At 68.6% G+C, this 57671-nt stretch carries 39 protein-coding genes (1 of these 39 running past the window's edge); 5 read left to right on the top strand and 34 right to left on the bottom strand.

Annotated elements, in window-relative coordinates; all coding sequences use genetic code 11:
* Both AC07PZ_RS29440 and AC07PZ_RS29435 read right to left on the bottom strand, forming a co-directional pair.
* Positions 1-17020 carry the 5' portion of a DUF4347 domain-containing protein gene (locus tag AC07PZ_RS29440; RefSeq protein WP_495298727.1) on the bottom strand. Its footprint begins 12707 nt before the window's first position, so only the first 17020 of its 29727 coding nucleotides appear in the window; its start codon is at positions 17018-17020; the stop codon falls past the left edge of the window.
* A gap of 61 nt (positions 17021-17081) precedes the next feature.
* Positions 17082-18416 carry a TolC family outer membrane protein gene (locus AC07PZ_RS29435; RefSeq protein WP_495298726.1) on the bottom strand — a complete coding sequence of 445 codons (1335 nt, stop codon included), beginning with the start codon at positions 18414-18416 and terminating at the stop codon, positions 17082-17084.
* Between the two features lie 249 nt (positions 18417-18665).
* Here AC07PZ_RS29435 and AC07PZ_RS29430 point away from each other — a divergent pair, with 249 nt between their 5' ends.
* Positions 18666-19718: a hypothetical protein gene (locus AC07PZ_RS29430; protein ID WP_495298725.1), complete on the top strand. Its 1053-nt coding sequence runs from the start codon at positions 18666-18668 to the stop codon at positions 19716-19718.
* 42 nt (positions 19719-19760) lie between these two features.
* On the opposite strand, the gene AC07PZ_RS29425 is transcribed toward AC07PZ_RS29430, so the two are convergent.
* Together AC07PZ_RS29425 and AC07PZ_RS29420 are read right to left on the bottom strand one after the other, a co-directional pair.
* The gene (locus AC07PZ_RS29425) at positions 19761-20540 is read right to left on the bottom strand and encodes a SapC family protein (RefSeq protein WP_495298724.1); all 780 of its coding nucleotides are present in this window, start codon (positions 20538-20540) and stop codon (positions 19761-19763) included.
* A 185-nt stretch (positions 20541-20725) separates the two neighbouring features.
* On the bottom strand, positions 20726-21718 hold the full coding sequence (locus AC07PZ_RS29420; protein WP_495298723.1) for a DNA-binding protein: 993 nt from the start codon (positions 21716-21718) through the stop codon (positions 20726-20728).
* Between the two features lie 110 nt (positions 21719-21828).
* Between AC07PZ_RS29420 and AC07PZ_RS29415 the strand changes: the two genes are divergently transcribed.
* Positions 21829-22965, top strand: coding sequence for a site-specific integrase (locus AC07PZ_RS29415; RefSeq protein WP_495298722.1), 1137 nt, complete (start codon positions 21829-21831; stop codon positions 22963-22965).
* Here the strand turns inward: AC07PZ_RS29415 and AC07PZ_RS29410 are convergent.
* From AC07PZ_RS29410 to AC07PZ_RS29390, 5 genes are read right to left on the bottom strand one after another with little or no spacing between them, the layout of a single operon-like run.
* Positions 22955-23203, bottom strand: coding sequence for a DUF6285 domain-containing protein (locus AC07PZ_RS29410; protein ID WP_495298721.1), 249 nt, complete (start codon positions 23201-23203; stop codon positions 22955-22957). The two genes, AC07PZ_RS29415 and AC07PZ_RS29410, sit on opposite strands and share 11 nt — an antisense overlap.
* A 58-nt stretch (positions 23204-23261) precedes the next feature.
* A complete protein-coding gene (locus AC07PZ_RS29405; protein ID WP_495298720.1) occupies positions 23262-23861 on the bottom strand; it encodes a DUF2889 domain-containing protein in 600 nt (199 codons plus the stop codon).
* Positions 23862-23868: 7 nt separating this feature from the next.
* Entirely contained in the window at positions 23869-25062 is a 1194-nt protein-coding gene (locus tag AC07PZ_RS29400) for a CaiB/BaiF CoA transferase family protein (protein ID WP_495298719.1), read from the bottom strand.
* A 1-nt stretch (position 25063) separates the two neighbouring features.
* Positions 25064-25894, bottom strand: a complete 831-nt coding sequence (locus tag AC07PZ_RS29395; protein WP_495298718.1) for an enoyl-CoA hydratase-related protein — start codon at positions 25892-25894, stop codon at positions 25064-25066.
* Positions 25895-25910: 16 nt separating this feature from the next.
* Positions 25911-27071 (bottom strand): acyl-CoA dehydrogenase family protein, encoded by a 1161-nt coding sequence (locus AC07PZ_RS29390; protein ID WP_495298717.1) that lies wholly within the window; start codon positions 27069-27071, stop codon positions 25911-25913.
* Positions 27072-27269: 198 nt separating this feature from the next.
* On the opposite strand from AC07PZ_RS29390, the gene AC07PZ_RS29385 reads away from it, so the two are divergent.
* Positions 27270-27866: a TetR/AcrR family transcriptional regulator gene (locus AC07PZ_RS29385; RefSeq protein WP_495298716.1), complete on the top strand. Its 597-nt coding sequence runs from the start codon at positions 27270-27272 to the stop codon at positions 27864-27866.
* An 85-nt stretch (positions 27867-27951) separates the two neighbouring features.
* On the opposite strand, the gene AC07PZ_RS29380 is transcribed toward AC07PZ_RS29385, so the two are convergent.
* The 7 genes from AC07PZ_RS29380 to AC07PZ_RS29350 form a co-directional block, all read right to left on the bottom strand.
* Positions 27952-29112: an ABC transporter substrate-binding protein gene (locus AC07PZ_RS29380; RefSeq protein WP_495298715.1), complete on the bottom strand. Its 1161-nt coding sequence runs from the start codon at positions 29110-29112 to the stop codon at positions 27952-27954.
* 60 nt (positions 29113-29172) lie between these two features.
* The gene (locus AC07PZ_RS29375) at positions 29173-30219 is read right to left on the bottom strand and encodes a branched-chain amino acid ABC transporter permease (RefSeq protein ID WP_495298714.1); all 1047 of its coding nucleotides are present in this window, start codon (positions 30217-30219) and stop codon (positions 29173-29175) included.
* 1 nt (position 30220) lies between these two features.
* Positions 30221-31093 carry a branched-chain amino acid ABC transporter permease gene (locus AC07PZ_RS29370; RefSeq protein ID WP_495298713.1) on the bottom strand — a complete coding sequence of 291 codons (873 nt, stop codon included), beginning with the start codon at positions 31091-31093 and terminating at the stop codon, positions 30221-30223.
* Positions 31090-32961, bottom strand: a complete 1872-nt coding sequence (locus tag AC07PZ_RS29365) for an AMP-dependent synthetase/ligase (RefSeq protein ID WP_495298712.1) — start codon at positions 32959-32961, stop codon at positions 31090-31092. Before AC07PZ_RS29365 ends, AC07PZ_RS29370 begins: the two co-directional genes overlap by 4 nt.
* Positions 32954-33778: an ABC transporter ATP-binding protein gene (locus tag AC07PZ_RS29360; RefSeq protein ID WP_495298711.1), complete on the bottom strand. Its 825-nt coding sequence runs from the start codon at positions 33776-33778 to the stop codon at positions 32954-32956. Before AC07PZ_RS29360 ends, AC07PZ_RS29365 begins: the two co-directional genes overlap by 8 nt.
* On the bottom strand, positions 33775-34569 hold the full coding sequence (locus AC07PZ_RS29355) for an ABC transporter ATP-binding protein (protein ID WP_495298710.1): 795 nt from the start codon (positions 34567-34569) through the stop codon (positions 33775-33777). Before AC07PZ_RS29355 ends, AC07PZ_RS29360 begins: the two co-directional genes overlap by 4 nt.
* A 195-nt stretch (positions 34570-34764) precedes the next feature.
* Positions 34765-36048, bottom strand: coding sequence for an NAD(P)/FAD-dependent oxidoreductase (locus tag AC07PZ_RS29350; protein ID WP_495298709.1), 1284 nt, complete (start codon positions 36046-36048; stop codon positions 34765-34767).
* 176 nt (positions 36049-36224) lie between these two features.
* On the opposite strand from AC07PZ_RS29350, the gene AC07PZ_RS29345 reads away from it, so the two are divergent.
* A complete protein-coding gene (locus AC07PZ_RS29345) occupies positions 36225-36845 on the top strand; it encodes a TetR/AcrR family transcriptional regulator (protein WP_495298708.1) in 621 nt (206 codons plus the stop codon).
* Positions 36846-36867: 22 nt separating this feature from the next.
* Here the strand turns inward: AC07PZ_RS29345 and AC07PZ_RS29340 are convergent, their stop codons facing one another.
* The 17 genes from AC07PZ_RS29340 to AC07PZ_RS29260 form a co-directional block, all read right to left on the bottom strand.
* A complete protein-coding gene (locus AC07PZ_RS29340) occupies positions 36868-37896 on the bottom strand; it encodes a hypothetical protein (protein WP_495298707.1) in 1029 nt (342 codons plus the stop codon).
* Between the two features lie 28 nt (positions 37897-37924).
* Positions 37925-39478, bottom strand: coding sequence for an acyl-CoA synthetase (locus AC07PZ_RS29335; RefSeq protein ID WP_495298706.1), 1554 nt, complete (start codon positions 39476-39478; stop codon positions 37925-37927).
* Between the two features lie 61 nt (positions 39479-39539).
* Positions 39540-40754, bottom strand: coding sequence for a CoA transferase (locus tag AC07PZ_RS29330; RefSeq protein ID WP_495298705.1), 1215 nt, complete (start codon positions 40752-40754; stop codon positions 39540-39542).
* An 11-nt stretch (positions 40755-40765) separates the two neighbouring features.
* On the bottom strand, positions 40766-42520 hold the full coding sequence (locus tag AC07PZ_RS29325) for an acyl-CoA dehydrogenase family protein (protein ID WP_495298704.1): 1755 nt from the start codon (positions 42518-42520) through the stop codon (positions 40766-40768).
* 10 nt (positions 42521-42530) lie between these two features.
* Positions 42531-43844: a phytoene desaturase family protein gene (locus AC07PZ_RS29320; protein ID WP_495298703.1), complete on the bottom strand. Its 1314-nt coding sequence runs from the start codon at positions 43842-43844 to the stop codon at positions 42531-42533.
* Positions 43841-44758 carry an HpcH/HpaI aldolase/citrate lyase family protein gene (locus tag AC07PZ_RS29315; RefSeq protein ID WP_495298702.1) on the bottom strand — a complete coding sequence of 306 codons (918 nt, stop codon included), beginning with the start codon at positions 44756-44758 and terminating at the stop codon, positions 43841-43843. The genes AC07PZ_RS29320 and AC07PZ_RS29315 overlap by 4 nt, the downstream gene beginning before the upstream one ends.
* Positions 44755-45606, bottom strand: a complete 852-nt coding sequence (locus AC07PZ_RS29310; RefSeq protein ID WP_495298701.1) for an HTD2 family dehydratase — start codon at positions 45604-45606, stop codon at positions 44755-44757. The genes AC07PZ_RS29315 and AC07PZ_RS29310 overlap by 4 nt, the downstream gene beginning before the upstream one ends.
* On the bottom strand, positions 45603-47135 hold the full coding sequence (locus AC07PZ_RS29305; RefSeq protein ID WP_495298700.1) for a 3-hydroxyacyl-CoA dehydrogenase: 1533 nt from the start codon (positions 47133-47135) through the stop codon (positions 45603-45605). The genes AC07PZ_RS29310 and AC07PZ_RS29305 overlap by 4 nt, the downstream gene beginning before the upstream one ends.
* Before the next feature lies 1 nt (position 47136).
* Positions 47137-47952, bottom strand: a complete 816-nt coding sequence (locus AC07PZ_RS29300; RefSeq protein WP_495298699.1) for an enoyl-CoA hydratase-related protein — start codon at positions 47950-47952, stop codon at positions 47137-47139.
* The gene (locus AC07PZ_RS29295) at positions 47949-48743 is read right to left on the bottom strand and encodes an enoyl-CoA hydratase/isomerase family protein (protein ID WP_495298698.1); all 795 of its coding nucleotides are present in this window, start codon (positions 48741-48743) and stop codon (positions 47949-47951) included. The genes AC07PZ_RS29300 and AC07PZ_RS29295 overlap by 4 nt, the downstream gene beginning before the upstream one ends.
* Positions 48740-49942, bottom strand: coding sequence for an acetyl-CoA acetyltransferase (locus AC07PZ_RS29290; protein WP_495298697.1), 1203 nt, complete (start codon positions 49940-49942; stop codon positions 48740-48742). Before AC07PZ_RS29290 ends, AC07PZ_RS29295 begins: the two co-directional genes overlap by 4 nt.
* A 3-nt stretch (positions 49943-49945) precedes the next feature.
* Positions 49946-51445, bottom strand: coding sequence for a hydroxymethylglutaryl-CoA synthase family protein (locus tag AC07PZ_RS29285; RefSeq protein ID WP_495298696.1), 1500 nt, complete (start codon positions 51443-51445; stop codon positions 49946-49948).
* Positions 51446-51447: 2 nt separating this feature from the next.
* A complete protein-coding gene (locus AC07PZ_RS29280; RefSeq protein ID WP_495298695.1) occupies positions 51448-52386 on the bottom strand; it encodes an alpha/beta hydrolase in 939 nt (312 codons plus the stop codon).
* Positions 52383-53132, bottom strand: a complete 750-nt coding sequence (locus AC07PZ_RS29275) for an SDR family NAD(P)-dependent oxidoreductase (RefSeq protein ID WP_495298694.1) — start codon at positions 53130-53132, stop codon at positions 52383-52385. Before AC07PZ_RS29275 ends, AC07PZ_RS29280 begins: the two co-directional genes overlap by 4 nt.
* Positions 53129-53968: an enoyl-CoA hydratase/isomerase family protein gene (locus AC07PZ_RS29270; protein WP_495298693.1), complete on the bottom strand. Its 840-nt coding sequence runs from the start codon at positions 53966-53968 to the stop codon at positions 53129-53131. Before AC07PZ_RS29270 ends, AC07PZ_RS29275 begins: the two co-directional genes overlap by 4 nt.
* A 96-nt stretch (positions 53969-54064) precedes the next feature.
* Entirely contained in the window at positions 54065-54583 is a 519-nt protein-coding gene (locus AC07PZ_RS29265; protein ID WP_495298692.1) for an aromatic-ring-hydroxylating dioxygenase subunit beta, read from the bottom strand.
* Positions 54580-55869 (bottom strand): aromatic ring-hydroxylating oxygenase subunit alpha, encoded by a 1290-nt coding sequence (locus tag AC07PZ_RS29260; RefSeq protein WP_495298691.1) that lies wholly within the window; start codon positions 55867-55869, stop codon positions 54580-54582. Before AC07PZ_RS29260 ends, AC07PZ_RS29265 begins: the two co-directional genes overlap by 4 nt.
* 179 nt (positions 55870-56048) lie before the next feature.
* Between AC07PZ_RS29260 and AC07PZ_RS29255 the strand changes: the two genes are divergently transcribed.
* Positions 56049-56369, top strand: coding sequence for a 2Fe-2S iron-sulfur cluster-binding protein (locus AC07PZ_RS29255; protein ID WP_495298690.1), 321 nt, complete (start codon positions 56049-56051; stop codon positions 56367-56369).
* Positions 56370-56433: 64 nt separating this feature from the next.
* On the opposite strand, the gene AC07PZ_RS29250 is transcribed toward AC07PZ_RS29255, so the two are convergent.
* Positions 56434-57222: an NAD(P)H-dependent oxidoreductase gene (locus AC07PZ_RS29250; protein WP_495298689.1), complete on the bottom strand. Its 789-nt coding sequence runs from the start codon at positions 57220-57222 to the stop codon at positions 56434-56436.
* Positions 57223-57671 lie beyond the last annotated feature (449 nt).

Genomic DNA, 57671 nt, shown 5'->3' with positions numbered 1-57671 from the left:
CGAAGGTGTTGATCACCGTGATCGTCGGCGCCTTGCCGGTGGAGACCTGGGTGATCTCCGAGAAGCCGACCGACGTCGAGGCGGCGCCGCCCACGAGCAGGTTCTGCAGCGCGATCTCGGCGTTGGTCGTGACCTCCACGCCGTTCAGGTACAGCCCGCCGTTGCTCTCGGGGATCGTGATGCCCATCAGCTTGAGATAGGCCGGCGTGTTGTTGATGATGGTGACCGAGACGTCGCCCGGCGTGTCGAGCTTGCCGGTGCCCGCGAGCACGTCCGCGCGGATGTCGATCACGCCGGCCTCGGCCCAGATCGGGTCGACGTAGATCGTCGGCACGTACTTCTGCGTGGCGAAGGTCTGGGTCTGGCCCAGATAGTCGACGCGCGTGCCGAGCAGTCCTTCCGCCTTGAGAGCTTCCTTCAGCCGGGCGACCTCGGCCGTGTAGTAGTCGATCAGCGTCTGGTTGCCCGAGCCGCCGTAAGCCAGCAACTGGGTCTGCGCGTTGCTCAGTTCCTTGTCGAGCTCGGTCGACAACTGCTCGTTCGCGAGGCGCCAGGTGATCACGGTCGCGTCGGTCGCGACGGGCGCGGCGCTGAACACGCCCGCACTGTCGGCCAGGCCGTCGCCATCCGTGTCGCCTGCCGTCCAGTCGAGCGTCAGGGTCTGTTGCCGGGCGATGCCGGTCGTGATCGTGCCGTCGATCGTGACGATGCCGTCCGCACTGCTGTGCAGCGATCCGCCGAAGGACTCCGTGCCGTTGATCGCATCGGCGATCGCCGACGCCCAGTTCACCGCCTTGGCGCGGCTGGTCATGTCGGCATAGCCGAGGTTCTCGGCATGCAGGTTGACGTCGCGCGCGGTGCGCAGTTGCGCGCCCGCCGCCACGTCGATCGTGTTGTGCTGGTACAGGGTCGCGGTCGAGTCGACGAAGTCGAGCGGAATCGCGCTGCCGGCAAAGGTGTCGGTGCGTGCGCTGAGCGTGTAGGCATCGCGGTCGAAGGTGATGCTGGTGCCCGACGAGATGTTCAGGTTCGCATCCGCCTGCAGCAGCGCGTTGGCGCCGATATCGACCGCGTTGTCGACGGAGATGTCGACCACCGATTTCGCCACCGCGACCGTCGCGGCGCCGTAGGTTTCGGCATCGACGGCGGCCGAGACATTGCCCATGCCACGCGCCGTGATGTCGATGGCGCCGACGGTCTTCAGCGTGGCGCCGCTGCCGATGTCCACGTGCGCGGACACGCCGTCGGTGCGGATGGTCGACAAGGCCCCCGCGCCCGCCAGCGCACCGCCGGTGGCCAGCGTGACCTTGTCGTAGGCCGTGATGTCATTGAGTGCGGCCAGGTGCAGGTCGCCCGCCGTCACGGCATAGCCGAGCACCTGCAGCAATGCGCCGGCACCGATGTCGACCGCGGTGTCGAGCTTGATCGTCACCGTGCTGACGGCACCGGCCGCCGAGACCAGGCCTCCGGTCACGCCACGGATGTTGGCGGCGGACTGCTCGGCCTTCAGCACGTGGCTGGTGGCCAGGATGGACACGTCCTTCGCGTAGACCTGGGCGTTGGCGCCCAGGCCCGCCGTGACCTTGGCATCCACGTCGTGATCGATGGTCGCGCCGGCACCCGCCAGCGCACCGCCGGTGACGGTGGTTTCCGTCGCGTTGAACTCGGCAACGTGGTCGGCGGTGATGCTGAGCTTGCCGGTGCCGTCGACGATGCCGATCGCGGTCCATCGGGTCGCGTCGGTGAAGTTGGCGGTCGCCAGGTCGATGCTGCCGCTCGCACCGATGTAGGTGTAGCGCGTTCCCACGTCGCCGTTGCCGATGTGGCCCGACAGGACGTCGACCGTCTGGCCATTGGTCACGTTCACCGAGCCCTGGTCGGTGTCGTGGTCGGCCTTGGCGCTGGCCAGCAGGATCGGCAGCACGTTGTTAGTGCCCAGCACGATGTCGCGGCCGACGACGCCGGTGCCGATGGTGGCGCGGGTTTCGCTGAGGTTGGTGGTGTCCGCCGAGGCGGCGACGCCCGACACCAGCGTGCTGACACCACCGGCCAGGGTCTTCGCGTTGTTGTTGTCGTGGCCGAGCGCCGTGATCGTCAGGCTTGCGCCGGTGAGCTTCACGCCGTCGCCCAGATAGGCCGACGTCACGGTATCGGACTGCGCCTTCGACGCCGCGATGCCCACCGACAACAGGTTCCCGGCGGAAATGCTGCCGGCTTCGGCCGACTGCCACGAGTTCGCGACCGCGACGACCGTGGTGGCCCCGCGAATCGCCAGCGTGGCGTCTTTCGCGATGAAGGCGGTCACGCTCGCCTGCGACTGCGGGTTCGAACCGGGAAGGCCGTTGCTGGCCGTCGCCGAGGTCGACGCCACGCCGATCAGCGCGCCGGCCGAGCCGATGGCGCTGGCATGGGCCGAGGTGGTGGCCTCGTTGGACCCGTTGACCACCACCGTCGGCACGACCTGCTCGGCCATGACGGACAACGCGCCGGTCTTGATGGTGCCGCCCACATGGGCGTCGACCTTCGGTATCGTGGTGGCGACGGCGTTCGACACGCCGACCGCCAGGGCACCGGCGGCCACGCCGATGGCGAAGGCTTCCGCGCGCGGCGCCGCGGTGGCCGACACGGTGACGCTGTTCTGTGTCGTGATCGCCTTGCCGCCCGTGTAGGCCGAAACGGTGGGCGACACGGACACGGTCGCGACCGCCCCGCTGCCTGCGAGGATGCCGCCCGCCGCAGCCGCGCTCGTTGCCGTGGAACGGTCGCTCGCGTTGGCCAGGATCAGCAGGTTCGTCGCGCCGGTGACCGTGCCGTCGACATAGGCGCTGACCGTGCTGTCGATGTCCGCCGTCGCGGTGCTGGTGCCGATGGCCGCGCTGCCGATGCCGGCGGCCAGGCTGGTGGCGACGACCTCGGCGGTCACGGCCGCGTCTTCGGTCGCGCTCAATTGCATGTCGCCGACCGCGCTGGCGCTGCTCTGGCTGTCGATGAAAGCCGCAACCGTGTTGCCGATGGCGTCGGACGAGGTGGCGCCCGCGCCCGCGAGGCTCACGCCGATGCCCGTGGCGATCGACGCCGATGCGGCGACCGACAGGGCCTGGATGGTCGGCGTGGCGTGCGCCGTCAACGTCAGCGCACCTGCCGACGTGACGCTCGCGTTCTCGACGTAGGCCCGTACCGTGTCGGCGATATGGTTGTCCGCGAGCGCCACGCCGATGGTGACCGCGTCCGAATAGCCGCCGCCCGCGAACGCCAGCGCCGCGGCGATGGTGTCGGCATGGATCGTGGCCGTGTCCGTCGCCGTCAGCAGGATGCCACCGCTGGTTGCCGTGCTCACGTTCGCGTTCTGGCTGATGAACGCCTCGACCGTGTTGTGGATGGTGCTCGACGCCGTGCCACCGGCGCCTGCGGCCGCAGCCGCTGCCGCGCCGCCGCCGATCGCGATGGCGCCACCGACCGAGATGGCGTCGATCGACGAGGTTTCGGCCGCGCTCAGCGACACGTCGCCGCCGGTCGCCTTGACGGTCGATGCCTGGACATAGGCCTGCACGGTGTTGGTGATGGTGTTGGTCGCCACCGCTGCGCCCACTGCGCCGGCCACGCCGACCGCGCCCGCGCCGACCGCAGCCGCAATGCCGCCGGCGTTGGCGATCACGGTGGCGATGTCGGTCGCCGACAGCGTGATGGCGCCGCTGGCCGTCACGCCCTTCGTGTCGGCCGCCGCGCTGGCATTGACGTAGGCCTTGACCGTGTTGGCGATCGTGTTCTTCGATTCGGCACCCGCGCCCGCGGCGCCCACCCCGACGGCCCCCCCACCCACCGCGACGGCACCGCCCACGCTGAAGGACTTGATGGACGCACTCTCGTTCGCACTCAGGCTCACGCTGCCCGCCGACACCACGTTCGACGCATCGACGAAGGCCGTGACGGTGTTGGCGATCGTGTTCCTCGCCACAGCCACGCCCACCGCCACGCCGACGCCGGTCGTGCCCAGGCCGACCGCCAGGCTGCTGCCGCCGCCGTCCGCCGTGATGCTGGAGGCATCGCTGGCCGACAACGACACGCTGCCGCTGGTCAGCGTCTTGACGGTGCTGCCGTTGCGGATCGCGGCCGTGACCGTGTTGCCGATCGTGTTGCCCGAGCCCGCACCCGCTCCGGCGATGGCGGCGCCCGTGATGCCGCCGCCCGCGACCGCCGCCGCGCCACCGATCGACAGGGCCTTGACGGTTGCGCTGGACGTCGCGCCGAGGCCGATGTCGCCGGCCGTCGCGTTGACGACCGACTTGTCGACATAGGCCTGGACCGTGTTGTGGATGTCGTTGGTCGCAGCCGAGATGCCGAGCGTCACGGCTGTGCCGGTCAACCCGCCGAGCCCGACCGCCACGCCCACGCCGCCGCCGTTGGCGGTGATGGCCGAACTGTCGCTGGCGTGGAGGCTCATCGCGCCGACCGAAGTCACCGCGTTGGCGCCGTTGCTGTTGCTGATGAACGCCGACACCGTGTCGTCGATGTCGTTGTCGGAGCCCGCGCCCGCCCCGGCGACCGCGACGCCCGACGTGGCGCCGGCACCCACCGCGACGGCGCCGCCGATCGATAGTGCCTGGATCACCGAGCTCTCCGTCGCCGACAACGACACCGTACCGGCGGCCTTGGCCGTCGAACTGTCGATGCTCGCCTCGACGAGGTTGCCGATCTTGTTCTTCGCCACGGCCACGCCCAGCGAAACGCCCACGCCGCCCGCACCGGCGACCGCCACCGCAACCCCGACGCCACCGCCGTTGGCCGTCACCGTGGATGCGTCGCTGGCCGTCAGGTTGATCGCGCCGCCGAGAGCGGTCTCGACCGACGCGCCGTTCAGGATGCGCGCGCGTGCCTTGTTCGTGATGATGTTGCGCGAGTCGGCACCGGCCAGTGCGCCGCCCAACCCGCCGCTGCCGCCGCCAGCGGCCGAGATGGCACCGCCGATCGCGAGCGCCGTGATGCTGGCCGTCTCGGCTGCCGTCAGCGCGATGTTCCCGTTGGTCGCCTTGACCGTCGACTTGTCGACATAGGCATCGACCGTGGAGGCGATGGTGTTGTTCGATGCGGAAACGCCCGCCGACACGGCAACGGCGCCGCCGCTTCCAAGCCCGAGCGCAGCGCCCACGCCGCCTGCATTGGCGACGATCGATGCCTCGTCCCTGGCCTCCAGCGTGATGTCGCCGGCGGCACGCAGCCCCTTGTTCGTACCCAGGCTGTTGTTGACGTACGCCGCCACCGTCGTCTTGATGGCATTGCCCGAACCCGCGCCGGCGATCGCACCGGCCACGGCGCCCGCGCCGCCCGCCGATCCTGAAACCGCACCGCCCACGCTGAGCGCATCGATCTCCGAAGTCTGCGTCGCGGACAACAGGATCTTGCCGGCCGCCGAGACGAACGAGTCGTCGACGTAGGCCTGGACGTTGTTCTCGATGTTGTTGTCGGCCGCGGCCACACCCAGCGACGCGCTTGAACCGCCACCGGCACCGAAGGAAATGCCGATGCCCACGCCACCCGCATTGGCCGTGATGTGGGAACTGTCCGAAGCCAGCAGGCGCACCGCGCCGCTGGCGCTGGTGGTGACGCTGCTGCCGTTGCGCACGGACGCCAGCGCGTTGTTCTTGACCGTGTTGAACGACAAGGCGCCGGCCAGGCCGACACCCAGGCCGGCACCGCCGCCGCCGGACACGCCGACCGCGCCGCCGATCGTCAGCGCATCGATGGTCGACGACTCGGTCGCGGTCAGCACGACGTCGCCCGCTGCGCCGACAGTCGCGCTGTCGACATAGGCTTGCGCCGTGTCACGGATGTCGTTGAACGCCATCGAGATGCCGACGGAGGCCCCGGTGCCGCCGCCGCCGACCGAGACCGCCAGCGCCGCTGCGCCGGCGCCCGCGCGGATGGCCGCATGGTCGGTTGCCGTGATGGTCAGCGCGCCGCCATTGGCGAACACGCCCTTGCCGTTGGCCGAGAGGCTGCCGCTGATGTAGCTGGAGATGGTGTTCTTGACCGTGTTGCCCGAACCCGCGCCCGCACCCGAACCGGCCAGGCCACCGCCCGTGCTGGCGCCGACCGCCACGCCGATCGTCAATGCATCGATGGCGGCCTGCTCCGTTGCGCTCAGCCGGATGCCGCCCGCGGACGTCAGCTTGCTGTTGTCGAGGTACGCCGTCACGTTGTTCTCGATCACGTTGGAGGCAGCCGACACACCCGCGGCCACGCCCATGCCGCTGCCCTTGGCAATGGCCACGCCGATACCGCCGGCCAGCACGCTGATCTTCGATGCGTCGGCGGCGTGGATGGACACGTTGTCGGCTGCCGTGCCGCGCGTCGTCAGCGCGCTCACGCCGGAGACGAAGGCTTCGCTCGTATTGCGGATGCGGTTGACCGACACCGCACCGCCCAGGGCGAAGGTTCCAGCCGCTGCGCCGGCGACCGTGATGTTGCCGATCTCGCCCGCGTAGGTCGCGCCGACTTCGAGCGAACCCGTGCTGATCTGGCCGGTCACCTTCTCGATCGACGCGCGCACCAGGTTGTTCCGGGTGCTGGTCGGGTCGTTGGGTTCGCCGCCCAGGTAGTTGTAGGCGACCGATGCGCCGATGGCGCCGGACGAGCCGGCGGCGCCGATGCCCGCGATGGCGACCGCGCCCGCCAGCGCGTCGATGCTGGAACTGTCGGACGCCAGCACGCGCAGGCGGCCGCCGGCCGAGATCTCGTCGGCCGCATTGGCGCCGCTGAGCAGGTCGCCGATGTTGGCGATCCGCGCGGTCACGCTGTTGCGCACCCAGTTCAGCGCCACGGAGCCCGCACCGGCTCCCGTGGCGGCACCGCTGCCGCTGACGGCCATGGCGGCGATCTGCACGTCCAGCCCGGTCGGCAGCGACGTGGGCTCGGCGAAGCTCGCCTCGACCCGGATGTCGCCACCGGCCTTGACCGTGGCGTTGTCGATCAACGCACCGACCGTGTCCTGCACGTTGTTGACGGCAAAGGCGAAGCCCGCGGCGTACTTGCCGCCGAACGATGCGCCGACATTGCCCGCGAGCGTCGCGATGGAGGCCGTGTCCTTCGCGGTCACCGAGACGTCTTCCTGCGCGTAGACATGCGCGGCAGAAGTCACGCCGCCAACCGCCGCGGACTGGATGACGGCGGCGACGTTGTTCGACACCAGGTTGACCGCGATCGAACCGCCGAGGGTGTTGCCGCCGGAGGCCGAGCCGCCGATCACCGCATTGATGATGCGTGCGGACTCCTCCGCGCTGACGACCACTTCGCCGAGCGAGGCACTGACCTTGGCGCCGGCGATCTGGGCTGTCACGTTGTTGCGGATGTCGTTGACGCCCACCGAGGCATTGACCGCATTCGAATTGCTCTTCGACAGCGCGAGCGCACCGGTGCCCGAGTTGATCTGCGACACGTCGTGCGCCATGACCTTCACGTCGCCCGCATGCGCGATCACTTCGCCCGTGCCGGTGTTGGAGATCGCCGCGCTGACGTTCATGCGCACGAAATTCAGCGTGATCGCGCCGGCGCCCGCGGCCTTCTGGGCGCTGGTGCCCACTGCGGTGACAGCCGTGATCTGCGCGCCTGCCGACGAGGCCAGCGGCACCACGGTACCCAGCACGTTGATGCTGCTGTTCTTCACGACCAGCGTCTGCGTGCCGCTGCCCGCCGAGGTGAGGAAGATTTCCGTCGGTTCGGCGGCGACTGCCGCGGCATACGACGCGGCGAGCCGGATGTGCGTCGCGTCGACCTTGATCACGTAGTAGGTCTCGCCGTCGACCAGGCCACCGATGGCCTGGTTGGTGGCGGCGCCCTTGCGGTAGACGAAGACCTCGCCCGTATCGAGTCCGTGCGCGGACGCGAAGGCGATCGTGTTGGCCAATGGGGCGGCGAGCGTCACGCCGCTCGCCGCATTGAAGCTGCGCGACACGGTGGTGCGCGTGATCGTGCCCGTGCCGGCGCCGACCGCCGTCAGGGCGATGGCGGTACCGGCCTTGGCGTTGGCCAGGCTCGACGCCAGCTTGATGCTGTTCGCGTCGACCGCGATGACGTAGTACCTGACGGTGCCGTCGCCCGTGAGCCCTGCGATCGCCGTGCCGGTGACCTTGTCGTAGACGACCTCATCGCCGGTGGCGAAGCCATGCGCCACGCCGAAGGTGATCGTGCCGGCGGAAGCGCCACCGACGCTCACGCCGACCGCCGCATCGAAAGTGCGCGGGACGACCGCGGGCGTGATTCGGCCGGTACCCGTACCGGCCGCCGTCAGCGCGATGGCCTGTCCGGCCATCGCGTTCTCGAAACTCGACGCCAGCCGGAGGGTGTCGGCGTCGACCTTGATGACGTAGTAGCGGGTCGCGTTGTCGCCCGTGAGCCCGCCGATCGCCGTGCCGGTGCCCTGGTCGTAGACGACCTCGTCGCCGGTTGAAAAGCCGTGCGCCGCGCCGAAGGTGATGGCGCCGTCGGTGCCATCGGTGTTGACGACGACCGCCGACGCATCGATGGTCTTGACGCTGGACAGCGCCGGGTTCGATTCGAGCGACGCATTCGGGTCGTCGAAGCCCGCGAGCACCAGCACGCTGCCGCCGGCATCGACCCGGGAGCCGTCGATGTACGCCTTGACGCTGGCCGGCGCGGCCGTGTCGGCGCCGGCAATGGACACGCTCTGCGCACCGGCGCCATCGGCGGCCGACGGGGCATCGCGCACCGTCACCAGGTTGGGGTCGGACATGTCGTCGACCGCGCCGACGTAGTTGTACGAGAACAATCCGCCGAAGCCACTGCCGCTGGCGGACTGGACCGCCACCAGCGACGCCGCATAGAGTGCCGCCGCTTCGCTCGCCGTGACCGACACGTCACCCGCCGCGGTGATGACGGAACCGCCACTGATGTGCGTATCGATCGTGTTGGCGATCGAGTTGATCGACAGCGTGACCGCAATGACGCCGGTCGAGGTGCCGCCGCCGGCGCCGCCCATGCCGACGAGCATCGAGTCGGACACGGCCAGCATGCTGAGAGCGCCTGCGCTGCTGGTGACGGTGGAATGGTCGATGTACGCCGTCACGCCGTCGCTCACGCGGTTCCAGCCGATCGAAGCGCCGAAGCCGGCGCCGCCGGACGACCCGAAGAGCGCACCCGCCAGCGAGACGATGGTGGCCTTGTCCTGTGCGATCAGGCCGACGGCGGCATGGGTGACGACGGTCGAGTCGACGATGTGCGCGTCGATGCCGTTGGTGATCGCATTGATGCCGATCGATCCGGTACCGACCGTGTCGTCGGACAGCGCACCGCCGACGGCGAAGGACATGATGGTCGCTTCTTCGCGCGCGCTGACGTTGGCTGCACCCGATGCATACAGCGTGGAGCCATCGATCGCGGCAACGGTGCTGTTGCTGACGGTGTTGATGCCGGCAGCGACGCCGAAGGCGCCGGTGTGGCCCTTCGCGAAGGCACCCGAAAGTGCATAGATGCCGGAGTCGTCGGACGCCGACACCGTCAGCGGGCCGGTCGATCCCGATGCGGACGTGCTGCCCAGGATCCGGGCCGACACGGTGTTGTCGATCATGTTGACCGACACGGTGCCGCTCGCGCCGGTTTCGCCCACGCCGCTGCCGGCGACCACGCCCGCCGATGCCGAGACCGTGATGATCTGCGCGTCGGTGCGCGCGGTGACGGCGTAGCCGCCGCTCTTCGTGAGGTTGGCGCCGTCGACCAGCGCGGAGATGCCGCTGTCGATCAGGTTGACCGAGAGCGCGACGCCGTAGCCGCTTTTGCCGCCGTACGCCGCCGCGCCGGCCACGCTGATGATGTGGTTGTCGTCGTGCGCATCGACCGATGCCAGGCCGGCGACCGCGCCGGTCGTGACGTGGCCGAAGCGGGCGCTGGTCGCGTAGGCCGTGCGGTTGACCGCCACCGAGCCGGCGATGGCCGTGCCCCTGCTGCCGGTCGCGCCGCCGACCCCTGCGGCCAGCACGACCAGCCAGCCGGTACGCGCTGCCTCGATGGCGACGCTGTCCGCGGTCAGCGCGCCGATGGCGTCGATGAGGGCGTCGGTGTGCCCACCGAGGAAGTTGAAGCCGAACGCGCCGGCGATGCCGTCGTCGTCCTTGCCCGCGGTGGAGGGCTTGGTGTAGGCCACCGCGCCGGCGAGCGACACGACGGCTGAGTCGTCGGCAGCATGGACCTGGATGTCACCGGCGCTCAAGACGCCGATGCGGAGGATGGAGGCACGCGTGTTGTCGACCACCGCGTTGATGGTGACGGCGCCCGAGACGGACGTGCCGCCGGTGGCCGCGGCGGGCGCCTTGGTCGCCTGGGTGGTCTCGGCATTGACTTTGGTGCTGTCCTCGAGCACTTCTGCAAGCTCTGCCGGCAACCCCGTCGGCTCGGCCTGGCTGTCGGCCGTGCTGTCGGCGGTCGGCGCCGTCGCAGGCGGCGGGGCCGCGGGCGGGTCGGCCGCCGGGTTGCTGGAGGCCTTGGCACCGGACACGGCGAGCGCCGCCACCCAGCCACTGTTGCGGGCGTCGATCACCACGTCGCCGTTGGCCGTGAAGGAGCCGAGCACGGCGCTGTCGGCGTCGCCCGGCAGGTCGCCCAGAATGGCCTGCGTATCGCGCTGAATGACGTTGGTGGCACTCGACAGCCCCACGCCGCTGTTGTCGGCCAGGGCCACCGCACCGGCCACCGCGAACACGTACGACCGGTCGGTGGCGGCGATGTAGGCGACCGCCCCCGGCGCCTCCGGCATGCCCAACGGCAAGCTGCCCAGCGTGACGACCGCCTGGTTGCCGACCTGTGCCAGCGTGTCGTTGTCGACGAGGTTCATCACCAGGGCGCCGTTCTTCGCACTGGCGCCACCCGAGCTGCCCGATGCGCCCAGCACCACGACCACCATGTCGTTGCCCGCGGTCACCGAGAGGTTGTCGCCATAGAGGCGCACACCGTCTTCGATGACGGCGTTCACGTTGTTGTCGAAGAGGTAAACGCCCGCACTGGCGCCCGCCCCCTTGCCACCGGCTTCCGGCGACACACCGCCGCCTGGCGCGGTGAAGCTCTGCGTGACCGCCCATCCCTTGGCAGCCAGGCCGATGCCGGGAACCTGCAGATTCCCGACCAGGCTGATCATCTGCGCCACGCTGCTCGCATCGACCACCACGCGCTGTTCTCCGCTGCGGAAGGTGTCCGTGCCACTGACGCCGCGGGTGTCCTGGTTGATCTGCGCACCGCTCTTGATGGTGGCCGAGGCGTTGTGGTTCAGCATCATGACGCTGATGGAACCGGCATCGGAATCCGTCTGCCCATCGGCGGTGGAATTGGCCCAGGAGTCGACCAGGTTGTCGTCCAGGCCCAGGTTGTCGTTCAGGTACCCGGTGATGTTGGCCACGAAGGCGTTGCCGACGCTGGTGGAAGGCCAGCCCATGTCTTCCCAGTCCGTCGCATTGCTGTAGTCGACCGTGCCCAGGTCGAGCTCCAGGGTCGGCACGCTGCCGATGTACCGGTACCAGCTGCCGACGTCACCGCCGGCGGTGTGGCCACTGGCGACATCCACGGTGTCGCCGTTGGTCACCTGCGTCTTGCCGTCGGTGCTCTCGTGGGTCGCGTGCGTGTTGCTGTCCAGGAAGGGTGTGACGAGGTTCACGCCGAAGGCGGACGCCGGATCGATCTGGTTGAGCGTATCGGCCTTGACGGTCAGCGTGCCCATCGCGTCGACGGACGCATCGCCGTTGATGGTGGCGTTGGCGGTGTCGTTGTAGATGCCCACTGCAATGGCGATGGATGTGCCCGAGCTGATGCTGCTTCGGGCCGACGCCGGCTTGCTCGTTTCGTTCTTGGCCGCGGTACTGGCCGAGATGTCGGGCCGGCTGTCGACGAGCGCGGTCACCGAGAGGTTGCCATCGGCTTCGACATCGGCAAATGCGGCCGTCAGGCTGCCATCACCGATGCGCGCGTCGACATCATTGGTGTCGAGCGCGAAGGAGATGGCACCTGCGGTGTCTTTATCGACCGTGGGGACATCTTCAAGAAATTTCTTGATGGCGTCGTTCTTCTTGACCCAGTCGATGAATTTCGCCTTGAGCTCGGCCCTTTTCTCGACCGCCACCTGGCCGATCGTGTTGTCCTTGACGATCTTCTCCGCGTCGCGGAGCACGCTGCCGGTCGTCTTGACGCCGATGCCGGCACCAGCCTTGACCCCGCCCACGACGCTCGGGACCAGCGTGAAGAACGCGCCTGCGCGGATGTCTTCCTTGCGGGAACTCGCGGCCACGCTGAGGTCGCCGCCGGCATCGGCAGCGCCATCGAGCCAGGCGTTGGTGGTGCCGTTCTCCACGCTGACGGTGAAGGCCGCCGCACGCTTGCCGTCGGTCGGCGCGCTCGACTCGGCGAGGGTGCGGTTGCTGTCGATCGTCTCCGCAATCAGGAACAGGTTGGCGCCGCTGGTCAGCTTGGCCGTGCCCTGGACATGGGCAGTGGATTCCGACTTCAGCACGCTCACGGCGACCGCGACGGCGTTGCCGGCGATGTCGTCGGTCCTGGCCACCACGTTGACCGTGCTGTCGGCCGTCGAACGGATGGTGATCGAGCCGGTCGCGTTGATCGTGCCGGCCACATTGACGATGGCGGTCGTATCGACCAGGCCGACGGCGACACCCAGGCCGAAGCCGAACGGACTGGTCGTGGCCACGGTCGTGGCGCTGGCATGCGCGATGAACTCGGCCGCATTGATCACGCTTCGGCTGTCGATATCGATCGTGGCGATGGACGTGGCCTTGCTGACGCCCGCAAAGAACGCGAGGCTGCTGTCGAGCGCACCCATCGCGCTGCGCAGCGCGTCATCGAACTCGTTGGCGAACCAGGAGTCGCCCACGTCGACCTCGAAACGCTGTGCGGCGGCGGTCGCCCTGATCGTGACGTCACCGCCGCTGATCCGCGTGTTGCTGATCGAGATGGTCGCTTCGTTGAAGTCGAGGTTGTAGAAGCCTTGGCCGGCGAAGTCGGTGAAGACATCCTGCGCGAGCAAGGTGATGGCGCCATCGGCGCCCGGGCCCGCGCTCACCGCCAGCAGCGAGCCGTCGGTGAGGTTGATGTACCTGGCCGTGATGGTGATGCTGCCGGCTTTCGCCGCGCTGGTGTCGATGGTCTTGCCGTTGAGGTTGAAGGCTTCGTATTCGAAGCTCAGGTCGAGGCCGCCCGAAACGAGATCGCCCTCCAGCGTCTTCGTCTCGCCCTTGACACCCTGGAAGACGAACTTGGCCGTGTTCGCGCCATCGAACTGCACCCAGGACAGGTCGTCCTGGTTCAACGCGCCGGCGCCGAGCAGGTAGATCGTGTCGCCGGTGCTGCTGCCGACGTTGATCGCGACCTTGTCGCCGGCCGCCAGGTTGGACACGTCGACGTAGAACTTGTCGTCGCCGCTGCCGCCCTTCAGCGTGTCCTTGCCGCCACCGCTGTGGAAGGTCACCGCGCCGGCCGTGAAGGCCGAGGCATTCAGCTTGTTGTTGCCGACGCCGCCGGTGAGGACAGCGTATTCGATGCCGCTCAGCGTGTCGGTGCCTTCGCTGCCGACGACCAGCGACGTGTCGGTCAGCGTCATGTCGCTGTCGCGCGTCTCGATCAGCGTGTCGACACCGGCGCCGCCGTGGACGATGTCGGCGCCCGTACCGCCGGTCAGGAAGTCGTTGCCCGAAGTGCCGGTCAGCACATCGTTGCCGGCACCGCCGTCGAGCGTGACGGAGCCTGCGACGAGGGAGTTCCCCGTGAACCGGGTGCTCGTCCGGGCGACGCCGGTGCCGACCAGTCCCAGGTCGCTGGCCACGGTCGACGAACCCAGCGCAGTGACGTCCACGATGTCGGTCCCGCCGGCCGTGTCGGTGATGACGATGCCGTTGCCCGCGGCGTTCAGCGCAGCCGTCAGGCTGGCACTCGCGGCATGGATCGCGTCGAAGATGTCCTGCAGAGTAGCTGCGGACTCGAATCGCACGGTGATCAGGTCGCCACCGGTGGACAGGCGGATCTGCAGTCCGGGCGCGCTGTCGCCGACGCCGACGCCCGCGCCGTTGTTCAGGAAGTACAGCGGCGTGTCGAGCGAGATGCCGGTGAAGGCCGACGCGTCGATCGTGTTGGCCCCCGCACCGCCCGTGAGCACTGCACGCTCGAATCCCGAGATGTCTTCCGTCTGCCCGTCGACCACCAGACTGGTGTTGGTCAGCGTCATGTCGGCATCGTGCATTTCGACGAGCGTGTCGATTCCGCCTCCGCCGATCAGGATGTCCTGGCCGGCATTGCCGGTCAGCGTGTCGTCTCCTTCGCCGCCGTAGAGCAGGTCGTCGCCCGCGCCGCCGATGAGCACGTCGTTGCCGAGGTCGCCGTACAGCTCGACACGGCCGGTGAATGCGGATGCGTCCATCCGGTTGTCGTTGACGCCGCCGGTCAGCCTGGCCAGGCCGATGCCCGACAGCGTCGACAACCGCGATACGCCGAGAGTCGACTGCGCAACGCTCAGGCTGCCGCCGCCGGCCAGCAGTGGCGACTGCACGGTCAACGCGCCCACGGGCATTCCCCCGAGATTGCCGCGGAAAGTGACGGCCCAACCGCTGGCCGTCGCGACCACGGTCACATCGGTGTCGCCGATGCCGGCCAGGCCGATCAACGCGGTGCGGACTTCCGTGTCCGAGGCGTCGAAGTTGATGATGCCGGTGCTTTCGCCGTTGAAGGCGAGCGTGAAGGTGCCCGAGGTGATGTTGCCGCTGCGGGTGATGGTCTGGACCGCGTTGGTGCCCTGGCCCATGTCCAGTGTGGTGTCGGTCAGCACGAAACGTTCGTCGGCTGTTTCAATCAACGTGTTGAAGCCGGCACCGCCCGCGATGCGGTCCACGCCGCCGCCGCCGGTCAGGGTGTCGTCGCCGCCACCGCCGCTGAGGTCGTCGTTGCCCAGCCCGCCGATCAGCCGATCGTTCAGGGCGCCACCCAGCAGGGTGTCGTCGCCCTCACCGCCGTCGAGCGTCACGCTGATGGCCGTGACGGTCGATGCATCGATCTTGTTGTTGCCTTCGCCACCCGTCAGACGGGCCTTCGTGATGCCCGTCAACTGGTCGACTTCGGCCGGGCGCGTGCCGACGACGGTACGCAGTTCGACGTCGGTCAACGTGAAGTCCGCATCGCGCGATTCGACCAGCGTGTCGACGCCACCACCACCGGTGATGACGTCGTTGCCGGCGCCTCCCGTCAGCAGGTTCGCCAGGCTGTCGCCGGTCAGGGTGTCGGCAAAGGCCGAGCCGACGATGTTGTTGAAGCCGCTGATGCGGGTGAAGCCGGTCGCGGTCCCCACCGCAAGATCGACATCGACCCTTGTCGCATAGAAGGCGTAGTCGATGGTGTCGTCCAGCGAACCGCCGGTCAGGACATCGAAATTTTCGAAAGCGAGTTCGTTGAGCGAGCCCTTGCCGGCGCCGGTGACGGACCAGGTATTGGCGATGTCGGCACCGACGATCGTGTTAGTGCCCAGCGTGCCACCGATAATCTTGTCGACATAGGCATAGCCGGTGACACCGTTGATCTTCTGCGTGCCGGCGTCGACGGTCACGTTGCCGGCCGTCGCGTTGCCGCCCGGGTACAAGGTGTAGTCGAGCACCGTGATACCGCCGACGGTGCCGGTGACGTTCCCGTTCAGATCGCCCTCGAACAGGAAGGTGTTCTTGCCGGTCCCGCCGATGAGGTTCTCGATCCCGGTGGCACTGACCTTGTTGATCAGCGGGAGGAAGCTGTCGACGACGTCGATGCTGCCGTTTGCATGGACCGTGAACGTGAGGTCGCGCGTCACCAGAGAGAAGTCGAGTGTGTCGCTGCCGAGAATCGAGCCGCTGTCGGCGACGCTGTCGTTGCCCCAGAAGTCCGAGAACTTGTAGGTGTCGTCGCCTGTCTTGCCGTCCATCACGTCGCCGTTCGACGTGCTGACCAGCGTGTCGTTGGTCAGGTCCTGGCCGTTGATCAGGTCGAGCGTGTCGGCATAGACGTCGAGCTTGTAGGTCGTCGCCTCGATCTGCCCGGTTGCATATTCCAGCGTCCAGTTGCCGCCGAGCGCGGCACTGCCCGTGGTGTCGGTCGATGCCGCCACGTCCGCGCCCGTGAGGCGCGCAAGGCTCTGCACGAAGTTCACGCCGTAGCTGCCGGCCGCCACGTCGCAGCCGTAGAGAACGATGTCGCCGCCCGGACGCAGCGCATCGCCCCACGCGCCGATGCTGGCCTGGTACTGGTCTAGGTCGTCGCCGTCGAGTTCGGTGCTGCCGATGCTCAGCGTGCCGCTCTTGCCGTGCGACAGGATCTGCACCGCGTCGAGTTCGTCGTAGGACTTGAGGATGTTGCCGATCTGGTCGACGCCGTCGAAATGCGCGTCGAGCACGATGACGTCGATGTCGCCGCGATGGATCACCTGCAGCTGGGCGCCGAGCGATGGCGCTTGCGCCGACGTGCCATCTGCGGCCTGTGTGCCGGCTTCGGTGCCGGTCTGCGGCTCGTTCGCCTTTCCTTCTGGCATCGCGGCCAGCAGGCCGTCGAGCAGCGTGCCGACATGCGGGATCGACGGGTCGACGATGACCAGTTGCGTGGCCGCAGGACGCGTCTGCATGTACGCCGCGAAGTCCGCGAGCGCCACGGAAGTGCCGGGCAAAGGCGCAGCCGCGACGAGTTCTGTCAGCGCTGCGGAGGTGCCCGCGGCGGGCACTGCCTGGCTGCCCGCGTCGAGCACCGGATTCGGCACGGACGCATCGGCCGGCGGTGTCTGCGCCGCCAGCGTGAGCTGGATCTGGCCCGGCACGTTGACCGCCACGGGCGCTTCGAGCACGGCCTGCTGAACCGGCGGCGGCGGAATCACGAGTTCGGCCGAAAGCAAAAAACGCTGTTCGAGCGTTTCGAACAGCGTTTTGCGACGTTCACCTGCCCTGCCGGCCCCAGGTCGCTGGAATGATCCGGCCAGGCGATTGCGCAGGGATGTCAATTTTTTCGAGGCCATACGGTTCCAGTGATTCTTTGCGTTCTGCGTGCAGGGGCCAGGGCCGAAGCGGGACCGGAACCTAGGGCGTCGGTCGGCCGACAGCGATCAGATCGTCTTCGCTCAAGGTGCCGGCAGCCTGCTTCAGGCGCAGCATGTTGAGCTGGTAGTCGTAGCGCGACTGGGCTGCGTCGCGGCGCACGGCATAGAGGTCGCGCTCGGCGTCCAGCACGCCCAGCATCGTGGAGATGCCGGCCTTGTAGCCTTCTTCCTTCAGGTTGCGGGCGCTGTCGAGCGCCTGCACGGACTGCTCGAGTGCGGCGGCCCGGCTGATGCCGCTGACCACGCCGGCATAGGCCGCGCGCGCCTGTCGCTCCACCTGGCGACGGTCGCGCTCGAGGTCCTGCAGCGCGCCCTGGTGGCGAGCGCCGGCCTTGTCGATTCCCGCGTCGGTGGCACCGCCGTCGTACAGCGGAATGTTCGCCCGGAACATCACGTCGTTCGTGTTCACGCTGCTGCCGCCGCCGAAGAGGCTCCCGCCCGTTTCGCGCTGGTTGCGCGAGATCACGAGATCGAGGGTCGGGTAGTACGCCGCGCGGCTCTTGTCGATTTCCTGCCGCGCCACCTCCACGGCCTGCAGGCGCGCCTCGAGCAGCAGGTTCTTGTCGAGCGACGACTGCACCCACTGCTCGGCGTCCAGCGGTTGCGGGAAGATCAGCGGCGCCTTGGCGGCAATCGGCACCAGCGAATTCACCGGCGTGCCGATGACTTCACGCAGTGCCTGCTTCTTGTCGGCCAGGTCGTTCTCGGCAGCGATCACGTCGGACTGCTTGAGGGCGTTGCGCGCCACCGCGTCGTACAGGTTGACCCGGACCGCCTGTCCGCTCTTGAACTTGGCTTCGGCCAGTTCGAGCTGTCGCTTGATCGATTCGCCCTCGCCGCGCGCCAGGTTGAGCGCGTCCTCCGCCGCAAGCACGGCCATGTAGGCCGTGGCGGTCCTGACGATCAAGTCCTGCTCGGCGGCGGCGTAAGCGGCGGCAGCCTGCTTCTCGGAAGCCTGCGACTGCTGCCAGTTGCGCCACGACGACAGCCGGAAGATCGGCTGGGAGATCGACAGCGTTCGGTCGTTGGTCGGGTATGAACTCGTGCCCGCGGCGAACACCTGGTTCTCGCTGCGCACGATGTTCTGGTCGGTCTTGGTACGGTTGTAGTTGAACGCCACCTGCGGCAGCAGCGCCGCGCGCGCCTCCTTGACTGCAAAGCCGGACGCCTCGTACTCCGAGCGCATGGCAAGGTAGCGCGGGTCGCGCTGCTTGGCCAGGCTGTAGATGTCGGCCAGCGTTTCGGCGGACGCCGGCATGCTGGCCGCAAGGATCGAGCACAGCAGCGCTGCCGCAACAAGGGAAGGTGATTGCACTCTGTATTCCTTCATGAAGACACGTGCCTCCGAGCCCTGCCTGGGTCGGCATCGTTCTAAAAACCGGAGAAGATGTCCGACATCGGACACCTCTGAATACTTACAATTTTTTATGAAATCCCCGGGTTGAGAATTATTTATTTACAGATGTAAATATCCCATTTCCAGGGGATTGACAAAATCCGGCGCGCCACGCGGAAATTCAATCGGCCATGCGTGGTCAATCTTTTTTTGCCGTCAGGAGCATGTTTGCAACTCCCTCCCCTGTTTCATCCCGACCGCTGGGGCGCCCAACTGTCCGAGCGGGGGGCGTCGCTGCATTTCGGCGACGGGGTGCGCGGCACGTCGATCGCGCTCGATCCGCAGGCACTGCGCGCCACGGCCCGGCAGCTGGCCGAGATCGTGGCTGCGCACGAGACCCGCTTTGGCACGCTCTGGTGCGAGGGCGGCGAGCGCTTCGGCGCCATCAACGACGCCCGCCTGCAGTGGCATGAGCGCCCCTTCACTTCCGCGTTGGCGCATCGCCTCTACGGATGGATCAGAAACCTGCCGCTCGACGGCGTCGAGCGTTCGTTCAAGCTGCTCGCGGGCCAGTTGTGGCAAGACAGGTTCCTGGTGGGCCTGAGGACGTCCGGTCTCGCGGCCGAGGATGCCGACTTCCTCGCCGCGCGCATGGACGCGCCGCCGGAATTCCGGGCCGCCCTGCGCACGCACCTGCCACGCGCCAGCTTCGTTCACGTCGGGTTCGAGGGTGCCGCCGACAGGAGCACCTACAAGCTCTACCTGGAGTTCGCGCCGCCCGGGCCGGGCCGACCGCGGGAGCAGGAGAACGCGATGCCGCTGTACCTGGGCTACAAATGGGACCCGTTGGACAACAGCCGGCGAGCCGTGTCCACCTATCGGCAGCCGTCGTCGCTGTCGCTGGCGGACGTGCGCGGCAAGATGGCGGCGGCTTACGGCGACGCGCGGCCCGCACTCCTCGCGATGGCCCAGACGCTGGTCACGGAGGCAGCACGACGCACGTCCGCCGAAAGCCTTCGCTTCGTCGACGTGACCGACGGCGACGCACAGCGCCTGTCATTCGACGTGAATCTGTACGAGAGCGGACTCACGCTGCGCGACATCGCTCCGCAGCTGCGGGCTTTCGCCACGCATCTCGATATCCCATCGAGCGAACTGGAGGCGCTGATGGACAAGGCGAGCCATGACATCGCCGGCCATGTTTCGGGCGGCACCGACCGCCACGGCCGCGCCTTCCTGACCATCTACCACGCGTGTGCCGCCGGCGCGTCGGCGCCCTGAGCCCACGGATCGAAAACCGGCTCGGCTGGAACCGGTGGCGACTCAGTGGATGGCGCCGGTGGCGACTTCGGCGATCGCCTCGGCGGGCAGCGCGGGTGGCTGTCGACGGGCATCGAGACGTCGGGCCAGGCGCTTCAGGTTGTTCAGCGACATGAGGTGGGCATAGATCCAGCCCAGGTAGCCGGTCTTGACCAGCTCCAGCAGCTTGTCGTCGCTCAGCGCGTTCAGCTTGGCCTCGTCGACCACCCAGGCGCCTTCCAGCGACTTCTTGATGCCTTCGCGCTCGAAGGTGACGACCTTGGAAGTGAGCAGGCCCATCTCGAAGACCTTGGTGGCGAAGGCGCTGGTGCGCTTCATTTCGCCGTGGAACAGCACGAGGAATTCGATGACGCTCTTCAGGTAGGCCGTCTCGGTGCCATCGGCATGGAAGAGCGCCTCGCCCCGCTCGTTGCCCAATCCGTCATAGGCCTCGTCGACGCAGACCGTCAGCGTCTCGGCCCCATCGGCGCCGGCCAGCACGAAGGGGTAGCGGCGGATGAAAGCCGGAATGTAGGCATTGGGCTCCCAGCGTCCGTCCGCGCCGACCAGCACGTTTTCCTTGTCGTTCAGGCCGACCAGTGCCGCCAGCGTGAACGGGCCGTTTTCTCCACCCACGAAAACGATGGGGTAGTCGCGCGCCGCTCCCGCGAACTCGCTGCCGGCGATGAGCACGGAATTGGTTTTTCTCGCGAAGGAGAAATGGTTTGCCTTCAATTGAATCTTCAGCGCCTGATGCCGCTCGCGATTCAGCGCGATCGCGCGCTCATAAAAAATCATGGACATAGCAGAGGTTCCGGTGAAAAACGAGTCATGGGAACGCAGACGCAATCGGCCATCCGCGAAGAAGGGACGAAAGATTATGGAGTCAGGTCTTCTTCCGGGCGCCGGAATTGAAGCGTCGGGGCAATACGAAAATATTCAGAATCACTTCGCGTCGACTCCATCGGCATGACCCGCGGCACGGGGGATCAGCGCCGCCGGGAGTTCACTCGTCGGACTGCCACCGATCCCGCGACGGCGTTGCGCACGCCCTTCGTTCGTGACGTCTCCTGCACCAGGAGCTCTTCGGCGAGACGCCGCTCGAGCTCGGTGATGCGGTCTTTTCGGAGCCCGAGTTCGGCGTCCGCGCCGGCCGCAGCCGCTTCGAGTTCGATCAGCCGGCGCGCCTGGACGAGCACCTCCTGCTCCGCCGCCCGCAAGGCTGCGACTGCTTCATCCCTGCTCTCAGCCAGCTTGCGTTGGCTCTCGGCCGCTTGAGCGGCTTCCTTGGCGCTGGCAGCCGTCGCCTTCCTCGCTTCTTCGCGCGCCCGATCGACTTCGAGCAGCGAGCGCTTCTGCTGGGCGTCGTGACGCTCCTCGCGCTGCCTGTCGGCCTGGTCGCGCGCAGCCATCCCGACCGCGTGGTCGTCGCGCAGCCGTTGCTGGTCTGCCTGCGCTGCAGCCAAGGCGGATCTGGCCTGATCGACCTGGCTTTCCAGCGCTGCCTGCCGCTGACGCGCCCCTTCGAGCTGCCGTTCCAGCCCGCCGATGGTTTCGTTGGCCTTCGAGAGCGCGGCTTCGAGCGACGCCTGCAGGTCCGCGAAAGCCGCTTGCTTCTTCCGGTGTTCGTCCTCCGCAACGGTCAATGCATCACTGCGCTCGTCGAGCTGCCGCCGCTGCGCCGCGACCGCCTCCCTGGCCAGTTCGGAGGCTTCCTTCCGCGCCGTGTCCCAGAGCGCCTTCGCACTGGCCACGACATCGGCCGGCATGCGGTAGCCCGCCTCCTCGTCCGTCGGCGGCGTCACGCCGAGCCGACCCGGCAGCGTTTTGAACCAGGAATCCAGCATCGGACTGACCGTGTTCGGCGACCCGCTGCCCAGTTTTTGCCGCACCCGCTCGATCGTCGGGCGCTCACCCGCAGCGATCAACGCATCGGCCGCGGCCCAGACCTGGTGCTCCTGAATGCCTCGCGAACTTTTCATGGGAGATGTCCTTGTTTCGTCCGATATTTGGTCCCGATAATGGAAGATTATCGAACGCAAAATAATAATTGCATTCGACATCATACATTTCACATGTATAAATTATGAATATGCAGCTGCCCGCCCTCGCCCGCCCCGTTTCGCGTCCGCCGCAGCCCCTGCTCGATCCGCAAAAGCTCTCGAGCGTCGCCGAGGATGCCGTGCGCGCCCTGCTGCACGAGGGCGATTCAGAAAACACGCTGATGTCGTACCGTTCGGCGTTGAAGTACTGGGCCGGCTGGTTCTTCATCCGCTACGGGCAGGCGCTGGCGCTGCCGGTCGCGGTGCCGGTGGTCATGCAGTTCATCGTCGATCACGCCGCACGGACCACCAAGGACGGGCTCGTGTCGGAACTGCCACCCGAACTCGACCAGGCGCTCGTCGATCACGGATTCAAGACCCGGCTCGGGCCGCCAGCCCTGAACACCCTGTCCCACCGGCTTTCGGTGCTGTCGAAGACCCACCAGCTCGCCGGCCAGCCCAACCCCTGCGCCGAGGCGGTCGTGCGGGAGCTGCTGGCCAAGACGCGTCGCGCCTATGCCAAGCGCGGCGCCGGGCCGCGCAAGCAGGACGCGCTCACGCGTTCACCGCTGGAGGCGATCCTCGCGACCTGCGACGACTCGCTCAAGGGAAAGCGCGATCGCGCGCTGTTGCTGTTCGCCTGGGCCACGGGCGGGCGCAGGCGTTCCGAGGTGACATCGGCGACCTGGGAGAACCTGCGCAAGGTGGAGGCCGGCGCGTACCTTTATCGGCTGGCGTTCTCGAAGACGAACCAGGCCGGCGTGCAGCGCGCCGAAGACATGAAGCCATTGGTCGGTGCCGCGGCGATCGCCATGGAGTCCTGGCTCGCGGCAAGCCACATTGCCTCGGGCGCACTTTTTCGCCGCATCCGCAAGGGTGGGCATCTGGGTGAAGCGCTCAGTCCGGCCGCGGTGCGCGACATCGTGCAGGCGCGCTGCGCGCTCGCCGGCATCGAGGGGTCGTTTGCCGCGCATTCGCTGCGCTCGGGCTTCGTGACCGAAGCCGGACGCCAGAACGTGCCGCTCGCCGAAACGATGGCCATGACGGGGCATCGCAGCGTGGCGACGGTCGTGGGGTATTTCAGGAGCGAAGCCGGGTTGTCGAGTCGCGCTGCGCAGTTGCTGGATCAACCGGCGGAGAACAACGGGAACGCAGCTTCCCGAGTAGATGCCAAGGCTACGCAGTGACCTCGGGCGCCCACGCGTAGCCCGGCTGCTCGATGGCTAGCCGATCGAGCGCCGTCCGCTGCAGATGCGTCAGCAACCCGGGCGCGCCCAACGCGATGGATGCGTCGCCGATGCGACGGCACAGCTCGGCTCTCAGCGCGTCGAGCCGGGGTTCCGGCGAGTCGAGCCATTGCTGGAGCCGATGCCGTTCGGTGTCCGAGGCTGCGGCCGGCACGGATGCCCTCGAACACGTCGCCATCGGCCGGATCCTGGCGGTTCAGGTATTCCGCCATGCCGAAACCGGTGCGCGCACCCACCTAGTTCTTGTCTGGGGTCGTAGGCGGCGGCGATGGCGGCACCGGCGCCAGCATGTGCTTGAAGTGCCGCATCACGACCTCGCCGTCGAGCCGCAGGGCATGGCAGCCGCCCAGCGGAGAGCTGCGGGTCCGGCCGCTGCCGACCTCGGCCGTGTCGAAACTGTCCTGGTCGGACCAGACGATCTGGAAGGCGGTCGTCGCCATCACCGGCAGCAGCTCCGTCAGGTGCGTGCAGCCCTCGATGCCGCGGAACATGCGCTTGACGCGCTGCGTGAAGCCGGCCTCGATGCGCAGGCCGGCCAGCTGGGCATAGGCCGGTGCGATGCGCCCGCACACGTCGTACGGCGTCTCGAGCGACTGCGCGACCGCCTCGCGGATCACGAAGTCGCGACCGACCGTGAGGCGCAAGCGCATGTGGTGGATCGGCGCGTTCGGCTGCACGTGCCGCTCGGGCAACTCCAGCGCGGTGGGCTTGGTGTCGACCAGCGTGCCTTCGATGTCGAACAGGCCGTCGTCGCGCGCGAAACCTTCGCATTCGATGCGGCGCAGGTGGACGCGGTGGCGGGCGACGGACGGCGGGTTCAACAGGGCTTCGGTCATCGCCTGATCATGGCGCAACGCGTGCCGTGTCGTCGTCGATGGGGGATTGGTGCACCACGCCCGCAGCGACCAGCTCGGCGATCTGCGCCGGGCTGCGGCCGAGTTCGGCCAGCATCGCCGCCGTGTCGCGGCCGATCCGCGGTGCCGCGGCAGGCAGTTCGCTCGGCGTGCGGTGGAAGCGCGGCGCCGGCGCGGGCTGCAGCACGCCGTCGCTTTCGAGGAAGGTGCCACGCGCGCGGTTGTGCGGATGTCGCGGCGCCTCGCGCATCGACAGCACCGGCGCGAAGCAGGCGTCGCTGCCTTCGAGCAGCCGACACCAGTCGTCGCGATCGCGCGTGCGGATCAGCGCGGCCAGCCGGTTCTTGAGTTCAGGCCAGTCGTCGCGCTCCCATTGGCGGGCGAACAGCGGATCGTCGATGCCGCACTTCTGCAGCAGCTCGCGGTAGAACTGCGGCTCGATCGGGCCGAGCGCGATATAGCGCCCATCGGCGCATTCGTAAGTGCCATAGAACGGCGCCGCACCATCGAGGAAGTTGCTCTCGCGCTCGTCGCGCCAGAAGCCCTTGGCCATCAGGCCGTACTGCGCCGACATCAGCAGCGCGGCGCCGTCGCTCATGGCCGCATCGACCACCTGGCCCTGGCCCGATCGGCGCGCCTCGAACAAGGCGGACACCACGCCCAGCGCCAGCAGCATGCCGCCACCACCGTAGTCGCCGATCAGGTTGAGCGGCACGGCCGGTGGCCGGTCCTTCGGCCCCATGGCATGCAGGGCACCGGAGATGGCGATGTAGTTGATGTCGTGGCCGGCCGCCTGCGACAGCGGGCCGTCCTGGCCCCAGCCGGTCATGCGGCCATAGACCAGCCGCGGGTTGCGCGTCAGGCACGGCTCGGGGCCGAGCCCGAGTTTCTCCGTCACGCCCGGCCGGAAGCCTTCGATCAGGACATCGGCCTGCGCGACCAGGTCGAGCACCGTCGCCACGCCGCGCGGGTCCTTGGTGTTGATGGCGATCGACGTGCGCCCGCGGTCGACGATCCCGTCGTTCTGCATCAGCGCCGCCATCCCCTCGGGCCGGCCGGGCGGCGGTATGCGGTCGATGCGCAGCACGCGCGCGCCCATGTCGGCCAGCAGCATGCCGGCAAAGGGGCCAGGGCCGATCCCGGCCAGTTCGATGACGGTGACGCCTTGCAGTGGTCCGGCCAATTCAGTCCTTCAGGTAGCGGCCGGCGAAGGCCGGCCGGCGGCGTTCCAGGAAGGCCCGCACGCCTTCGGCGAACTCGGGCCGGTCGATCAGTTCGCGCTGACGTTCGCGCTCATGGTCGAGCTGCGCGGGCAGCGTGGCCGTCTCCGCGTGGTCATGCAGCGCACGCGCTTCCGCCACCGCATGCGCTGGCAGCGCAGCCAGGCGCGCCGCGATGCGGCCGACTTCGGCGGCCAGCGCGTCGTCGTCGACGCAGGTCCAGATCAGGCCCCAATGCTCGGCCTCTTCGGCGCTCAGCTTGTCGCCCAGCAGCGTGAGTCCGAGCGAGCGCGTGCGGCCCACCGCGCGCTGCATGAACCAGGTGCAGCCCATGTCGGGCACCAGGCCGAGCGCCGGCGCGAAGGGCAGGTAGAAATAGGCGGAACGCGCCGCCACCACGATGTCGGCCGCGAGCACCACGCCGACGCCGCCGCCGGCCACCGCGCCGTGCATCGCGCAGACCACCGGCACGGGCAGCGTGCGCAGCGCCTGCACGAACACGTTGCCGCCGTCCGCCATCAACTGTGCGGTCTGCTCGCCCAGGCTCGGTGCGCCGGGCTCCGGCGGCTGCGACAGCGTGCGGCCCATGGCACCCAGGTCGGCACCGGAACAGAAACCCCGGCCGTTGGCGGCCAGCACCAGCGCGCGCACGCCGCGGTCGTCCCGCACCTGCCGGAGCGCGGCCAACGCGTCCAGCAGCAACGCGGGCGACAGCGGGTTCATGCGCTCGGGGTCGTCGAAGGTCAGCGTGGCGATGCCTGCGTCGACGCGGTAGTTCACCAGGGGTCGGCCCATCGGATGCGACCGCCGATCACATGCGCTTGGCGACTTCTTCGAGCATCACCTCGGTCGCGCCGCCGCCAATGGTGAGGATGCGCGCGTCGCGCACCATGCGCTCGATCGGCGTGCCGGTGATGTAGCCGATGCCGCCGTGCAGCTGCAGGCAGCCGTGCAGCACCTCCTGCAGCGCCTCGCAGACGAAGGCCTTGACCATCGAGACCTCGCGCACCACGTCCTTGCCCTCGTCGATCATCTGCGCGCAGCTGTAGACCATGGTGCGGCAGGCGAAGGTCTTGGCGGCCATCGCGGCCAGCTTGTTGCGCACCACCGGCTGTTCCCACAGCGTCTTGCCGAACGCCTTGCGCTGCTTCATGTAGTCGAGCGTCATCTCGATGCCCTTGGCCATCTGGCCCACGCTCATCGCGCCGGCCACCAGCCGCTCGTTCTGGAAGGTGCTCATGATGTAGTAGAAGCCCTTGCCCTCCTCGCCCAGCAGCGCGTCCTCCGGCAGGCGCAGATCGTCGAGAAAGAGCTCGGCGGTGTCGGACGCGCGCCAGCCGTGCTTGTCGAACTGGCGTGCCACCTTCAGCCCCGGGTTGCCCTTCTCGACGATGAACAGCGAGATGCCACGGCTGCCCTTGGCTTCGGGGTCGGTCCGCGCGGCCACGATGTAGATGTCGCCGTGCACGCCGTTCGTGATGAAGGTCTTCGAGCCGTTGAGCAACCAGCCGTCGGGCGTGCGCACGGCGCGGGTCTTCAGGCCCGCCACGTCGGAGCCCGCATGGGCTTCGGTCACGCAGACCGCGCCGATCTTCTCGCCGGCGCAGGCGGCCGGCAGGTAGCGCTGCTTCTGCGCATGCGTGCCGCGGTGCGCGATGTGGCCGATCGACATGTCGCTGTGCACCGTGAAGGCGCTGGCCACGCCGCCGAAGGTGCTGCGCGAGATCTCCTCGCCCAGCACGACCGACGCCATGGCGCCCATGCCGCCGCCGCCGTACTCGACCGGATGGCGCATGCCCAGAAAGCCCAGCGCGCCGAAGTCGCGGAACGCCTGTCGCGGGATCTCGCCGGCCAGCTCCCAGGCATCGGCCTGCGGCACGATGACCTCGTCGACATAGCGACGGATCTGCGTGCGGACCATGCGCAGGTCTTCGTCGAGCAGATCGGGTTCCTGGAATTCGAATTCGTTCATCGGCAGCTTTCGCGGAATGAGGAGAAGGCACCGGCAGTGCCGGCATTGGTTCTATTATAGACCGACGTGTCGGCTTATAAAAAGAGCCTGGCTTGCGCCAGATCAAGAGCGCCGGGGGCGCTGGCTGTAACATTCCGGCCCTTGCGAGTGCCGGCCGACCGGGCCCGGCACCGCACCCCAGTTCAAGAGAGAAACGACATGCCACGCGTACGCGCCGACGACTACGATGCCAAGACGCAGACGATCCTGGACAGTGCCGCATCGCTGTTTGCCAAAGTCGGCTACCCCAACGCCAAGATGCAGGACATCGCCAAGGCCTGCGGTGCATCGAAGTCGATGCTCTATCACTACTTCCCGACCAAGGACGACCTGCTCTTCGCCATGCTGGAAGAGCATCTGCAGAAGGTGATCAGCGGGCTCGAGGAAGTCGCTGCGCAGGCCGGCCCGGTGCAGGCGCGCTTCGCGGCCTTCGTGCAGGTGTATGCGCAGAAATCCACGCAGTCGCGCCGCCGCCACGTGACCGCCATGAACGACGTGAAGTTCCTGCCGAAGAACCTGCAGACGCCGCTGCTGCAGCTGGAAGCACGGGTCACCGACCTGACGGCGGAGATGCTCGAACAGCTGAATCCGGGCCTGACCGACTCGGTCTACAAGCCCTACGCGATGCTGCTGCTGGGCATGCTCAACTGGACCGACTACTGGTACAAGCCGACCGGACCGATGAAGCCGCAGGAACTGTGCGAGCGCATCTCGCGGCTCTACCTGCAGGGCTTTCTCGACGAGAAGGCGGGCTGATCGCCCTCTTCAGCACTGGCGCGAGACATCGCCTCCGTTGGCAGGCCGGTCCGCGTCATCCGACCCGGCGATGCGCGCCGCCGGCTCACTCGACCGCGTTGTAGTTCGCGCTGGCCGGGTCGGCCTTGAACAGCGAGAGCCTGGGCGCGGCCAGGTGGTTGGTGGCACTGAAGCTGATGGGCGTCATCACGCCGGTCTCGAGATTGCTGACCTTGGCCAGTTCGGCGTTGGTGCAGTCCCACGTGAGGGCCTTGCCGCAGCGGCCCATGGCGTCGAGCAGCGCACGCGTCGACGCATAGCCGGTGAAGGTGTAGCGGTTCACGCGGCCCAGTTCCTCGGGCGAGAGGTGCTTGGCCAGCTTGTCCATGAAGGGCTTGGCCTGCGGCGAGTTCTCCAGGTACACGTAGTCGACCGTGTAGACGTTGGCGCCCGCCGAGCCCATCATCTTGGCGCTGGCGGGCACGCGCGACACGTAGGTCACGCCCACCGGGATGTTGGCGCCGATGCGCTCGAGCTCCTTGGCCATGGTGATGTTCTCGCCCAGCACGCCGCCGGCCATCAGCGCTTCGGCACCGGCCTGCTTGATCTTGAGGATCTCGGACGAGAAGTCCGACTGGCCCTTCTTGAAGATCTGGGTCGACACCACCTGCAGCTTCTTGGCCTTGGCCGCGCGTTCGAAGCCCTGGCGCACGTTCTCGCCGTAGTCGTCGTCCTGCGAGATCAGCGCCCACTTCTTGCCGGGGAAGCGGTCGGCCATGCGCGACACCAGTTCGTCCACCGCGTCGGCCATGTCGTAGCCCACTGCGAACACGTTCGCGATGGTCGGCTTGTACAGGCCTTCATAGGTGGTGATCGGTGCCATCGCGGGCACGCCCGACTGCTTGAGGATCGGCATGGCCGCCTGTGCCTGCGCCGTGCCCGAGATCGATGTGAAGGCGAACACCTTGTCGTTGTTGATCAACTTGCGCACACCCTGGATGGTGCGCGAGGGCACGTAGCCGTCGTCCTCGGACACCAGGCGCAGCTTGCGGCCGTTGATGCCGCCGGCGGCGTTGGCCTCGGCCAGCGCCACCTTGACGCCGAGGTTGTGCGCCACGCCCAGCAGGGCCGGCGGGCCGGTCAGCGGCAGGATGTCGCCGATCACGATTTCCGTGTCGGTGACGCCCTGCTGCTGCGCAGCCGCGGGGCCGAAGGCGCCCGCGGCCAGCAGTGCGGCAGCGGCGAGTGTGGTGAGTCTCCTGTTCATGCAAGCTCCTTTTGTATGTGGCCTGGGGCCATCGTTAGGTCGGACGTCGGAAAGATCAGTTCAGTAGCGCAGCGGCCAGTGCACCCAGGTGTGGCGCAGGTCGTGCCACATGCCGCGCAGGCCGCGCGGGTCGAAGCGCAGGAAGCCGATCACGGCCAGGCCGTACAGGATGGTCTTCACCTCGTGCGCACGGGTGGCCATGCTGTCGGCCAGCTGGCCGCCGATGGCGGCCATCAGCCAGCCGAACACCTCGGGCATCGTCAGGATGAAGACGGTGCCCAGCACCGCTCCCAGCACCGAGCCGATGCCGCCCACGACGATGATCGCCAGCGCCTCGATGCTCAGCAGGAAGGGGTAGCCCTCGACCGAGACGATGTTCATGTACATGCCCATCAGTGCACCGGCCACGCCCGTCAGCGCCGCGCTGATCAGGAAGGCCAGCAGCTTGTAGCGCACGAGGCTCACGCCCATGGTGCGTGCGGCGATGTCGTTGTCGCGGATGGCGACCAGCGCGCGGCCGACGTACGAGCGGCGCAGGTTGAGCACCAGCAGCACGGCCAGCACCGCCATGGCCAGGCAGAACCAGTAGAAGGCGCGGTCGCTCGACAGGTTCATGCCCAGCATCACCGGGCGCTCGATCATGATGCCGCTGCCCGCGCCGGTGAATTTGCCGCCGGCCAGGATCGCGGCGCTGACGATGTAGCTGAATGCCAGCGTGGTGATCGCCAGGTACAGCCCGTGCAGGCGCAGCGAGGGCAGCCCCACGATCAGGCCGAATACCGCCGGTGCCACCGCCGACAGCACCAGCGCCAGCTCGGGTGGCAGCCCGAGCCGCGTGACGCCGATGGCGTAGGCGTAGCCGCCCAGCATCAGGAACCCCACATGGCCCAGCGAGATCAGGCCGGTGAAGCCGGTGAGCACCATGAGCCCGAGCGCGCCCACGATCGTGAACAGGATCGTCGTCAGGTGCGACAGCATGAAGTTGCCGACCACGGCGGGTGCCGCCACCAGCAGCACCAGCAGCAGTGCCGTCCAGCCCTTGACCGCCGGGGAGTCGGTGAGGACGACGAAGTCCCGGTACCGTTGCTTGAAGAAACCGCTTCGCATCTCAGACCCTCTCGATCCGTTTTTCACCGAACAGCCCGAAGGGCCGCACCATCAACACCACCAGGATCAGCACGAAGCCGGCGATCTCCTTGAGCGTGCTCGGCAGGTAGCCGCCCACCAGGTTCTCGAGCACGCCGATGGCCAGGCCGCTCACGGCCGAGCCCAGCACCGCGTCGAAGCCGCCCAGCACCGTGGCCGGAAAGGCCTTGAGCCCGATCTCGTAGATGGTGGGCGCGAGCCCGTAGATCACCGCGAAGAACGCGCCGGCCAGGCCGGCCAGGCCCGACGCCGCGGCCCAGGCCACGGCCTGCACGCGCGCGGTCGACACGCCCATCAGGCGCGCCGTCTTCTCGTCGGCGGCCACCGCGCGCATGGCCACGCCGAAGCGGCTCTTGCGCAGGAAGACCCAGAAGCCGGCAATGGCCACCAGCAGCACGCCGATCACCGCGATCTGGCTGCTCCGCATGCCGATGCCGCCCACGTTTACCAGCGTGTCGGCGCCCTCCACCGCGAACTTGTGCGGCGCCGCGCCCCAGACCATGGTGACCACCGAGCGCAGCACCACGGCCAGCCCGACGGTGACCAGCACCACCGACAGCACGGGCTCGCCCAGCATCGGCCGCATCACCAGCCGCTCGCACAGCAGGCCCAGCACGGCGCCCACGACCACCGCCACCAGCACGGTGGAGATGGCGTTGGTGCCCAGCAGGGTCGCGAGCGACCACGAGGTGTAGGCGGTCAGCATGCCCATCTCGCCCTGCGCGAAATTGACGATGCCGGTGGACTTGTAGATGACCGCGAAGCTCATGGCCACCAGGCCGTAGATCGCGCCGATCGCGAGGCCGGAGACGACCAGTTCGATGAAGTAGTTCATGCCGGGCTGCCGTAGATCTGTTCGAGCTCGCGTGCGAACTTCTTGTTGATGAGGCCACGGCGCACCTTCTGCGTCGCCGTGAGTTCGCCGTCGTCGTGGTCGAGTTCCTTCTCCAGGATCACGAAGCGCCGCACGTTCTCGACCCGCGCGAAGCGGCCGTTGACGGCGTCGACCACGCCCTGCACCAGCTCGATCACCTCGGGCAGCAGGGAGAGCGACTTGTAGGTGGTGTATTGCAGGCTGCGTTCGGCGGCCCAGCGCCCGACGGTGTCGAAGTCGATCTGGATCAGGCCGCCCAGGAACTTCTTGCCCTCGCCCACCACGATCGCCTCGCGCACGTAGGGGCTGTCCTTCAGCGCGTTCTCGATCTCCGAGGGCGCGATGTTCTTGCCGCCGCTGGTGATGATGATGGCCTTCTTGCGGTCCACCACCGTGATCTCGCGCAGGCCGTCGCGCTCGTGCACCTCGACGATGTCGCCGCTGGCCAGCCAGCCGTCGGGCAGCAGCACGTCGGCACTGCCCTTGTCGTCGAACAGGTAGCCGCGGAACACGCCGGGCGAGCGCACCAGCACCTCGTTGTCGTCGCCCAGGCGCCATTCGGTGCCCGGCAGCTCGGGGCCGCAGCTGCCCGCCACATGCGGGCGCCCTGCGCGCTGCACGAACGACAGGCCGCCGGCTTCGGTGAGCCCGTAGCCCTGCCCCACCGGCAGGCCGATGATGTCGAAGAAGCGCAGCGTCTCCGGCGACACCGACGCGCCGCCGCACATGCGCGTGTGCGTGCGGTTCAGTCCCATGTGGCGCTGCATGTTGCGAAACAGCAGCCAGTACCAGGCGAAGAACTCCAGCCGGTCGGCGGTGCTGCCCGCGTCGCCCCGTTCGGCGCGACGGTCGGACAGCACGCGGCCGCGCCGCATGCCGCGCCGGTACAGCGCGCGCTGCAGTCGGCCGCTGTCCTTCATGCGGAACTCGAAGTGCTGCTGCAGCTTTTCCCAGATGCGCGGCACGCCCAGGAAGAAGGTGGGTGCGACCTCGCGGATGTTGGTGGCGACCGTGTCGATCGACTCCGCGAAATTGACGGTGCCGCCGGTGATCAGGTGCAGCACGGTCGAGTAGCTGCGCTCGGCCACGTGGCACAGCGGCAGGTAGCACACCGACTCGAAGCGCTTGTCGAGCATGTCGCGCGCCGTGCCATAGGCGCAGGCGCCATAGATCATGTTGCGGTGCGACAGCATCGCGCCCTTGGGCGGCCCGGTGGTGCCGGACGTGTACACGAGGATCGCGACGTCGTCGGGCGTCAGGTCGTCGATCATCGCGTCCAGCCGCACGCCGGCCTGCGGATCGGCGGCCTCCAGCGCGCGGCCCAGCGCCAGCAGGTGCTCGAAACTGTGCGGCCGGCCCTCGGGGTAGCGGCGCAGGCCCTTCATGTCGACGCAGAACACCTCCTTCAGATGGGGCAGGCCGTCGCCGTTGGCCATCGCGTCGAGCACCTTGTCGGTCTGTTCCTGGTCGCCGGTGATCGCCACCTTGGCCTGGCAATGGCGCGCGATGTACTGCAGCTCGAGCCAGGGGTTGGTCGGGTAGATGCCGACCACCTGGATGCCCAGCATCTGTGCACCCAGGTCGGCGTGGAACCACTGGGGCACGTCCTCGCTGGCGATCACGATGCGGTCGCCGCGAACCAGGCCCAGGCTCATCAGGCCGAGCGCCGCGTCGCGGGCGTCGGCGTAGTACTGCGCCCAGGTGGTGCCCTTCCAGACACCCTGGACCTTCTCGCGCAGGGCGATGCGGTCACCGTGCTGCCGCGCGCGGTCGCGCAGCAGTTGCGGCATCACGCCTTCGCCGCGCACCAGCTTGTCGATGTCAGCCATGAGCGGCCTCCTCTCCCAGATAGGCCGCCAGCACGCGCGGATTGGCGGCGACCTCGGCCGGCGTGCCTTCGGCGATCAGGCAGCCGAAGTCCAGCACGTAAATGCGGTCGGACAGGTCCATCACCACCTGCATGTCGTGTTCGATCATCAGCACCGACACGCCGAATTCGTCGCGAATGTCCAGCGTGAAGCGCGCGATGTCTTCCTTCTCTTCGCGGTTCATGCCGGCCACGATCTCGTCGAGCAGCAGCAGCGTGGGCTCGCAGGCCAGCGCACGGCCGAGCTCGACGCGCTTCTGCTGGCCATAGGCGAGCTCCGACACGGGCTTGTCGCGCAGTTCCTCGATCTCGAGGAACTCGATGATCTGCTCGACCTTCTGGCGCGCGGCGACCTCTTCGCGGCGCGGCCGCCCCCAGAACATCAGCGACTCCAGCACGCTGTAGCGGAAGTGGATGTGGCGGCCGATCAGCAGGTTCTCGATCACCGTCCCGTGGCGGAACAGCGCGAGGTTCTGGAAGGTGCGGCCGATGCCGGCGCCGGCGTAGTCGGACGACTTGAGCGGCGCCGTGTCCTTGCCGCGCAACAGGATCTGTCCCGACGATGGCGGCAGCACGCCGCTGACCAGATTGAAGGTGGTGGTCTTGCCGGCGCCGTTGGGGCCGATCAGGCTCACGATCTGGCCGGGCATGACCTTCAGGCTCACGTCGCTCACGGCCTTTACACCGCCGAAGTTCTTCGAGATGCCGCGCACCTCGAGGATCGGCGTGGCCGCATCGGCGGCGCCCGTCACCGGGCTCGTCGTCTGCAAGGTGTTCACGACAGCCACCTCTTGCGACGCTTGTAGTGCTTCACGTCCTTCATGTGGGTGCGCTCGGCGCTGCCCGCGCCCTGGCCCAGGTAGAACTCGCGCACGTCGGCATTGCGGCGCAGCATCTCGGATGTGCCGTCGAGCACGATGCGGCCGTTTTCCATGATGTAGGCGTAGTCGGCGATGGCGAGCGCGCGCGTGGCGTTCTGCTCGACCAGCAGGATGGTCAGCCCACTGCTGTCGCGCAGGCCCTGGATGGCGTCGAAGATCTCCGACACGACCAGCGGCGCCAGTCCGAGCGAAGGCTCGTCGAGCGCCAGCAGCTTGGGGCGGCTCATCAGCGCGCGGCCGACCGCGACCATCTGCTGCTCGCCGCCCGAGAGATAGCCGGCGATATGGTCGCGCCGGTTCGCGAGCCGCGGGAACAGCGTGTAGACGTAGTCGCGGGTTTCGGCCAGGCTGCGCCTGTCCTGCAGGTGCGCGCCGACGACGAGGTTCTCGTCGACCGTGAGCGTCGCGAACAGGCGCCGCCCCTCGGGCACCTGCACCAGGCCGCGGCCGACGATCGCATGGGCCGACTCGCGCTCGATCGCATCGCCCTGCCAGCGCACGACGCCCTTCTCGATCTCCCCGTCCTCCGCGTCGAGCACGCCCGAGATCGCCTTGAGCACGGTCGACTTGCCCGCGCCGTTGGAACCCAGCAGCGCAACGATGCGCCCGGCCGACACCTCGAGCGAGACGTCGCGCACCGCCTCGATGGCGCCGCCATAGACGACCTGCATGTTCTGTACCGCCAGCATCGGCCCGGCTCCTGGCGGAGGGGGCGCGGCGGCTGGCGCGATGTGCATCGAACTCATCTTTCTTGTCTGCCTCTTGCTGTCGTGGGGAACGTTCGGCCGGGTTGGCGTCGTCGTCCCGGTTTCAATATTAGTCCGACCCGTCGGTCTGTGAATCGAGCGAATTGTGTCGCCTCGGCGCAGTGCGCGTGCTGGTACTTACCCGGACTGCGCGACGGCTGCGACGGCCGGCGGCTGCGTGGCGGGCAGCAGGTCCTTCAGTGGCACGCCATCGTCGGCCAGGCGCGCCGCATCGATCGGCAGGCCGGCGGCCACGAGGCGCTTGGCGACCATGAAATCCGCCGGCCGGCCGACCGCGTCCGCGGCGATCACCACGCCCGCTTTCAGATAGAAGGCGATGAAGCGCCGCGAGGCCGGATCGCCACGCAGCACGCAGTCGTCATGCCCCTGCGACAGGCCGACCATCTGCAGCTTGAGTTCGTACTGGTCGGACCAGAACCAGGGCACGGCGCGGTTGGGCCTGGGCTTGCCGCACAGCAACGATGCCGCGGCGCGCGCCTGCTCCAGCGCATTCGGCACCGACTCCAGCCGGACGCGGCGCCCGTACAGCGCGCTGTGGTGCACGGTGCAGTCGCCGGCCGCCACGATGTCGGGGTCGGAGGTTCGCGACAGCTCGTCGACCACGATGCCGCCGTCGACCTCCAGGCCGGCCGACTCGGCCAGTTCCACGTTGGGCAGCATGCCGATGCCCGCCACCACGATGTCGGCCACGATGCGCTCGCCCGAAGCACCGATGAGCGCGGCGATGGCGCCGTCGTCCGCCAGTTCGGCGCGTGCCACGATGAAGCCGGTGCGCAGTTGCACGCCCGCCTCGCGATGCACGTCTTCATAGAACGCCGCGACCCGCGCACCGGTGACGCGGGCCAGCACGCGCGGCAGCGCCTCGAGCACCGTGACTTCGGCGCCGAACTTGCGCGCGGAGGCGGCCAGTTCGAGGCCGACATAGCCGCCACCCACCACGACCACCCGAACGCCTTCGGCCATGCCCGCGCGGATGGCGTCGGCATCGGCCAGCGTGCGCAGGTAATGCAGGTTGCGCGGCCTGCCGTCGGCCGGCAGCCCGGGCAGCGACAGCGGCCGCGGGCGACCGCCGGTGCACAGCGCCAGCTTGCTGTAAGGCATGACGCGCCCGTCGTCGCACTGCACGGTGCGCGCGGCGCGGTCGATGCCGAGCAGCCGAACGCCCGCATGCACGTCCACCCTCGCCGTCGCATAGGCCGAGGCCGGCCGGAGTTCGAGCGCGTCGAGGGTCGCGGCACCGTGCAGGTAGGCCTTCGACAGCGGCGGCCGTTGATAGGGCAAGACGCCCTCGTCGCCGATCAGGTCGATGCGGCCGGCCCAGCCGAGCTGCCGCGCCGTGACCGCCAGTTCCGCGCCGGCATGCCCTGCGCCCACGATCAACAGCTTGTCGTCTTCATACATGGTTGTCCCCAATCGATGCGGCCGCCGCATCATCTATAGTTCGATCTTTGATAAACCGTCTCGTCGGTCTAATAATAAGTCGGACATTGCGCGGTGGCAAGGCATGCCGTCGGCTGGAAACGGGAATCCCCGCCCGCGCGGTGCCGGATCGACAGACGCTTCACGGAGGCCGGGACATGACACGCGTACGCGCAACCGATTACGACGACAAGCGGCAGTCCATCCTGGACCACGCCGCGGCCCTCTTCGCGCGCAAGGGCTTCGAGGGGTCGACCATGGTGGAGGTCGCGCTGGCCTGCGGCGCGTCCAAGTCGCACCTCTATCACTACTTCGCCCGCAAGGAGGACCTGCTGTTCGAGATCGTGCGGGTGCACATCGCGGCGCAGGCGGAGGAACTGGCGGAGATCGTCGCGCATCCCCTGCCGGCCGAAGTGCGCTTCGAGCAGTTCGTGGCCGCCTTCGTCGATCGCAGCGCCCAGTCGCGCAACGAGCATCTGGTGCTGATGAACGACATCAAGTTCCTGCCCGATGCGCAGCGCCGCGAAGTGCGCAAGCTCGAGAAGCAGCTGGTCGACCTGATGGCGGGCCTGCTGCATGAGATCAACCCCGGCCTGATGCCCGAAACCAGGCCGCGCCCGCCCTACGCCATGCTGCTGTTCGGCATGATCATCTGGACCTTCACCTGGTACGAGAAGAAGGGCCCGGTGCCGCCTCGCGAGCTGGCTGCGCGCATCTCGCAGCTGTTCGTGCACGGCTTCAAGGGCCAGGTTTTCGTGCGGCCTGCGCGGTCACGCTAACGATACCGCTGGGCTTGGGATGTCACCTGGTGCCGAACAGGGCGTTGCGTGCCGCATCCGACGGAAAGACGCAGGCGACGTCGTGGGCGCAGCCGGGCACGACCGTGACCTGGCGGTTCTTCTCGGGCGCCAGCATCTTGCGGTCGTATTCGGCATAGGCCTGGCCGCGCTGCAACCGGAAAGGCCCCTGGGCCATGGCGCCGCAGGATTTGTCGAGCAGCCGATAAGCGGTGCCGGGGTTGTTGGCGCCGTCGAGTTCGGCTTCGAGGTAGCGGATGTCGGCGGCGGCATAGCGGCTGCGGGCTTGGGCCGCACTGCTGCCGAGTTCGGCGGGCAGACCGTCGGTGCCGTATTTCCACCGGTTCACGCCGATGCAGTCGGCACCGGCGGCTTCGGGCCGGTAGGCGTCGAAATAGAGCCAGGTGCCGGGGTCGGACACCACGTAACGCAGCGTCAGCGAACGCTCGGCAGGCGGATGGGCGAAGCCGATGTAGTGCTGCACCATTTGCGCACCCGCCGAGAAACCAGCCAGGGTGATGCCCTGCAGGCTGGGCCAGCGCCGGGCCAGTTCGGCGATCAGCGCATCCATGGCGGCGAAGGACGTCGGCTGCGCACCATTGGTGGCGCGCTCGCCATCGAGCCACGAGGAGCAGGTCCAGAGCAGATCGCCATCTTGCGGGTCGGGCGTGCCAGGGGCATTGCATTTGGCCGACCGGTTGGCAGCGACCTGGAACACCGGCGCGATGACCAGGGTGTCGCCCATCGCACCCGCGTTCCTGGCCGCCTGCAGCGTGGCGTCGAAGGTGCGGTTGGCATCCCGGGGATGGCCGTGCATGGCGACGATGGCATTCACCGGTGCGGCGCCCTCGGGCAGCGACGCGTAGAAATGCAGCGCGCCCCCGCCCTGCGGGAGTTGGAATGACTGGTAGCACGCGGGCCCGGCACCGTGCTGGCAGGCGTCGGGATCGGCCGACGCGGCAGCGGCATGGAATGACGCGGCGGCCGCCAGGCTCACGGCCAGCAGGCGGGACAACAGGGTGATCTTTTTCATGGGCGCTTGCTCTTGCTTGCGCCCCATCCTAGTTCACCGCCTTGCTGCGCCCCTTCCAGTGCGGCTCGCGCAGCACGTTCTTCATGATCTTGCCGGCGCCCGACAGCGGCAACGCGTCGCGGAACTCGACCGAGCGCGGGCATTTGTAGCCGGCGATCAGGCTGCGGCAGTGTGCAATGAGCTCGGCCTCGGTCAGCTCGGCGCCCGGCCTGCGTACCACGACCGCATGCACGGTCTCGCCCCACTTGTCGCTGGGGATGCCGATCACCGCGCATTCGCGCACGCCGGGATGCTGGTGCACCGCGTTCTCGACCTCGCGCGAATAGATGTTCTCGGCGCCGCTGATGATCATGTCCTTCACGCGGTCGACGATGTAGATGAAGCCGTCGTCGTCCATGTAGGCACCGTCGCCGGTATGCAGCCAGCCGTTGCGGATCGCGGCGGCCGTCGCCTCGGGCTTGTTCCAGTAGCCGAGCATGGTCTGCGCGCCACGCACCGCGATCTCGCCGGGCACGCCACGCGGCAGTTCGACGCCGGCCTCATCGACGATCTTCACGTCGATGCCATAGGCCGCGCGGCCCGCCGACAGGCGCCTCGATGCGCCGTGCGGACCGTCGAAGTGGTACTTCCAGGGCAGCGTGGTGGCGAGCGTCGTGCACTCCGTCATGCCGTAGCCCTGGATGAACTCCCAGCTCGGCAGCTCCCTGGCGGCCTGCATGAGCACCGCGTCGGGCATCGACGACGAGCCGTACTCGCAGTAGCGCACGCTCGACAGGTCGTAGGCGCGGATGTCCGGGTGGTTGATCATCGCGTTGACCATCGTGGGCACCAGCAGGCAGTAGTTGACCTTGTGCGCCTGGATCGCCTGGAAGGCCGTGACCGGTTCGAACTTCGGCACGCAGACGTGCGAGCCGCCGGCGAAGGACACCGCGAGCGCCGGCGACGCGCCCGCCAGGTGGAAGAAGCCCGCCACGTGCATGTAGCGCGTGTCTTCGTCCAGGTGCAGCGACGCGATCCAGTTGATCGACGAGAATACGAAGTTCTTGTGCGACAGCATCACGCCCTTGGCGACACCGGTGGTGCCGCCGGTATAGAAGATGGCGTAGAGATCGTCGTCGCTCGCGCAGCGGTCGTCGGCCGGCTCGCTGGTGGCGATCAGGGTCTCGTAGGCATGCATGCCGGCCGGCGTTGCGGCCTCGCCCATGTGCACGAGGTTCGGCACCGGGCACGCGGCGGTCAGCACCACCGCCTGGTCGGCGAACGCATCGTCCACGAGGAGTGCGCGGGCGCCGCTGTCGCGCAGTGCATAGACGTTCTCGGGCACGGCCCAGCGGGTGTTCAGCGGCACCAGCACCAGGCCCGCCCATGCCGTGGAGAAGAACAGCTCCAGGTAGTTGTCGCTGTTGTGCGCCAGCACGGCGACGCGGTCGCCGCGTTGCAGCCCGAGTGCGTGCAGCGCGGCGGCGGTGCGTGCCACGCGGTCGCCGACCTGCAGCCAGGTCCGCTCGCGTGTGCCGTAAATCGTGGCAGCGTGGCGGCCACGGGTCTGGATGGAACGATGGAGCGCTTGGGTAAGTTGCATGGCCTGTCTCGCTGATCTTGGAATGAAGTCGAAGGGTGCTGTCGGTGCTGTTGGTGCTATGTCAGCCGCCCGCCACGCCCTTGTCGTGCAGGCGCCCGTAGGCCGCCGCGTCGAGCCCGAGGATCGAGGACAGCACCTCTTCGGTGTCGGCGCCCAGCCGTGGCGCGGGCTGCACGGGCCGCCGCGGCACGGCGGAGAAATCGAGCGGCAGCCCCGGTGCGATCACGCGGCCGACGCCCGGCTGGTCGATCTCGCCGAACAGCGGATTGGCCAATGAGCAGGCCGCATCCTCGCGGACGAGCTGCCGCATCGTCTGGTACTTGCCCCAGCAGACGCCGTGGCGGTCGAACACCGCGGCGACCTCGGCGAACGGCCTGGCACCGACCCACCGTGCGACCGCCTCGCGGATCTCTTCGCGGGCGCGGAAGCGGTCGCCTTCGCGGGCGAGATCGAGGCCGAGACGCCGCTCGACCGCCGCCATCTCGTCGCCGATCGACAGCGCGTCGCACAGCACGCGCCATTGCTTGCCCGTGAGCCCGACCACCATGACGCGCACGCCGTCCGAGGTCGCGAAGTCATGGCCGAAGGCGCCGAAGAGATGGTTGCCGTGCCGGCCGCGTTCCTGGCCGAGCTGCGCCTCGGCCAGGAAGCCGAGATGGCCGACCACCGCCAGCGCGACGTCTTCCAGCGCCAGTTTCACGTGCTGCCCGACGCCCCGCCGCCGCCGATGGCGCTCGGCCGCCAGCAGTCCGACCGCGGCCATCTGCCCGGTGATCAGGTCCCAGGCCGGCAGCACATGGTTGACGACGGTTTCCGCATCGCCGCTGCCCGTCAGGTAAGGCAGGCCGATGCGCGGATTGATGGTGTAGTCGACCGCGGCGCCGCCGTGGCGATCGCCCTGCACGGTGAGCTGGATCAGGTCGTCGCGGCGCTGACGCAGGCCGTCGTGGTCGAGCCAGCCGCGCGGCGGGAAGTTGGTGAGCAGCATGCCCGCGTCCTCGCCCGGCGCCGTGATCAGCGCCATCGCGAGCTCCTTGCCCTCGGGCGAGGCCAGGTCGAGCGTCACCGACTTCTTGCCCTTGTTGAGGCCGGTCCAGAACAGGCTGGTGCCGTCCTCCGACACCGGCCAGCGCCGGTGGTCGAGCCCGCCGTTCAGCGCGTCGATGCGGATCACCTCCGCGCCCATCTGTGCCAGCGTCATGCCGCCCAGCGGCGCGGCGACGAACGCCGCCGCCTCGACGACACGCAGCCCTTCCAGGAGATTGCCGTTGTCCATATCCGACTCCTTCAATGTGCAGCCGCCGCAGCAGCCGCAGCGGCCGGCGCGGTGTCTGCCAGTGCTTGTTCCGCCAGCGCCTGCTCCAGCAGGCTGCGCGCGATGACCTTCAACGCCAGCGTCTCTTCCGCGCCTTCGAAGATCGACAGCACGCGCGCGTCGACGAAGTAGCGGCTCACCGGCGTTTCCTCGGCATAGCCCATGCCGCCGTGCAGTTGCAAGGCCTCGCGCGTGACCCATTCCGCCGAGCGGCAAGCCAGCAGCTTGACCAGGCTGGCCTCCATGCGCCCGCCGCCCGCGTCGAGCGTGCGTGCCACCGCATAGGCCAGGCGCTGGCACGCCGCATAGCGTGCACCCATGCGTGCCAGCTTGGCCAGCGTCAGCGGGCAGTCCAGCAGCGGCGCGCCGAAGACCTTGCGGTCGGCCGTGTAGCGCAGCGCCGCACGGATCGCGGCGCGCATCACGCCCGAGGCGCGGCCGGCCGTCTGCATGCGGCCGCCCATCATTCCGGCCATCGTGAAATAGAAGCCCTTGCCGAGCCCGGCGCGGCCGCCGATCACGTGGCTGTCGGGCACGAAGAGCCCGTCGAAGGACAGGTCGAACGAATGCATGCCGCGGTAGCCGATGGTCGGTATCGCCTTGCCGGTGAGCCGGCCGCCGCCCTCCGCCTCGCCCTGCAGATGGTCGAAGGCATGGCCGTCGTCGGACGGCTTCTCGACCAGCATCAGGCTCAGGCCGCGATGGCCGGCCGAACGGTCGGGGTCGGTGCGCACCACCACCATCAGCAGGCCGGCCTTGCCTGCGAAGGTGCACCAGGTCTTGGCGCCGTCGAGCCGCCAGCCGCCGTCGACCCGCGTGCCCCGGAGCATCAGCCCCGCGACGTCGGAGCCGTAGTCGGGCTCGGTGATCGCGATGGCGCACAGCGGGTCGCCCGTCGCGATGCGCGGCAGCCAGTGCGCCTTCTGCTCGTCGGTGCCGCCCGCCATCAGGGCACGGCTCAGGATCTCGGGCCGCGTGATCAGGCTGCCGGCGCCGGCCAGCGAGGCTTCCGACAGCGCCTCGGTCACCAGCACCATGAGCAGCGTGTCGTCGCGGTCGTTCGGGCCGCTGCCGCCGAAGCGCTCCGGTACCGTCAGGCCGAACACGCCCATCTCGCGCAACGGCTGCAGCAGGCTCTCGGGCACGGTCAGGTCGTGGCGATGCAAGGCCTCGGCCTGCGGCGCCACCACGTCGGCGGCGAAGCGGCGGAACGCGTCCTGTGCCATCGCGTGCGATTCGTCGAGCACCACGCCGCCGACCTCGCCGTCCGCATCGGCCAGCGCGCGGCCGACGGCCTGCAGCGCCGTCGCGCTGCCGGCGGAGCGGCGCAGCGCCGCCCAGGCCGGATCGGCGGCGAAGGCATGCAACGGCGCGGTGTCGAGGTCCAGTTCCAGGAAGAGCATCTCGGTGCGCGCGAGCACCGCGCCGATCGCGTCCACGCCGAAGACCAGCGCCAGGCCGGCCTCCAGCGCACTGGGCGCCCTGCCCGCGGTACTCGATCCGCCCGACGCATCCACGCCATCGATCGCCGTCTCCGCCGCCAGCAGGTCGGCGCTGGCCCAGGCCAGCTCGTAGTTCGCGACCTGGCGTGCGTCGAAGCGCCGTGCGTTGAATGCGCCTTCGTCAGTGCAGGCCCGTGCCAGCGCCTGCGTGGCGCGCTGGAGCAGCGGACGCAGGCCTGCGAGCAGCGCCGCACAGCGCTGGATGTCCTTGTCGTATGCAGCCATCGCGCGGGCCTCAGGCGGCGGCCAGCACGTCGAGCGCCAGCTTCGACACGGTGCGGCCGGTGTCGGCGCAGGCTTGCGTGCCGCCGTCGCCATAGTCCTTGACGGCGTCGCCCACGTGCCAGAAGTTCGGCAGCGGCGTGGTCTGCGGCAGGTCGTAGCCGCCGCACGAACGCTGGGCCGGCCAGTCGCCGCGCATCACGCGCACCGACAGCATTTTGGCGTTGGCGAAGCCGGGGAACAGGTCGCGCAGGTCCTGCAGCGACGCCTCGATCTCGGTGTCGTTGTCGAAGTCGCCGATGGCCGGCCGCGGCACCGCATAAGCCACGTACTGGTGCCAGCCCGCGGGCGCCAGCTCGGGGCAGGTCGCGGTGAGTTCGCCGATGTTGCACAGGCGCCGCGTGCGGCCGAAGGTCACCAGGCCCGGCGCGTCGTAGAGGCGTTCGCGCGTGGCGAAGTTGATCACGATGTTGGCCGCCGGCTTCGGTGCGGTCGTGGCCATCGCCACGTATTCGGCGCCGAAGGCCGCCGCGCCGGGCAGCGCCACGGTGGCGCGCGGCCCGATGTTGCTGATCACCACGCGGGCGTTCACGCGGGTGACGACGCCGTCCTTCACCAGGTCGACGCCGGTGGCGCGGCCATCTTCCACGTGCAGCGCGGCAACCGGCGTGCTCAGCCACACCTCGCCGCCGCGGCGGCGGATCGCGTCCGTCAGGTCGTTCCACAGGCCGACGGTGCCGCGCGGGCAGAAGCCGAAGCGCTTGAACGCGCCCTTCACCGCGAAGTAGGTCAGGAAGGCACGCGCCGGCAGCTCGTCCGAGTTGGCCGCGAAGATGGCCGCGCACAGGTTGCGGAAGATCGCATGCACCGTCTCGTTCTTGGTGTACTGCGCGAGCCATTCCTGCGTGGTGAGCTTCGCCTCGGGCAGGTCGCCGCCGCGCGCATCCGCGAACTTGGCGCCGATCTTCGCGGCCTGCTTGGTGAAGCCGCCCAGCAGCATGCCCCAGCCGCCCTTCGCGACGTTGATGATCTTGCCGTCGATGAGGAACACCGTGGCGGGGTTCGGCTCGCGCAGGTCGAGTTCGACGTCGAGCAACGCGAAGGTCTCCTCGAAAGTCGATCCGCGCTCGATCGCGATGGCGCCGATGTTGACGGTGAAGCCGTCGATCTGTTCGCTCGACGCGCGGCCGCCGACGCGGTCCAGGCTCTCGGCGACCAGCACCTTCTTGCCGGCGGCCACCAGCCGCGCGGCGGCGCTCAGGCCGCCCGCGCCGGCGCCGATCACGATGGCGTCGTAGGTGACGGGATGTGTGGCGGTTTCAGTCATGGTGTCTTGTCTCCAGTGAGTTGTTGGGCAGGGATTCGGGCGGCACGGCGCAGCAGTTCGCGAGCGCGCGCCACCACGGGCAGGTCGACCATCTTTCCGGCGTACTCGACGGCGCCTCGACCGTCGCGCTGCGCGGCCTCGAAGGCCGCGATCAGGCCTTCGGCATGGGCGCGTTCGTCCGCCGATGGCGAGAAGCCGTCGTTGAGCACCGGCACCTGGGCCGGATGGATGCAGAAGGCGCCGACGAAGCCCAGGTCGCGCGCCAGCCGGACCTGCGCGGCGAAGGCGTCGATGTCCGCGAACTCCGCGATCGACGCGGGAAAGCCGAGCGGCAGGATGCCCGCGCGGCGGCAGGCGAAGGCCACCATCTGGTTGGGGCCGAACAGCGTGGCGGGCGTCGGCGACATGCCGGCGCTGGCAGAAAAGTCCTCGGAGCCGAGGATCATTCCGAGCAGCCGCGGCGAGCTCGACGCGATGGCGTCGAGATGCGGCAACGCCGCCACGTCCTCGATCTGTGCGATGAGCCAGGTGCGGCCATCCGGCAGGCCGAGCTGCCGCTCGCGTGCCGCCACGCGCTGCGCGGCACCCAGCACGGCCGCCGGCGAGTCGACCTTCGGCAACACGAGCGCCTGCACGGCCGCGCCGACCGCGGCATCGATGTCGAGCGCGGCCATGTCGGCGTCGGCGTTCACGCGCACCAGCACGGCGGTGCCGTGCGCCGCCACGCCGGCAGCACGCGCAGCCAGGCCTTCGCGCGCCTGCGGCTTGAGCGCCAACGGCACGCTGTCCTCGAGATCGAGGATGACCGCGTCGGCGCCACGCTCGTGCGCACGCGCCACGAACCGGTCGACGTGCGCGGGCACGAAGAGCATCGAGCGCCAGACCGGCGGCTGGGAGTCGGTGGCAGCCATCATGCGAAGCGCACGTTGGCGCCCATGCCCTGCGCACCCTGCGGATCGACGGTCCAGAGCCGGGCGGACCGACCGTCGTCGCCGGCCCGGCCCTGCAGGGTCAGCAGGTCGGTGTCGAAGGCCGGGCGCAGCGCGCGAAAGTCGAAGTGCGCGATGGGCAACTGCGGCCGCTCGGCCTGCAGCAGGTCGAGCAGCAGCGTGGCCAGCAACGGACCGTGCACCACCAGCGCCGGATAGAACTCCTGCCCGGTCGCATAGTCGCGGTCGTAGTGGATGCGGTGGCCGTTGTAGGTCAGCGCCGAGTAGCGGAAGAGCATCGCCGGATCGGGCTGCAGCGCGCGCTGCCATTGGGCCTCGTCCTTCGGCCGTGCGCCGGGTGGCAGCGGTGCGGCGGCGGTGGGCGCATCGCGGTAGACGATGTGCTGGCGCTCGCGCAGGCAGGTCCGTCCGGCCTGCGACAGCACGTGCTCGACCGTGACGAACACCAGCGCGCCGCTCTGCCCCTGCTTGAGCTCCACCGACTGCACCGTCGACACCTTCTGCGCGTCGCGGCCGATGGTCAGCGGTGCTTCGACGTCGATCTCGCCCGAGGCCCACATGCGCCGCGGCAAGGGCACCGGCGGCAGGAAGCCGCCACGGCCAGGATGTCCGTCGGCACCGATCGCGGCGCGTGCGGGCGTGTCGAGGAAGTACAGCCAGTGCCAGGGCAACGGCAATGCGTCGCCGGCTTCCGGTGCCTGCGCGCGGTCGAGCAGCCCCGCCAGCGCACGCGCCGGAAAGGGATCGATGCGCTGCTCGGCGATCTGCTGCCGGCCGACCCATTCGCGCAGATGGTCGATGTCCAACGTCATGCTCGTGCCGCCTCTGGCGTGCGCAGCGACAGGCCGAGCGCGACGCGGCGCTCCAGCCACGGGCTGGGGCGATAGCGCGGATCGCCGGTCGCGGCCTGCATGCGCCGCAGGATCTGCAGCACCTGGACGCCGCCGATGCGGTCGCCCCAGGCCAGCGGGCCGTGCGGATAGCCCAGGCCGAGCTTCACCGCGTCCTCGATGTCGTCGATCGACGCGATGCCGCGCTGCGCGATCTGCGCCGCGATGTTGACGATGGTCGCCAGCACGCGCTGCACGATGAAGCCCGGGCTGTCGTTGATCACCGTGACGCCGACGCCGTCCTGCGACAGCAGCGCATGCGCGGCGTCGCGCCAGGCTGGCGTGGTCACCGCGGTGAGCATCAGCGTGCGGTGCAGGCCGAAGCCCGGCAGTGGATCGATCGCCACGCAACGCGGCGCGTCGAGGCCCAGCGCGATCGCCTCGCTCGTCGCGTCGCGTCCCCAGGGCTGCACGATCAGCAGGGCATCGGGTTTCGGGTCGTCGAGCCATCGCGCACCGGCCTCGGTCACCAGCGCGCGGAGCGCTTCGCGGTCGGCCGCATCCGGCGCGACCCACACGCCGAGTCCGGCGGGCAGCGCGGGCACGGGCGGCACCGGCGGCAGTTGCCTGGCATCGCCTTCATACGCGTACCAGCCCTGCCCCGTCTTGCGGCCGAACAGGCCGGCGGCCACACGCGGCGGCACCAGCGACGACGGCCGGAAGCGCGGCTCCTGCTGGAACTGCTCGTAGATGGACGCCATGACCTTGCTCGACACGTCGAGCCCGGTCAGGTCGAGCAGCTCGAACGGCCCCATGCGAAAGCCGGCCGCCTCGCGCAGCACGCGGTCGACCTGGTCGACGCTGGCCGACTGTTCTTCCAGCAGACGCAGCCCTTCGGTGTAGAGCCCGCGGCCGGCGTGGTTGACCAGGAAGCCCGGCTGGTCGGCCGCGACCACCGCGCGGTGGCCGGCACCGGCGACCAGATCGCGCAGCGAGCGGACCACGGCGGGCGCCGTGCGCACCGCCGCGATCACCTCGGCCACCTTCATCAGCGGCACCGGATTGAAGAAGTGCAGGCCCGCCACGCGCTCGGGGCGCGTGCAGGCCGCCGCGATCTCGGCCACGACCAGCGACGACGTGTTGCTCGCCAGGATGGCCTGCGGCGACACGACCGCTTCGAGCTGGCGGAACAGCGCCCGCTTGAGCTCGAGGTCTTCGACGATCGCCTCGATCACCACGTCGCAGTCGGCCAGATCGGCGAGCGTGCCCGCGGCGTGGATCTGCCCGCGGATGCGTGCGAAGTCGTCCGCGCCGAGGCGCCCTTTCTCGACGCCGCGACCGATCATGCCGACGACGAAGTCGACGGCCTTGGCGGCGGCGCCATCGAAGCTGTCGAAGCAGTGCACGCGGTGCCCGGCCTGCGCGAACAGCTGCACGATGCCGCGGCCCATGGTGCCGGCGCCGATCACGGCGATCCTGAGTGATGAGGACGAGGATGGGGATGTGGTCATGTCATTCGCCCTTGAAGTCGGGCCGGCGCTTGTCGAGGAAGGCACGCATGCCTTCGGTCTTGTCGGCGGTGTCGAAGAGAAGCAGGAACTCGCGGTTCTCCAGCGCGAGCGCGGCGTCGAGCGGCAGGTCGGGCCCCTGGCGCAGCATGCGGCGCGTGGCGGCGACCGCCTTGGGCGGCATGCGGGCGGCCTTGCGCGCCAGTGCCACGGCGCGCTCGAGGGCCTGGCCCTCATCCGCGAGTTCGGCCACGAGGCCGAGCTGAAAGGCACGCTCGCCACCGAGCTGCTCGCCGGTCAGCAGCAGCATGGCCGCAACGGGCCGGCCCACGGCGCGCAGCAGCCGCTGGGTGCCGCCCGCGCCGGGCATGATGCCGACCGCCAGCTCGGGCTGGCCGAAGCGCGCCGTGGCGTCGGCGACGATGAAGTCGCACATCATGGCCAGCTCGCAGCCCGCGCCGAGCGCGAAGCCGGCAACGGCCGCGATGGTCGGCTTGCCGCACTGCGCGATCGGCGCCCAGTACTGGCCGAGGTCGATGTCGGCGACCTGCTGCGCGCCCTTGTCGACCAGCAGGTTCAGATCGGCGCCCGCCGCGAACACGGTGCCACCGGTGATGACGATGGCGCGGATCGCGTCGTCGCGGTCCAGCGCCGTCACCGCCTCGGCGATGGCGCAGCGCATCGCGATGTCGAGTGCATTGCGCTTCTCGGGCCGGTCCAGCGTGACGATGCCGACGGCGCCGTCGCGCGCCACGCGCACCGGCGGTGGCGTGGCGAGGCCGGCGTCCTGGTCGATGCCCTGGCCGATGCCGCCGCTCATCGCGCCGCTCCCGGCAGGTTGACGAAGTCGGCCGTGCGCTTGCTGCTGAAGGCGTCGTAGCCCTCGCGGAACTCGGCCGCCGTCAGGCAGAACGCCTGGTCGTCTTCCTCGCGCAGCAGTTCGGCGTCGAGCGATGCCGAGACCCGCGTCAGCCGGTCCTTCATGCGTGCGAAGGCGCCCATCGGCAGTTGCGCCAACTCGCTCGCCTTCTCGATCGCCGTGGCCATGACCTCTGCGTCCGGCACCAGCACGTCGGCCAGGCCGATGCGGTGCGCCTCTTCGCCGCGAACCGGCTCGCCGGCTGTGAGGATGCGGCGCGCGGTGCCCACGCCGACGCGGCGCGGCAGTGTCAGCATCTGGCCCCAGTCGGGCACCAGGCCGAGCTTGAGGAAGGGAAAGAGGATGCGCGTGCCGGGCCCGGCCACGATGTGGTCGCCCAGCAGCGCCAGCCCGACCGCCGCGCCGGCACCGATGCCTTCGACCGCGCTGACGACCGGGATGCGCAGCGCCGCCACGCTGCGGCACAGCACCGCGATGTGCTGCATGCGGGCGCGCGCACCGGCCTCGTCGAGGCCCAGCATGCTGGGCACGTCGCCGCCCGCGGAAAACACGCCCTCGGCGCCGCCGAAGACCAGCGCGCGAACGCTGCCGTCGTCGCGGATCGCGGCCACGGCCGACGTCAGCGCCTGCCGCACGCCCAGGTCGATCGCGTTGCGCTTGTCGGGCCGGTTGATCAGCAGCCGCGCGACGTGGGGCGCCGGCCGGTCCTGCAGGACGACGGGCGGCGTCATGCGCCCTCGCGTCCGACGATGGAAACCGAGCAGACGTTCTGCGACGGCTGGCCACCCAGGTTGTGCGTCAGGCCGATCGTCGGGTCCGACAACTGGCGGGGGCCGGCGCGGCCTTGCAGCTGCAGGTACATCTCGTAGAGCATGCGGATGCCGCTCGCGCCGATCGGATGGCCGAAGCACTTCAGGCCGCCATCGATCTGGCACGGGATCTTGCCGTCGGCGTCGAACACACCGTCGAGCACGTCGTGCACCGCGCCGCCGACATCCGACAGGCCCAGGTCTTCCATCGTCACCAGCTCGGTGATGGAGAAGCAGTCGTGCACCTCGGTCATGCTGACCTGCTCGCGCGGCCGGGTGATGCCGGCCTCCGCGTAGGCGCGCTTCGCGGCGATGCGGGCGGTGTGCACGTAGCTGCCGTCCCATTCGTTGGACTGCAGTTCCCAGCCGTTGGACGTCACGATCTGCAGCGCCTTGAAGGTGACGAGGTCGCGCTTGCCCAGGCTGCGTGCGATGTCCGGTCGGGTGACGATCACGGCGGCCGCGCCGTCGGACACGCCGGCGCAATCGAACAGGCCCAGCGGCTCGGCAATGATCGGCGCCTTCAGCACCGTCTCTTCGCTGACCGCCTTCTGGAAATGCGCCTTCGGATTCTTCGCGCCGTTGGCGTGGCTCTTGACCGACACGTGCGCGATCGCGCGCTTGAGCAGCGCCGCATCGACGCCGTGCTTGCTGCGGTAGGCGGTGGCCAGCTGCGCGAAGTTGGCCGGCGCCACCGCGTTGGGATACCACTGCGGTATGTAGGTGCCGACGGTCGCGACGGGCAGGCCGCCGTAGCCCGTGTCCTTGAGCTTCTCGACGCCCAGCGCGATGGCGATGTCGCAGGCGCCCGCGGCCACCGCATAGACCGCGGCGCGGATCGCTTCGGAGCCGCCGGCGCAGAAGTTCTCGACGCGGGTCACGCCGATGTTCGGCAGGCGCAGCGCAATGCCCATCGGCGTGCCGCCGCGGCCGGTGCCGACGTCGTCCATGTGCGTCGAGAACCAGGCGGCGTCGAGCTGCTCGGGCGCGATGCCGGCGTCGGCCATGGCCTCGTTGTAGGCCTCGACCATCAGGTCCTCGGGGCTCGCGTCCCAGCGCTCGCCGAACTTGCTGCAACCCATCCCGAGGATGGCGACCTTGTCCTTGATGCCTGCGGCCATGATTTACTCCGTTCCCTTGTCGTTCGAAGCCGATGCGCGCACCGGCGTGGCTTTCCAGAAGTAGCGCGTGTAGCCGCGCCGGTCGTCGACGTCCTTGATGCGGAAACTCATCTCGACGGCGGTGCCGGTGTCGACGTCACCCTCGCCGGTGTCGGTGAACTCCATCAGGATGCGGCCGCCGCCGTCGAAGTCGACCTGTCCGTAGCGATGCGGCGGCGACCGGTGGAAGGACAGGTATTCGGCCGACCAGCTCAGCACGGTGCCGCGGCGCTCGGCCAGCTTGTAAGGCCGCTGCGTGTCCTGCAGCGGCTTGCCCTGGTCGTACGAGATGCGCGACGGCGGGAAGTGCACGCTGCCGGTGACTTCGCAGCGGCCGGCGACCAGGCCGAGGATCGCCGTGCGGTGGCGGTAGGCGGTCGACAGCGCGGTCTTGCGGTCCTGCTCGCCGCGCATGCCGCGCTCCAGTTCGAGCTGGCCCTTGAAGGACAGGAAGCGCGTGTAGGCGGTCTCTTCGACGCCGCGCTGGATCCACGCCGACACGCCCTTCACCGGGCGGAAGCTGCCGATGTGCTCGGTCACGCGGAACACCAGCGCCTGCGCACCGCTGCCGAACTGCGCCAGCAGGATGTGCTGGCCCGGCTGCGCGCGTTCGAGCACGTGGGCCAGCATCAGCAACGCATGCGGCACGCCGGTGTCGCCGACCGAGGCCGACAGCGCGTCGACCACCGCCTCGGCACGCACGCCGCAGGTCTTGGCCAGCTGCTGGTCGATCTTCTGGAAGGTGCTCGGGAAGATCAGGTGGTCGATCTGCGAGGCGTCGACCTTGGCTTCCGCCAGCGCGGCCTTCACCGCACGCGGCACCAGCTTGCCGATGCCTTCGTCGCGCACCCAGCGCTCTTCCCAGGCGTAGTCGACGTCTTCGCCTGCGGCCCGGAAATGGTCGACGAAGTCGACCGTGACGGTGCCGGCGCCGAGGTACTCGGCCAGCACCCGGCCGCTGCCGATCTGGATGGCGGCAGCGCCGTCGCCGAAGTCGAGTTCCTGCGAGCTGGCGGCGCGCGTCTTGCGGTTGTCGGCGGCGAGCACCAGCACGTCGCCACCGCTTCCGCTCATGCTACCGCTGCGGACCTGCGCGACGGCCTGCGTCAGCGCCGCCAGCGCCGCGCGCTGCGAGCCGGTGACGTCGGACGCCTGCACATCGTCGCGCAGCGTGAGCGCCTCGCAGACGATGCCGGCGTTCAACCGCTCGGCGAAGGGCAAGGTGCCCGAGGCCAGCAGCACGCCTGCGATCTGCGAGCGATCGTCCGCGGCGCCCAGGCAATCGCGCGCGGCGGCCACGGCCATGGTGATGCTGTCTTCATCCCAGTTGGCGAAGGCGCGGCTGCCCTTCACCTTGGCGAACTGCGGTGCATACCAGGCGTTGGCCTCGGCCACGGCACTGCGTGACAACCGCAGGCGCGGCACATAGCCGCCATATCCAACGATTCCGACAATTCCGGACATGTTCAGGACTTTCTCGTGAGTGGGGGTTGTGGAAGGAGCGCCCGGACGAAGGCACCGATCGATCGGCGCGCGTCCAGCGCTTCGGGCAGGGCTTCGGGGAACTGCTGGAAGACGTGGATCATTCGATCCCACACCTCGAGCTGCACCGGCACGCCGGCCGCCCTCGCCTTCTCGGCGAAGGCGACGGAGTCGCTGAGCACGGTCTCGCGGTCGCCGACCTGGATCAGCAGCGGCGGCAGGCCGTGCAGATCGGCGAACAGCGGCGACACCCACGGATGACGCGCGTCGCCGTCCGGGCCCAGGTAGTTGCGGGCCATCGCGAGGATCATTGGCCGCTGATGGATCGGGTCGCTCGCGGCGCGTGTCGCATAGCTGTCGCCGGAGGCACTCATGTCGGTCCAGGCGGACATCAGCACCGCGCCCGCGGGCAATGGCCGGCCGGCGTCGCGCAGCTGGAGGAGCGCGGCGAGCACGACATTGCCGCCGGCCGAATCGCCGGCGAAGACGATCTCGCCGGGCGACACGCCTTGCGCCAGCAGCCAGTCGTACGCGGCGGCAGCATCTTCGAGCGCGGCCGGATAGCGATGTTCGGGCGCCAGCCGGTAGTCGATGCCGAGCACGCGGCAACCGGTGGCCGCGGAAATGCCCGCCATGAGTTCGCGATGCGAATGCACCGAGCCGACCTGGAAGCCGCCGCCGTGGAAGTACAGCACCGTGGCGCGCGACGCCTCGGCGTCCGGGGCGATGACCCATTCGCCGGCCAGCGTGCCGATGGCGACCCGGGCCACCTGGGCGGCGACCACATCGACACCGAACAGCGCGTCCCAGTCGGCGCGCATCTGCGCGACCGTGGTGCCGCGGCCCCAACTCTTGTAGACCGAGCGCACGCGCTGGATCACGCCGTCGAGCTGTGCGTCGGTGGCGGTCTGGCGCGCACTCATTGGCCGCACCCCATGCCACCCGAGACGCCCAGGGTCTCGCCGGTGATGAAGGCCGCGCCATCCGAGGCCAGGAAGGCGACCGCGGCGGCCACCTCGTCCGGCGTGCCCAGGCGGTTGGCGAGCGTGGCGCCCTTCATCGCATCGAGCAGGCGCTCGCCACCGGCGGCCACCGCTTCGCGCAGCAGCGGCGTGTCGATCGGGCCCGGCGCGATCACGTTCGCGGTGATGCCCTTGCGGCCGTTCTCGCGTGCGATCGACCGCGTGAAGGCGATCACGCCGCCTTTCGCCGCCGCGTACACCGCCGCACCGCGCGAGCCCATGCGACCGGCCTCGGATGCGATGTTGACGATGCGACCGAAGCCGGCCGCCTGCATCGCGGGCAATGCCGCGTGCGTCGTCGCGAAGACGGCCTCGAGATTCACCGCCAGCAACCGGCGCCAGTCGGCGATCTGCGTCTGCGTGAAATAGGCATGCTGGTCGATGCCAGCGTTGTTGACCAGGATCTGGTGCGGCCCGCTGGCCAGCACGGCGGCATGGGTGCGCTCCAGGTCGCTCACGTCGAGCCCGATGGCCACGCCGCCGATCTCGGCGGCGAGCGTGCGTGCGGTGTCGATGTCGAGGTCGGCGATGGTCACGCGCGCGCCGTCGGCGGCCAGACGCCGCGCGATGGCCGCGCCGATGCCCTTGGCACCGCCGGTGAGGAACACGCTGCGGCCGGCCAGCGGCGCAGTGGACGGCGTGCTCATCGGCCGGTGAAGCGCGGTGCGCGCTTCTCGATCACGGCGGCCAGGCCTTCCAGCGCGTCCTGCATGCCGCACAACTGGGCCTGCGTGCGGTTCTCTTCCGGCATCACGGCTTCGGCGCCTTGCCCGAGGCCGTTCCACAGCAGCCGCTTGGTTGCCGCCAGCGCGGCGGGCGCGCCGGCCGCCAGCTGGCGAGCCAGCGCGAGCGCTTCGCCCTGCAGCGACGCGTCGGGCACCACGCGCGACACCAGGCCGATGCGCAATGCCTCGGCCGCATCGATCACCGGGTTGAACAGCAGGATGTCCATCGCCTTGCGCAGTCCGACCAGGTGCGTGAGCGTGACCGACACACCGGCGTCCGGCACCATCGCCACGCGGGTCGCGCCGGCCAGGAACCGGGTCGATTCACCGGCCACCACCACGTCCGATGAACAGACCAGGCCCATGCCGCCACCGCCGGCGGCGAAGCCCTGCACCGCGCTGACGACCGGCGCATTCAGCCGCATCAGCAGCGACACCACCAGTTGCAGGTAGGAGGTCGCCATGCGGATGTAGTCGGGCAGCGCATCACCCTTCGACAGGAAGGTGTGCACGTCGCCGCCCGCGCAGAAGTTCTTGCCTTCGCCGGTCAGCAGCACGACGCGCACGCGGCCGTCGCCGTGCACCTGCATCAGCACCTCGTGCAACGCCTTGAGCAGTTCCATGTTGAGCCCGTTCGAGGCCTCGGGCCGGGCGAGCTGCACATGCGCCACGCCATCGGCGTGCAGCGCGAGCCGCACGGGCCCGTCGGACACGAGCACCTCGATCGAGGGCTCGTGGGGTCGGTTGTCTCCGGTCATTCTTGTGTCTCCCGCCTGGACGGCGCGTGGTGAGCAGAAGGCGCCGCATCGCACGGCGCCGCAGGTACCGCCTGCAGGCAGGCAGTGGCCCGGGGCCTAGATCAGGAAGGCCATCGAGAAGAGCGCCTTCTCGTTGTTGGTCAGCACGACCTTCTTGACGGCCATGCGCAATCCATCGGCTTCGCGGCGCAACCGGTACTCGTTGCGCGAGCCCCAGATCGTGTCGGCGCGCGCATGCGCCTCGAACACGATGGCATTGGCCGTCACCAGCAGGTTGGTGCCGTCGTTCTCCAGGATCTCGACGTTGGAGATCACCCGGCGCAGCGGCGAACGCGGCGACTGGCTGTAGCGCTTGCCGGTATGGAACTGGCGCACGCGCAAGGCGATGCGGGAGCGGTTGTCATAGATGATCGACATCTCCTTCTCCGGGTCGCCCGTCTCGCCGTTCGCCGGGATCCAGTAGACGCCGTCGTCGGTCCACAGCGCCTCCCAGTCGTCGTACGCATGGTTGTCCTGGTGGCGGGCTTCGCGGTAGAGGAACTGCGACACCTCGTGGTGGAGCAGCAGGTCGTCGACGCTGAGGCCCGTGGTCGCGGTCATGGTGGCGGTGCTCATGCAGCCTCCATCAGCGCGCGGTAGTGCCGCCAGATGCCGCGGGTCGGCGTCTCGTCGGTGGCGTCGCCGATCAGGTAACCGTTTTCATCCTCGCGCTCGCGGTGCTTGCCGCGGCCGAGGTAGAGCCATTCGGGGCTTTTCGACTGCACGCCGAGCTGCGTGCGTTCGTACATCTCGGCGTCGTCCGCCAGCAGAAAACCTGCCGGACCGACCGAGCCCATGGTCTGCTGGCGCAGCCGGCGGTTCAGGTCGGGCGCGCCCTTGAACTGCAACGCGGTCACGTGTTGCACCGTCTCGTTCACCGACAGCGGCTGGATCACGAAGATCTGGATCTCCGCGATGAACAGGTTCGGGTAGATCATGATGTGTGGCGTGCCGTCGATCATGATCTTGCGGGCTTGTTCCGGGCCGTAGGCGGCCTGCATGTTCTGCGTGTATTCCGGCAGGCGTTCGGCGGTGGTGCCGAACCAGCTCATCGGCACGTCGCGCTTGCGGAACTCGGGCCGCAGGTCGTTCTCGGAATGCCCCTTGCCGAAGTAGCGCGACACCGCGGTGGAGTCGCTGCTGTAGAGCGTGCCGATGCCACTCTGCGCCACCTCGAAGATCGAGGCATGCACGAAGGACGGGTGATAGCCGTCGGTCTCGTTCTCGACCAGGAATTTCCAGTTCGACTTGACCTTGTGCTTGAGGAAGCCGGCGGTGATCTCGACCTCGCCATCGGGAGATGTCAGGCACAGCGCATCGATGGCTTGCGCGGCGGCGCCCAGGTGCTCTTCGAGCGACGGGCCGTCCTCGGCCATCGAGCCGAACACGAATCCCTTGTAAGACGCCACGCGCGCCACCTTGCCGAGTCCGAGCTCGGAGCGGTCGACGCCCTCGTAGCCCGAAGGAAAGGGATAGCCGCGCAATGCACCATCGTTGGTGAAGGTCCAGCCGTGATACGGGCAGGTGAAGGAACGGGCGGACCCCTTCTCGGTCATGCACACGCGGTTGCCGCGGTGCGGGCAACGGTTGTGCAGCAGGTGGATATGCCCTTCGCGGTCACGCGTCATGAGGATCGGTTCCGGGCCGATCGACTTCATCACGTAGTCGTTGGGCTGTGGCACTTCGCTCTCATGGCCGACGTAGACCCAGGTGCGGAACCAGATCTTGCGAAGCTCCTCCTGGAAGATGGCCGGGTCGGTATAGACCGAGCCGTGGACCTGGTCGGGGCGGACCAACTGGTCCCAGGCGTGCGACTGGACCGCAGTTGGGACGATGGGAATCACTGGGGCACAAGCGGACATGTTGTCACCTCCACAAAGAGTGTTGCTGCACGACGCGGCAGCATTGCGATGAACCGTTGTTGGCGCAATAATAGACCGACTGGTCGGACTATGTCAACGCATTCGGAGCCATTTCGAAAGTCCGTCCGTCCCCTGCGTGGCAGGGGCCGATCCACCCATACAGAGACGAAAAAAGACCCATGCCCACCGTCACATTCATCGAGCACGACGGCACCACGCACTGCGTGCCGGCCCCTACCGAACGAACGCTGATGCAGATCGCCGTGGACAACGCGGTGCCCGGCATCCTTGGCGACTGCGGCGGGTCCTGCAGTTGCGCGACCTGCCACGGCTACGTTGATCCACAGTGGGCGGACAGCCTGCCGCCCGTCTCGGAAACGGAGGCGTTCATGCTGGAAGGCGTGCCGGAACAGCGCGGCAACAGCCGGCTGTGCTGTCAGATCCGGATGCGTGCGGAACTCGATGGCGTCGTCGTGCGATTGCCGCTGGAACAGGTGTGAGACGCGGCGTGGCCGATCCGGCCGTTCGCGCTGGGCAGGCCACCGACTTCGACGTCGGCGTCGATCAGTGTGGGGACGCTGCGTCCGTATTCACCGCTGAGGTGGCATTGCTGCCGCGGTGCACATGCTGGCCCGCCGCACCGGGCGCGATGCCCGGCTTCAGTTGCCAATCGGCACCAAAGTCTGCAAGCGGATGGAAGAACATGGGCGCATCGGTCTCGATGCGTCGCAGCCGTTCGGCGTAAGCGTCGAGATAACCATGGCGCTGCGCCTCGTCGGTGTAATGGATCGACCAGGCCATGAACGGCGGCAGCACCTGGAAACCGGCATAGGCCAGCGTGCCGCTGTGCAGATGCCAGAGGTTCACGTCCAGGCTACCCAGCAGGCCGCCAGGTGCAACCATCTCCGGATAGCAGCCGGTCGACACGGTCAGCATCGCCCGACGACCGCGCAAGCCGCCGGCGTCCATGCGGCGACCCTTGCCGTACACCACGCCGTTGACGAACACGCGGTCGATCCAGCCCTTGAGAATCGCCGGCACGGAAAACCACCACAGCGGAAACTGCAGGATCAGGAAGTCGCACCACACCAGCTTCTCGAGCTCTGCCTGGATGTCGGGAGCGAACGCGTCGTGCTCGTGTGCGTACTTCTGCTCGCGGTCGTACTGCAGCATCTCAGGGAAGCGCCGTTGCGTGAAGTCCGCCGCAGTGGCAACCGGATTGAAGTTCATCGCGTGCAAGTCGGACACCTTCACTTCATGTCCCAGTGCAACCAACGCGTCGACAGAGCGCTTCAACAGCGCCGCACCGAAGGACTGAGGCTCATGATGTGCAAAAACGATCAGGACTTTCATCTGCGGTTTACCTCTTGTTGATGAGGTTCAAATTATAGTCCGACGCGTCGTTTTATAAATTGTGCGGATCTCGGTTGGCAAGTTGGTCGGCTTCACGCCTCCATGTCGCCTGGGAGGTTTATGGACCCCAAGTTCATCGCCCCCTGGGTCACACGGTTGCCAAGCCTACGGAACGAGCGGATATACGTTGTCTCGTCGTCGGGTCATGTCGATTGATAGATCGCAGCCGAACCATGCATTGCGGTCTCGGCATGAATCGCTTGGTTCATCGCTAGAGGCACTTGCGTTACTGCCTCCGTAGGACATGCGGAAACTTTGGAGACTTCAAACGCTGCAGCTCCAAACTTCGTCGCTATTGGTTCTCTTTGTTAATTGCTTTTCGCAATAACAAAAGCCCCCTGCTCTTTCGAGAGGGGGCTTTTGAGGGCTGTAAGAGCCTGACGATGACC

The organism is Variovorax sp. GW821-FHT10B04, from assembly GCF_059415645.1.
The sequence above is the reverse complement of the archived record's forward strand: the minus strand, read 5'-3'. Positions and strand labels throughout refer to the sequence as shown.

Excerpts from the sequence above, each read along its gene's own strand:
- AC07PZ_RS29320 (WP_495298703.1), bottom strand. The coding sequence starts at position 43,844 with ATGACTGAAACCGCCACACATCCCGTCACCTACGACGCCATCGTGATC.
- AC07PZ_RS29260 (WP_495298691.1), bottom strand. The coding sequence starts at position 55,869 with ATGTCCGCTTGTGCCCCAGTGATTCCCATCGTCCCAACTGCGGTCCAG.
- AC07PZ_RS29275 (WP_495298694.1), bottom strand. The coding sequence starts at position 53,132 with ATGAGCACGCCGTCCACTGCGCCGCTGGCCGGCCGCAGCGTGTTCCTC.
- AC07PZ_RS29395 (WP_495298718.1), bottom strand. The coding sequence starts at position 25,894 with ATGGGCCGACCCCTGGTGAACTACCGCGTCGACGCAGGCATCGCCACG.
- AC07PZ_RS29295 (WP_495298698.1), bottom strand. The coding sequence starts at position 48,743 with ATGACGCCGCCCGTCGTCCTGCAGGACCGGCCGGCGCCCCACGTCGCG.
- AC07PZ_RS29300 (WP_495298699.1), bottom strand. The coding sequence starts at position 47,952 with ATGAGCGGCGGCATCGGCCAGGGCATCGACCAGGACGCCGGCCTCGCC.
- AC07PZ_RS29380 (WP_495298715.1), bottom strand. The coding sequence starts at position 29,112 with ATGAACAGGAGACTCACCACACTCGCCGCTGCCGCACTGCTGGCCGCG.
- AC07PZ_RS29255 (WP_495298690.1), top strand. The coding sequence starts at position 56,049 with ATGCCCACCGTCACATTCATCGAGCACGACGGCACCACGCACTGCGTG.
- AC07PZ_RS29385 (WP_495298716.1), top strand. The coding sequence starts at position 27,270 with ATGCCACGCGTACGCGCCGACGACTACGATGCCAAGACGCAGACGATC.
- AC07PZ_RS29425 (WP_495298724.1), bottom strand. The coding sequence starts at position 20,540 with ATGTCCATGATTTTTTATGAGCGCGCGATCGCGCTGAATCGCGAGCGG.
- AC07PZ_RS29345 (WP_495298708.1), top strand. The coding sequence starts at position 36,225 with ATGACACGCGTACGCGCAACCGATTACGACGACAAGCGGCAGTCCATC.
- AC07PZ_RS29390 (WP_495298717.1), bottom strand. The coding sequence starts at position 27,071 with ATGAACGAATTCGAATTCCAGGAACCCGATCTGCTCGACGAAGACCTG.
- AC07PZ_RS29265 (WP_495298692.1), bottom strand. The coding sequence starts at position 54,583 with ATGAGCACCGCCACCATGACCGCGACCACGGGCCTCAGCGTCGACGAC.
- AC07PZ_RS29330 (WP_495298705.1), bottom strand. The coding sequence starts at position 40,754 with ATGGACAACGGCAATCTCCTGGAAGGGCTGCGTGTCGTCGAGGCGGCG.
- AC07PZ_RS29325 (WP_495298704.1), bottom strand. The coding sequence starts at position 42,520 with ATGGCTGCATACGACAAGGACATCCAGCGCTGTGCGGCGCTGCTCGCA.
- AC07PZ_RS29420 (WP_495298723.1), bottom strand. The coding sequence starts at position 21,718 with ATGAAAAGTTCGCGAGGCATTCAGGAGCACCAGGTCTGGGCCGCGGCC.
- AC07PZ_RS29355 (WP_495298710.1), bottom strand. The coding sequence starts at position 34,569 with ATGCTGGCGGTACAGAACATGCAGGTCGTCTATGGCGGCGCCATCGAG.
- AC07PZ_RS29280 (WP_495298695.1), bottom strand. The coding sequence starts at position 52,386 with ATGAGTGCGCGCCAGACCGCCACCGACGCACAGCTCGACGGCGTGATC.
- AC07PZ_RS29335 (WP_495298706.1), bottom strand. The coding sequence starts at position 39,478 with ATGCAACTTACCCAAGCGCTCCATCGTTCCATCCAGACCCGTGGCCGC.
- AC07PZ_RS29290 (WP_495298697.1), bottom strand. The coding sequence starts at position 49,942 with ATGGCCGCAGGCATCAAGGACAAGGTCGCCATCCTCGGGATGGGTTGC.
- AC07PZ_RS29365 (WP_495298712.1), bottom strand. The coding sequence starts at position 32,961 with ATGGCTGACATCGACAAGCTGGTGCGCGGCGAAGGCGTGATGCCGCAA.
- AC07PZ_RS29410 (WP_495298721.1), bottom strand. The coding sequence starts at position 23,203 with ATGGCGACGTGTTCGAGGGCATCCGTGCCGGCCGCAGCCTCGGACACC.
- AC07PZ_RS29310 (WP_495298701.1), bottom strand. The coding sequence starts at position 45,606 with ATGACGTTGGACATCGACCATCTGCGCGAATGGGTCGGCCGGCAGCAG.
- AC07PZ_RS29415 (WP_495298722.1), top strand. The coding sequence starts at position 21,829 with ATGCAGCTGCCCGCCCTCGCCCGCCCCGTTTCGCGTCCGCCGCAGCCC.
- AC07PZ_RS29285 (WP_495298696.1), bottom strand. The coding sequence starts at position 51,445 with ATGTCCGGAATTGTCGGAATCGTTGGATATGGCGGCTATGTGCCGCGC.
- AC07PZ_RS29370 (WP_495298713.1), bottom strand. The coding sequence starts at position 31,093 with ATGAACTACTTCATCGAACTGGTCGTCTCCGGCCTCGCGATCGGCGCG.
- AC07PZ_RS29315 (WP_495298702.1), bottom strand. The coding sequence starts at position 44,758 with ATGATGGCTGCCACCGACTCCCAGCCGCCGGTCTGGCGCTCGATGCTC.
- AC07PZ_RS29305 (WP_495298700.1), bottom strand. The coding sequence starts at position 47,135 with ATGACCACATCCCCATCCTCGTCCTCATCACTCAGGATCGCCGTGATC.
- AC07PZ_RS29405 (WP_495298720.1), bottom strand. The coding sequence starts at position 23,861 with ATGACCGAAGCCCTGTTGAACCCGCCGTCCGTCGCCCGCCACCGCGTC.
- AC07PZ_RS29375 (WP_495298714.1), bottom strand. The coding sequence starts at position 30,219 with ATGCGAAGCGGTTTCTTCAAGCAACGGTACCGGGACTTCGTCGTCCTC.
- AC07PZ_RS29340 (WP_495298707.1), bottom strand. The coding sequence starts at position 37,896 with ATGAAAAAGATCACCCTGTTGTCCCGCCTGCTGGCCGTGAGCCTGGCG.
- AC07PZ_RS29270 (WP_495298693.1), bottom strand. The coding sequence starts at position 53,968 with ATGACCGGAGACAACCGACCCCACGAGCCCTCGATCGAGGTGCTCGTG.
- AC07PZ_RS29350 (WP_495298709.1), bottom strand. The coding sequence starts at position 36,048 with ATGTATGAAGACGACAAGCTGTTGATCGTGGGCGCAGGGCATGCCGGC.
- AC07PZ_RS29250 (WP_495298689.1), bottom strand. The coding sequence starts at position 57,222 with ATGAAAGTCCTGATCGTTTTTGCACATCATGAGCCTCAGTCCTTCGGT.